Source organism: uncultured Sphaerotilus sp., assembly GCF_963924895.1.
Taxonomy (GTDB): domain Bacteria; phylum Pseudomonadota; class Gammaproteobacteria; order Burkholderiales; family Burkholderiaceae_C; genus Sphaerotilus.
In genome coordinates this window covers 57672-112834 of sequence record NZ_CAWURG010000002.1, presented here as the reverse complement: position 1 = coordinate 112834, position 55163 = coordinate 57672, and the positions used below count along the sequence as shown (strand labels likewise).

Here is a 55163-nt window from a genome sequence, read left to right as displayed (position 1 = left end):
CGCCACGTCGAACTGGCGGACGAGGCCGTGCTGATCGGCCCGGCGCCATCGCGCGAGTCCTACCTCGTCGCCGACAAGATCATCGCCGCGTGCAAGGCCACGGGGGCGCAGGCGGTTCACCCTGGCTACGGCTTCCTGTCCGAGAACGCCGCGTTCGCGCAGCGGCTCGAAGAAGAGGGCATCGCCTTCATCGGCCCGAAGCACTACTCTATCGCGGCCATGGGCGACAAGATCGCCTCGAAGAAGCTGGCGCTGGAAGCCCAGGTCAACACCATCCCCGGCTACAACAACGCCATCGACACGCCCGAGCAGGCGGTCGAGATCGCCAAGGGCATCGGCTACCCGGTGATGATCAAGGCCTCGGCGGGCGGCGGCGGCAAGGGCCTGCGCGTCGCGTTCAACGACAAGGAGGCGTTCGAAGGCTTCTCGTCGTGCCGCAACGAAGCGCGCAACAGCTTCGGCGACGACCGCGTCTTCATCGAGAAGTACGTGCTGGAGCCGCGCCACATCGAGATCCAGGTGCTCGGCGACAGCCACGGCAACGTGCTGTACCTGAACGAGCGCGAGTGCTCGATCCAGCGCCGCCATCAAAAGGTCATCGAGGAAGCGCCGTCGCCCTTCATCAGCGACGCGACCCGCAAGGCCATGGGCGAGCAGGCGGTCGCGCTGGCCAAGGCGGTCAACTACCAGTCGGCGGGCACGGTCGAGTTCGTGGTCGGCAAGGACCAGGACTTCTACTTCCTGGAGATGAACACCCGCCTGCAGGTGGAGCACCCGGTCACCGAGTGCATCACCGGGCTGGACCTGGTCGAGCAGATGATCCGTGTCGCCGCGGGCGAGAAGCTCGCGTTCACGCAGGCCGACATCAAGCGCGAAGGCTGGGCGATCGAGTGCCGCATCAACGCGGAAGACCCGTTCCGCAACTTCCTGCCCTCGACCGGCCGCCTGGTGCGTTACGCGCCGCCGGCCGCCGATCTGGTGCAAGGCACCGAGACGCTGCAAGGCCCCGCCTACGAGAAGGGCCACTTCGGCGGCGTGCGCGTGGACACCGGTGTCTACGAGGGCGGCGAGATCCCGATGTTCTACGACTCGATGATCGCCAAGCTGATCGTCCACGGCCGTGACCGCACGGAGGCGATCGCCAAGATGCGCGAGGCCCTCAACGGCTTCGTGATCCGCGGCATCAGCTCGAACATCCCCTTCCAGGCGGCGCTGCTGGCACACCCGAGGTTCGTCACCGGCGAGTTCAACACCGGCTTCATCGCCGAGCACTACAGCCACGGCTTCAAGGCCGAGGACGTGCCGCACGACGATCCGTTGTTCCTCGTGGCACTCGCCGCCTTCGTGCGCCGCAAGGCCCGCGAGCGTGCGGCCGGCATCAGCGGCCAGTTGCCCGGCCACGGCGTCAACAAGGACGCACCGGACCTGGTCGTCGCGGTGCTCGGTGCCAAGGGCGACCACGTCTACCACCCGGTCAAGGTCAGCGGCTACGACAGCGCGCTCGGCACCGCCAACGTGCTGCTGGGCGACAAGATCTACGCGATCCGCAGCCACACCAAGCTGGGTGACCTGCTGATGACCGGCGTGTGCAACGGCCTGCCGTTCACCGCCCAGGTCGAGCGCAGCGCCAACAAGAACCCGCTCGCCATCCGCGTCGCCCACAACGGCACGCAGATCGACGCGCTGGTGCTCAACCCGCGTGCCGCGCAGCTGATGAAGCTGATGCCCTACAAGGCGCCGCCCGACACCAGCAAGTCGCTGCTGTCGCCGATGCCGGGCCTGCTGGCCGACGTGTCGGTGGCGGTTGGCCAGAAGGTGCAGGCCGGTGAGAAGCTGGCGGTCATCGAGGCGATGAAGATGGAGAACATCCTCGTCGCCGTGCAGGACTGCGTCGTCGCCGAGGTGCTCGCCAAGAAGGGCGAGAGCCTGAGCGTGGACCAGCCGATCCTGCGGTTCGAGTGAGGTTGGCGTAAACGCATTCCGCTCCGTCATGCCCGCGAAGGCGGGCATCCACGCTGGCGAGGTGGACGGGAATTGAAAGGATTTTGCATGGCAAGCGTCACCATCTCCTCCAGGTTCCAGATCGTCATCCCCAAGGACATTCGGCGCGTACTGGGCTTGGTACCCGGTCAGCGCGTAGATGTCCGATTGGTTGGCGATCACATCGAAGTGGTGCCGCTGCCACTTGTGAACGCCTCGCCCAATGATCCGAAAGCGTCTTCGGGTGACCGGCCTGGTTCCGGTACTGCGAAGGCCTGAGATTTTCTGGAAGGTTGGCGCGAACCCAGCCCCCACCCCAACCCTCCCCCGCTGGGGGAGGGAGCAAGACCCGACAGTCGGCTACCAAAGCCCAGCCATCGAGCCTCTGGAAACCTCTGGAAACGCTGCGCCTGAACTCCTCCCCCCAGCGGGGGGAGGTCGGGAGGGGGGCCTCCGGAGTCAGCCAACCTGCCAACCCACGCAAGCAAGCAACGCACTGAACGCCTCCACATGAGCACCCCCAAACCCTTCAAGATCCTCGGCATCCAGCAGATCGCCATCGGTGGCACCGACAAGCAGCGGCTCAAGTCGCTGTGGGTCGACATCTTCGGCCTGCAGGTCAAGAGCACCTTCGTCAGCGAACGCGAGAACGTGGACGAGGACATCTGCGCGCTCGGCAGCGGCCCGACCGCGGTCGAGGTCGACCTGATGCAGCCGCTGGACATCGACAAGAAGCCAGCCGTGCACGCCACGCCGCTGAACCACGTCGGCCTGTGGGTCGACGATCTGGCGAAGGCGGTCGAGTGGATGACGGCCAATGGCGTGCGTTTCGCGCCAGGCGGCATCCGCAAGGGCGCGGCCGGGTTCGACATCTGCTTCATCCACCCGAAGGCGAACGACGAGTTCCCGATCGGGGGTGAGGGCGTGCTGATCGAGCTGGTGCAGGCGCCGGCCGAGGTCGTCGCGGCCCTGTCCTGAGCATCTGCCGCACCCTGCGATGTGCGGCAACACCCGGCTGGCGACTGTCCGAGACAGGACAGCGTCAGCCGCTCCGGGTGAAATGAAAAGCTATACTCGCCGCGCTCGGTCGGCGGGGTCAGAGGAGACTGTTCCATGAGCACCAACTACGCTGAATTCCATCGCCGCTCCATCGAAGACCGCGAGGGCTTCTGGGGTGAACAGGCGCAACTGATCGACTGGCACAAGCCCTTCGACCAGGTCTGCGACTACAGCAACCCCCCGTTCGCCACGTGGTTCGCCGGTGGCGAGACCAACCTCTGCCACAACGCGGTGGACCGCCACCTCGCGACCCGCGCCGACCAGAACGCGCTGATCTTCGTCTCGACCGAGACGGACACCGAGAAGACCTACAGCTTCCGCGAACTGCACGCCGAAGTGCAGCGCATGGCCGCCATCCTGCAGAGCCAGGGCGTGGTCAAGGGCGACCGCGTGCTGATCTACATGCCGATGATCCCGGAGGCGGCGTTTGCGATGCTGGCCTGCGTGCGCATCGGGGCGATCCACTCGGTGGTGTTCGGCGGTTTCGCCAGCCATTCATTGGCCAGCCGCATCGACGACGCCCAGCCGAAGGTCATCGTCAGCGCCGACGCCGGGATGCGCGGTGGCAAGGGCGTGCCGTACAAGCACCTGCTTGACGAGGCGATCACCCTGGCCACCAGCAAGCCGGCCGCCGTCGTGATGGTCGACCGCGGGCTGGCACCGTATGCCAAGGTGGACGGTCGCGATGTCGATTACGCGACGCTGCGCACGCAGTTCATGGACGCCGTCGTGCCCTGCGAGTGGGTCGCCTCCGACCACCCGTCCTACATCCTGTACACGTCGGGCACCACCGGCAAGCCCAAGGGCGTGCAGCGCGACACCGCCGGCTACACGGTCGCGCTGGCCGCGTCGATGAAGCACATCTACATGGGCGAGCCGGGCGAGACCTACTTCTCCACCAGCGACATCGGCTGGGTGGTGGGCCACAGCTACATCATCTACGGCCCGCTGATCGGCGGCATGGCCACGATCATGTACGAAGGTCTGCCGATCCGCCCTGACGCCGGCATCTGGTGGAGCCTGGTCGAGAAGTACAAGGTCACCGTGATGTTCTCGGCACCGACCGCCGTGCGCGTGCTGAAGAAGCAGGATCCCGCGTTCCTGACCAAGTACGACCTGAGCAGCCTCAAGGCGCTGTTCCTGGCCGGCGAGCCACTGGACGAGCCGACCGCCAAGTGGATCGCCGAGTCACTGGGCAAGCCCATCATCGACAACTACTGGCAGACCGAAACCGGCTGGCCGATCATGGCCATCTGCAACGGCGTCGAGCCGGCCCCGACCAAGTTCGGCTCGCCGGGCAAGGCGGTCTACGGCTACGACGTCCAGCTGATCGACGAGACCACCGGCGAGGAGATCACCGAGCCGAACAAGAAGGGCGTGATCGCCGTCAACGGCCCGCTGCCCCCCGGCTGCCTGCAGACCGTCTGGGGTGATGACAAGCGCTACGTCAGCACCTACTGGACCAGCATCCACAACAAGGTGATGTACTCCACCTTCGACTGGGGCGTGAAGGACGCCGACGGCTACTTCTTCATCCTGGGTCGCACCGATGACGTGATCAACGTCGCCGGCCACCGCCTGGGCACCCGCGAGATCGAGGAAAGCATCTCCAGCCACGCCAACGTCGCCGAAGTGGCCGTGGTGGGTGTGGCCGACCAGCTCAAGGGCCAGGTCGCCGTGGCGTTTGCCGTGCTGAAGGATCCGAGCAAGGTCACGAATGCGGCCGATGCCAAGGCGCTGGAAGCCGAGATCATGAAGGTCGTGGACAACCAGCTTGGTGCCGTGGCGCGTCCGGCCTCGGTCCGCTTCGTCACCACGCTGCCCAAGACCCGCTCGGGCAAGGTGCTGCGCCGCGCGATCCAGGCCGTCTGCGAAGGCCGCGATGCGGGCGACCTGACGACCATGGAAGACCCGGCCGCGCTGATGCAGATCAAGGACCTGGTCACGGGCTGACCTGCCGGATCTTCGGCATCTGCCACCTTCGGGTGGCGATTCCGGACACGCGCCCCGCTCATTCGAGCGGGGCTTTTTTTCGTCCTGAATTCAGTTCGTCTTCAGAATAGCAAGAGGTAAAAATCACGCCAAGTTACATAATGAATTGAGATCTTCTTGAATTCACCTCCATCTGGAGCGAACTGGACATGCCCCGCATCCACATCATTGCCGGCCCGCCGGGCGCAGGAAAGACCACGTTTGCCAAGGAATATCTGCCGCAGGAGGCGGCCTGCCGCAATTTCATCGACGCTGATCTGATCGCCCAGGGCCTGTCGCCCTTCGAGCCGGAGCGCATGGCACAGCGCGCCAGCAAGCTGATGCAGATGACCATCCAGGACATGCTGCGCCTGCGCGAAACCTTCGGCTTCGAGACCTCGCTGCGCAGCCGGAACTACGCCAGCCTGATCCCCGACTGGCGCGCCAGGGGCTATGTGGTGCAGATCGTGTTCCTGTCGCTGCCGTCCTGGGAGGTGTCACAGCACCGGGTCAACGAGCGTGCGCGCCAGGGGGGCCTGCGCATGACGGGCGACGTCGTGCGCCGCCGTTACGAAACCGGATTGCACAACTTCCACGCCGTCTACAAGGACCTCGTGGACCTCTGGGTGCATTTCGACAACGCGGGCCCCGTCCCGAAACTGGTGGACTGGAGTGGCGCATGAAGAACGGTTCCGTGACCCAGACGTACATCGCGCCGGAAGTGCTCGCCGCTTACGCGGCGCTCAAGCGCTCCGCGGAGATCTCGCGGCAGATGGCCTTCCTCACCGGCACCGACGTCATCGTCGTCAAGGAGGGCCGCATCCTGCGTGAATCCGGCGCCGAGAGCTACGACCTGCGCACCGAGCGGCCGACGAGCAATGTGCATCCGCTGACCCGGCCCGCGCGCTGACGCGACTGCGGACAGGCGGACAGAGGGTCTGCCGGGCCTGACCCTGCACTGGAACGGACACCGGGGGTATCGCTTGACACTCTGTAGTGCAGAGTAATATGCTCTGCATCACAGAGTTCATGCTTGCACCCCACAGGAAGCCGTTCCACCATGAGTGCCACCCTTGACCAGTTGCAGTCCATCCAGTCCATGCTCGCCGCCGGCCACCGCAGCGTGCGCCTGGAGCGCCACAGCCTGATCCTGATCGGTGCTGTCGGCGGTCTTGTCGCCGGCGGGACCGAGTACCTGATCACCACCGAGCGTTTTCCGGACCTCACGCAGCGTGCGCTGGTGCTGCTGGTCTGGCTGGGCGTCTGGCTCGGTGGCGTGTCTCTGGTGGACCACCACCTGACGCGCCGCGCCCGCGCGCGCCGCGACGAAACCCTGCCGTTCGCGCAGGCGCAGATCACGCGGGCCTGGTGGATGCTGCTGGGCATGGGCACGCTCTGCTCCTGTGCGATGTTCTTCTATGGTGGTGGCCCGATGGTCTACGGGCTGTGGATCGTGCTGCTCGGGCTGGGCGTCTACCTCTTCGGGCTGTTCTCGCGGCCGCTGATCGAGTGGATCGGACTGGCGACGATCCTGCTCGGCGTGGCCGGGCTGGCGGCCGGGCTGCCTTACCAGATGACGCACTGGCTGGCCGCGTCGTGCTTCGCGGTCGGCATGCCGCTGGCGGGCTGGCTCGACCGGGGCCAGCGTGACACGGCGTGGTGGCCGCGGCTGCTGGCGCTGCTGCTGTGGATGGTGGCCGTGGTCGGCGTGGCGCTGCTGCTGGCGCGGCTGACCGCTGGCAGCGAGGAGCCGCCCCAGCTGGCGGCTGGCGAGCGGGTGCTACGGCTCGCGCCGGGCACGCCGGTGGCGCTGACGCTCGACCTGTCCGGGCCGCTGATGAGCGCGTCGCCGCAGGCGGGTCTGGGCATGCACCTGAAGCTGCCGGTCGAGGTGGTGCTGAGCGACGGCGAGCCGGATGGCCGCTACCGCATCAACAACGGACCGTGGCACCGCATCCGGGATGGCGTGCTCGGCCTGAAGATCCACCGCCTGAAGCCGGGGCTGGATGCCGACGGCCAGCCGGTGGTGCGCGCCGAAGCGGTGCTCGATGGCCCGTATCTGCAGGGAGACACCCCGTGAGCCCGACTCCGACCCCACCCTTGCCGCGCCTGGACCCGGTGCTGCACCAGCCGGTGCGCACCCAGATCGTGGCCTTCCTGTCCGGCCGCGGCGAAGCGACCTTCAGTGAACTCAAGCGCGCGCTGGCGATCACCGACGGCAATCTCGGCGCCCATCTGAACAAGCTGGTCGAGGCCGCCTTCATCGAGTCGCGTGACGTCTCGGTCACCGCCCGCTCCCAGACCGTGTTCCTGCTGACCGCCGTGGGCCGGGCGGCGCTGGCCGACTACGTGGCGCAGCTCACCGAGCTGGTCCGCGTCAGCGGCGCGTCGGGCCGGCCTGCCGATGATCCGGATCTTCCCTTCTCTCAGCCTCAGGAGTCTTCATGAAACGCACCGTGATCCGTTCTGTTCTGGCCCTCGGCCTGGTGTCTGCGCTGGCCCTGGGTGGCTGCGCCAGTCCCTTCCCGCCCTCGGCGGATGCGCTGACCAAGCTGCCCGTGGTCACCTATCCGGACAAGCCGGCCGGCAAGAGCGACTACATCTACAAGCTGCCGGCCGGGCAGCGCATCGACGTGCGCCTGCTGGTCGATGGCAGCGCGCTGACGATGGGCGCCGACCAGGCAATCAGCGCCCGGCTGGGCCGCGATCTCTACCTGCACAAGCAGTGGGCCAGCGAGGACGGCCGGCACTGGGTGGACGCCAAGGAGCTGGTCGGCGTGAACCTGTCGCTGCGGCTGCCCGGCTACGAAACGCCCGGCCCGGGCGAGCTGCACCTGAGCGTCAACCGCAAGATGCCGCGCTGAGGCGGCGCACGGCCGCGCACAGGCACTGCACCTGCCGCGCGATCGGCGCCGGCACCGCCACCGCGCCGTCCAGCACGGCGCGGATGTGGGCCGCGGTGGTCTCGGCGTCGATCGCTGCCGGCAGCACGGGCAGCTCCACCAGCACGCCTTCCTGCGGCGCCACCGACAGCGTGGTGTCCAGCACGCCCGTCCGGTAGACATCCAGCCGCGGCTGCCGGCGGGCATCGGCCACCGGCTCGCCTTCGGTGCCGCGCATCAGCACCGCGTCGGCGCCGCTGTCGCGCAGGTACTGCGACAGGCTCACCGCGTACTCCGGGTGCGTGTGGTTGACCACCCGCAGCCCGCCGGGCACGGCCGGCAGCAGCTTGGCGATGGTGTGCCCGCTGTTGCGCAGGCCGAGCACGCGGCGCAGCGCCAGCAACTGCGCGAGCGGCCGGTTCAGCGTTTCGAGCGACATGAACACCGGCTCGCCGCGCGCCCACTGCGCCGCCGCCTGGGCAGCGTCGGCGGCGGGCGGCAAGCCGAGCGCGGTGAAGATCGCCGCGCTGGTGACGCGGCCAGGGTCGTCGATCGGGCCGTGGACCAGCACTGGCACCCCTTCGCGCGCCAGCAGCAGCGCCAGCAGCGGCGTGAAGTTCGGCAGCTTGCGCGCGCCGTTGTAGGACGGCAGCAGCACGGCGGGCGAGGGCGCCACCAGCGGCAGCGTGTGCACCATGGCGGCCTCGACAAACGCCGCGAGTTCGTCCGCCGACTCGCCCTTGATGCGCATCGCCAGCGCAAAGCCGCCGAGTTCGAGGTCGCTGACACGGCCATCGAGGATGCGCGTCATCAGGTCGAGCGCCTGGGCGCGGTCCAGCGCGCGGGCACCGTCCTTGCCGCGGCCGATGGTCTTGAGGTAGGGGGCGATGGTCATGGGGGGATTGTCGTCGGGCGGTGGTTCACCAGAGTGCACGGATCCCGGGATGTGCCCGCAGCTTCTCGTCCGCGCTGATCAATCGGGCGCCCAGTACGTCGGCCGTTGCGGCGATCATGCGGTCGGCTGGATCGCCGTGCAGATCGTCGCCATAGCGGCCGGCGCGTTCTGCGATCTCTGCGCTCACCGGCTCGATGCGCACTTCCGGCAACCGGCGCACCAGCGCCAGCCATTGATCGACCGGAAGACTGAGGTTCAAACGTCCGCGGCGCTCGGCGGTGACGATTTCCAGCACGCTGATGGCGCTGACGCAGGCCGGGGTTTCGGCGCCGGCTGCGGTCAATGCCTGCCGGGCCGCGTGACTCAGACGCTCGGGTTGCCCCAACCACCACAGCAGCACATGGGTGTCGATCACGATCACCGGAGCATGTCCCACTCCTGCGCGTCCAGCACGGGCGCGATCGGGTCGTCAAAGCGCAGCACGCTGCCCCTGAGCAATGCCCTGGTCGCGTCCAGATCATCCTCGGCCGGTGGCGGCGAGAGTTCCGCTACCACCTTGCCATGCGACGTGATGCGCAGGCGCTCTCCACGGGAGACGCGGGCCAGGAATTCTGGCAGGTGCTGACGCAGCGCCGTGACGCTGACATCGGTCATCAGGGGTGTTGCTTGCATGGGCAATCCTCGTCGCCCGGCAGAGGCCGGGGGTCCATTCACCGTATTTAATCCGAAATCGAGATGCGCACGGTGCAATGCCAGGATCAAGCCAATCCGATCTCCGACTGATGCGCCCCCAGTGCTGCCCGCACGGCGTCCATCGCCGGTTGCAGCGCCGCCCAAGCCCCCACGTCGAACCCCGCCGGCCGCCGTGTACTGATTCCCGGCCGCCGCAGTGCCTGCGCGTTGCGGCAGGCCAGCACCACGCTGTTCGTGCCCCGCTCCCCGTCGCCGACCACCAGCACCGCGTCCGCGCCGAAGGTCTGCCGGATGCGGGCCACGTGCACGGCGAACAGCGGCTGGCTGGCGCTGCTGGGCAGGTTGGCCACCAGCCAGCCGGTGTCGGTCAGTGCGCCCGCGCAGTCGTCGTAGAAGGCCTGCGAGCACAGCGCATCGGGCAGGCCCTCCCAGTCGAAGCCGTCCACCAGCAGCACGTCGAAGCGCTGCGGCGGATCGCGCACCAGCACCGCGCCGTCCTGGCAGACCACGCGCAGGCGGGCGCTGTCTGGGGGGATGCCGAAGTCGTCGCGCAGCGCGATCACGTGCGGGTTGATCTCGGCGACCCGCAGCGTGCTGCCCGGCAGGTGCCGGTGGCAGAACTTCACCAGCGAGCCGCCGCCCAGGCCGATCAGCGCGATGCTCGCCGGTCGCGGCTGCCACAGCAGGAAGCCCATCATCCGCTGCGTGTAGGCCAGGTCCAGCCCGTCGGGGTCGTCCATGCGCATGCGGCTCTGGATCTCGCTGAGCGAGAAGTGCAGGGCGCGGACGGTGCGGGCCTGGTCCTGGTAGACATAGGGGCGGACGTGCTCGTCCGCTGGCGGCTCGTTGTGTTCGGCGCGGATTGGGTCGGGCACAATGGACATGGACGCTTCGCTTTAACGGGAATATCTGGCATGAATCATGTGATCATCGGGCTCGGCGGCACCGGCGGGAAAATCATCAGGGCGTTTCGCAAGCTGGTTTTCCAGGAGTTTCGCAAGGAGCAGCCCGAGGGGATGCAGCTCGGTTATCTCTATGTCGATTCCAGCAGCGAGATGATGGCCCCGGACGACGCGACCTGGAAAACATTGGGCGTGTCGGTGCAGTTGCCGGTGGCCAGCCAGTTGCTCATCACCGACGCCAACCTCGGCGCCCGGCTCGACGACCTCGACAGCTATCCCGGCATCCAGCCCTGGATCGGTGCCCGCGAGCAGTGGCGCGACATCCTCAACAGCATCGTCGGCGTGACGCTCGGCGGGCAGAAGCGCCGGCTCGGGCGCTTCCTGTTCGCGTGCAAGGTCGATGTCTACCGCGAGCGGCTGCAGAACCAGGTGCGCCGCGTGCAGGCCGCAGGCGAGACGGACACCACCTTCCACGTCCTGTGCGGGCTGGCGGGTGGCACCGGCAGCGGCAGCGTGATCGACGCAGTGGCGCAGCTGCGGGACCTCTACCCCGACGCCAAGCGTTACCGCATCCTCGTCTACACCCTGCTGCCCGATCCCTACCCGCCGCAGAACTGGGACACCGGCAACTACCACGCCAACGGCTACAGCGCGCTGCTGGAGCTGAACGCGCTGTCGGCCGGCGCCTGGCAGCCGCACGACGTCCAGGGGGTCAAGGGACGGCTGGCGCTGGGAGATCCGTTCAACGGCTGCTACGTCTTCGGCAACGAGAACGACAACGGGCTGACGGTGGATGTGGACAAGGATCTGCCGGGCATCGTGGCCGAGTTCCTGTACCAGAAAGTCGTGCGTGCCCGGCAGGTCGGCTGGCCCACGCTCGGCCGCATGGAAAACGCCGAGAACGGCAACGGCTCGCCCGAAACCGCCCCCGGCAGCAACCGCGGCGAACGCTCGAAACGCTTCCTGTCCTTCGGCATCAAGCGGGTGGCCATTCCCGAGGAAGAGATCAGCGAGTTCCTCGGCTACGGCTTTGCCCAGCAGGCGCTGCTGCAACTGGTGTTCAACAACTGGCAGGACACGCTCGGCTTCGCCACCGAGACGCGCAGCCAGGATTTCAACGCCTTCGTGCGCCAGAAGGACGTGCTGCACCGCTGGGCGCTCGACGACGACCACCTGCTGATGAACGTGCCGATCCTGGCCGGTGACGGGCAGCGGCCGAAATGGCAGTCGATGGTGGCGGAGTGGGAGGCGGTGATCCCCCATTTCAAGACGGTGGTGCGCGGGCTGGAGCGCGCGACCTGGCTGGACGAACTGGCGCGCTTTTGTCGCAAGCGCTGGGACGAGGATTTCCGTGACCTGGGGGTGGTGACGTTCTTTGACACCAAGCTCAAGTCGCGCAAGGAGATCGCCCGGGAGGTGCGCGGGCGCATCGAGCGGGAGCTGTGCAACGAGTGGCGGATCGGCGCGCGCGGGCTGGACGAGTGTGGGCGGCTGCTGGTGGCGACGATGGCCTTGCTGGACGAGCGGCTGAACGGGCTGGGAGACCGGCTGGCCAAGGCCCGCGCCGTCGAGGACGAGGCCGCCGCCCGCTTGCAGCAGAACAGCCAGCGCTGGAGCGAGATGAGCCTGATCGCCAAGATGGCGGGCACGCCGGCCAGCCTGCTCGACAGCCACGCGGTCTACCTGCAGGAGTTGTACGTCAACCGTACCCGCACCGTGGCCCTCAACGGCGCCAAGGTGCTGCTCCAGGAGATCCTGGCCGAGCTGAGCGAGTTGAAGCTCGAAGTCGATCAGGCCGCCAGCACCGTGCAGACCGCGCTGGAACGGTTTGGCAAGAAGCTCGGCCACCACCTGAACGAGGCGGACGCCGATGGCAACGACCTGCGCCGCCACCTGATCCGCTTCTACGACCCGTCCAAGGTGCGCGCCGTCGCCCGGACGATGTCGCTGGACGTCGAGGTGCAGCGCACGCAGGCCACCGGGGCGCGTGCGGTGCTGTTCGAGCGGCTGGGGGAGACGCCGAGCTTTGCCGCCTTCAACCAGCGCGTGCCTCTGTCGACCCTGCTCGACGCATTGGAAAAAACCTCCGAGCAGAACGCCCGCCTTGCCCACACCGCGCTGATCAAGGACGCGCCAGTGCGGGTGCTGGGCGTGTCGATCATCGAGCGGCTGGCCGAGCGTTTCGCCGCCGACCCGCAGGCGCGTCGGACCTGGGTGACCGAGCTGGTGCGGCAGGCGGGGGTCTTCATGCGCTTCGAGCCGCTGGAAATGCAGCGCATGGCCCCCGGCATCCCCCAGGGCGCCCCGACGGCGGTGTCCAAGCTGACCGTCATGGTCCCGAAAACGGCTACGCACCCCGAGTTTGTCGCCGCGCTGAAGAAGGATTTCCTCGAAGCCCATTCCGGCGATGTCGAGGTGATCGAGGCGGATGGGCGCACGAACGAGATCACGCTGGTGGCGATCGTCAATCTGTTCCCGCTGCGCTACCTGAAGCCGCTGGCCCATCTGCGCGAGCGCTACCAGCGGCGGCTGGCCTCGGGCAACCCGCAGCGCATCAACCTGGAACTGCACACCGAGGGCGACGCCTCGACCTTCCCGCCGCTTTACGTGGCGAGCCAGGAGGATTTGCGCCGCGATGGTTTGCCGCAGGTGCTGCTGGCGCACGCGCTGGGTTTCATCCGCGAGACGGTCCATCCGCAGACCGGCCAGCCCGAGGTGCTGCTGCTGTCCAAGGACGAGGACGGCTTCGACAACGCGCCGGTGCTGCTGGGCAAGAACCTGACCACCTCGGCCGAGGCGATGGACGCGCTCAAGCTCAACAGCGTGCGCACCATGGTGACGCAGGCGCTGGCCGGGCCGGAGTGGCGCCACCGTGACCAGCGGGCGGTGCTGCAGAAGGCGGTGCTCGGGGCGGTCGAGAAGGTGCGGGCCGACTGCGGCGACAACCTGCGGGATCCGCTGTATCTGCGGTTTCTGGATGCGGGCAAACAGGCGGTGCGCCTGCTCAAAGGTGAGGAGACTGGATCGTGATGAAAAGTGGCCTGTGCATGAATGTGGGCAACTGCAGCAATGCCAATCAGCAAAAGGTGCTGGAAATCGGTGTCGGCGAGGACTTCGTCTGCCCGGAATGCCACAAATCCCTGCTCGACTACACGCCGCGCAAGGGGCCGCCGGTAGCGGGGCTGGTGGTGGGGGGGCTGCTGCTGGCGGCATTGGCGGGTGCGGGCTGGTGGATGTATTCGACGCGGGAAGCGGCGGTTGAACCGGTGCCAGCCTCGGTGGTGGAGCCCATGCCCACGCCGCAGGTCGCCCCACCGCCACCGCCCCTGGTCAAGCCGGTGGTCCCTGCAGAGCCGTCCGCCCAGCCTGCCGACCGCCTGCCGCCTTGCGGATCGAACGATGACGTGCGTCGGCGCCTCAAGCTCTGCGATTGAATCGAATTCCTTGCGATGGAAGAACTTGTCATGAACTCAATCCGGTCTTCATTCGGATCGCGGAGCCTGCGTGGCCTGGTCGCAGCGGCGCTGGTCGTGATCGGCAGCGCCGTGGAGGCGGCGCCGGCCGTCGAGTACCGCATCGTCACCGGTGGTCCCACCGGCACCTATTTCACGTTCGGCCAGAACCTGGCTTCGATGGTGGCCCCCGGCGCCAACGTGTCGCTGGAAGTGCTCAACTCGGCCGGCTCGGTGCAGAACGTCAGGGACATGCGCTACCGCGAGAAGGTCAAGTTCGCGCTGGTGCAGTCCGACGTGTACCAGGCCTATGTCCGGCTGGCCGAGCAGGGCGACAAGGAAGCGCAGGACCTGATCAGGCCACTGCGGGTGGTGTTGCCGCTGTACCGGGAGGAGATGCACTTCGTCGTGCCAGCCGATTCACCCCTGAAGTACATCGACGAATTGCGCGGCAAGAAGATGTTCATGGGGCCTGATGGCAGCGGCTCGGCACTGTCGCTGACGACGCTGTACGGACTGATGTTCGACGGCGAGCGGCCCAACCGGGTCGAATCGGTGGTGGATTACAAGCAGGCGCTCAACAGCCTGCTCGACCGCGACGGCAAGATCGACGCCGTGGTATTCGTCGCCGGCCAGCCGATTTCACAACTCGCCGTGGAGGCCGAACTCGGCCGCAAGCATTACCGCCTGCTCGCCCTGCGTCCGGACCAGCCAGCGCTGAAAAAAGCCCTGGAGGTGTATTACCCGACCGAGATCAGCCAGCAGAGTTATGGCTGGCTGTCTGCCAATGTGCCGACACTCAGCGTCAAGGCGTATCTGATCACCTACGATTACCCGCAGGAATTCAACCGGCAGGCGATCGGCGGGTTTGCCAGATCCCTGTGCGAAAACTATGGTCGGCTGGTCAGCCAGGGCCACCCCAAATGGAAACAGGTCGGCTGGAGTCCGGAACACCCGGCGCTGGAGCCACTGAAGGCCGGCTGGCAGTACTACAGCGTGACGCAGTCGATCCTGTCGTCCTGCCGAGGGGGCAAGCCGGTCGCCCCGGCCTGCACGCCCGAGCGGGCGCTGCTGAAGCTGTGCTGACCCAGGCTTGACTGGCGAGCCCGCTCACGCGTCGGGCAGGATTCAGCGTGGAGGGCGGGCCTGGGTGATGCGCTGCAGATCCCCGGCCAGCCCCGGCAGGGCCATCACCGCCAGCAGCGCCGCCAGCGGAATCGTGGCCGAGAAGCCCAGCGACCGGAAGGCCAGCGCGCCCACGATGCCGCCGCTGAAGAACAGCCCCAGCACCGTGGCGTGGATCCACAGCTTGTCGCGGTTCGCGCGCACGTACATCGGATCGTCCGCGTCGCGCTGGCCGTTCCAGTAGAGCAGGCGGCCCAGCTCGATGCCCAGGTCGGTGACCACGCCGGTCATGTGCGTGGTGCGGATCTCGGCGTTCGAGATCTTGGTGATGATGGCGTTCTGCAGGCCCATGATGAAACACAGCAGCAGCACCGTGGTCGGCACCAGCAGGGCCTGGAAGTTGTGCAGGTTGGCGCCGAGCAGGCCGAACAGCAGCAGCAGGCCGGCCTCCAGCAGCAGCGCCAGCGCGTACTTGCCCTGGAGCTGGCGGTGGCGGCCCCAGTTGATCAGCAGCGAGGTGCAGGCGGCACCCGAGACGAAGGCGCCCAGGGCCACCAGCCCCGCCAGCGCCAGCCCGATGCTGCCCAGTGCGAGGTCGTCGGCGATGCCGGAGATGATCCCGCTCATGTGCGAGGTGTAGCGGGCCACGGCCAGGAAGCCGCCCGCATTGACCGCCCCGGCAACGAAGGCCAGCACGCCGCCGAGTTGCCGGTTGGCGGTGCGGGTGCGGTCGCGGCCGGTCAGGCGCTGGAGGAACTGGAAGGGCATGGTGGGAGCCGGTCACTGTAACCGACGCCCTCGCCATGCCCCCCGCGTCACAAGGCCGTGGCCGTGCCCACCGACGCCTTGGCCAGGCCCCGCAGCACCGGCAGGCAGGAGCCGCAGTTGGTGCCGCACTTCAGCTCGCCCTGTAGCGTGGCCATGCGCTCTTCGACGCTGCCTTGGCAGCGTGCGAGCACCTGCACGATCTGCGGCTCGGTGACGTTGAAGCAGGTGCAGACCTGCTGGCCCTTGTCCTGCACCGGCACGGGCGCGGTCGGACTGCCGGCGAGCAGGGCGCGGCCATAGGACTGCGCAGGCAACTCGTCCTGCAGCAGTGTCCGGATCCACGATTCGGCCCGCGTGTCGCCAGCCAGCAGCACGCCGCGCAGCAGCCGGTCGGCGCCCACGTTCTGCATCTGCACGGCGCGGTACTGGCCACGCTGGCGGTCGTGGTAGACCAGCGTGTCGCTGCCGGACAGGCCGAGCAGCGCCTCGATCTGCTTGACCAGCTCCTCCGGCATCGGCGCCGCAGCCGCCGCGCGCCAGACCAGCCCGGCCAGCCCGTCGGCGTGCGGCTCGCGGCCGAAGGGCAGCACCATCGCGTAGCCGAACTGCGGCATCAGCGCCTTGAGCGCCTCGCGGGCCTTCAGCGCTTCTTCCTGCGGCAGCCACGCCAGCCCCAGCATCCGCCACGGCAGCTTCACCGCCTCGATGCGCACGGCGGTGTGCTTCAGCTCGGGCTGCTTCGAGGTCGGGCAGTAGGTCGGCAGGGTCACGCCGTTGATGCCCAGGCGTGCCACGCCCTTGTCATCGGTGCCACCGAGCACTTCCTCGCCCCAGTGCATCGGGATCGCGACCTGCGTCGGTGCGACCTTGTCGGTGCTCTGGATCGGCAGCACCAGACTGCCGCGCCGCGAACGGACTTCGACCAGCGCGCCATCCTGCAGGCCGCGCCGCGCCACGTCGGTCGGGTGCATCTCGACCACCGGCTCGGCGATGTGGCCGAACAGGCGGCCGAGCGTGCCGGTGCGGCTCATGCCGTGCCACTGGTCACGCAGGCGGCCGGTGGTCAGCGAGAAGGGGTAGCGGGCGTCGCGCGGCTCGGCCACCGGACGGAACTCGGCGGCGCTGAAGCGGGCGCGGCCGTCGTCGGTCGGGAAGACGCCGTCCTCGTAGAGGCGCGCCTTGCCGGCGGTGGCACCTTCGGGCATCGGCCATTGCTGGGGGCCGAGGCGCTCGATCAGGTCGAAGCTCAGGCCGGTGATGTCGAGATCGCGGCCGCGGGTGCTTTCGCGGTGCTCGTTCCACACCGACTCGGCCGTGTCATAGGGGAAGAGGGTGGTCTGGCCGTTCAGCCGCTCGGGCAGGTGGGCTTCCAGCCGGCGGGCGATGTCGACGGCGATCTGCCAGTCGTGGCGCGTGCTGCCCGGCGCCTTCACCGCGGGGCGCACGAGGCTGATGCGGCGCTCGGAGTTGGTGACCGAGCCGACCTTCTCGCCCCAGGTGGTTGCCGGCAGCAGCAGGTCGGCATAGGCGGCAGTCGCGGTGGTCGAAAACGCCTCCTGGACGATGACGAACTCGGCCCGCTCCAGCGCGCGGCGCACCATCGCCTGGTCGGGAATCGACTGTGCCGGATTGGTGCAGACGATCCACAGCGCCTTGATCTGCCCGTCGGCCGCGGCCTGGAACATCTCGATGGCGCTCTTGCCGGGCGCCGCCGGCACATCGGCCACGCCCCAGAGGCTGGCGACTTCGGCGCGGTGTGTGGCGTTGCCCAGGTCGCGGTGGCCGCTCATCAGGTTGGACAGCCCGCCCACCTCGCGCCCGCCCATCGCGTTGGGCTGGCCGGTGAGCGAGAAGGGGCCGGCGCCGGGCTTGCCGATCTGGCCGGTCGCCAGGTGCAGATTGATCAGCGCAGCGTTCTTGTCGGTGCCGGCGGCGCTCTGGTTGAGGCCCTGGCAGTAGAGCGACAGGGTGGTGCCGCTTCCACGCCGGTCGCTCTGCGCGAACCAGCGGGCCGCCTGCACGAGGTCCTCTTCCCGGATGCCGCAGACGCGGGCCGCTTCCTTCGGCGTCCATGCCCGCACGGTGTCGCGCAGTGCGTCGAAACCGCTCGTGTGCGCGGCGATGTAGGCGGCGTCGGTCAGCCCTTCCCACAGCATGACGTGCAGCATGCCGTGGTAGAGCGCCACGTCGGTGCCGGGCTGGATTTGCAGGAACAGGTCCGCCGTCTCGGCCGTCTCGGTGCGGCGCACGTCGACGACGATCCAGCGCTGGTCCGGCTTGGCCTTGCGGGCGTCCTCCAGCCGGCGGAACAGCACCGGGTGCGCCCAGGCGGTGTTGCTGCCGCTGATGAAGACGGTGTCGGCGTGGGCGAAGTCCTCGTAGCTGCAGGGCGGGGCGTCGGCGCCGAGCGTGCGCTTGTAGCCGGCCACCGCGCTGGACATGCACAGCCGCGAGTTGGTGTCGACGTTGTTGGTGCCGAGCAGGCCCTTGGCGAGCTTGTTGAAGACGTAGTAGTCCTCGGTCAGCAGTTGGCCGGAGAGGTAGAGGCCGAGTGCGTCCGGACCATCCCGGCGCACGATCTCGGCCAGCCGGTCGGCGGCGAGGTCGAGCGCGGATGTCCAGTCGATCACCTCGGTCGGCCCGCCGCGCTGGCTGCGGTCACGGCGCAGGCGCGGTTGCAGCAGCCGGGTCGCCATCGTCACCGGCGCGCTGGCGGTCAGGTGCAGCGTGCTGCCCTTGGTGCAGAGTCGGCCGAAGTTGGCCGGGTGGTCCGGGTCGCCGCGCACGCCCGTGATCTGCGTCCCGTCGGACTCGATGATCACGCCGCAGCCGACGCCGCAGTAGGGGCAGGTGGACCGGGTGTCGGTCGTGGGCAGGGGCATGGTCATCGACGGGCCTTTGTGCGGGTGCGGTGCTGCCGTCTCAGGCGAGTGCGCCGATGGCGATGCTGTTCAGCTCTGCCGCGTCGAGGAAGACCTGCCCGTCGACCACCTGCACCGCGAAGCGCGGCGTGCAGCCCTCGTCCGGCGCCTTGGCGCAGCCGCTGTCCAGCCCGATGGTCCAGTTGTGCAGCGGGCAGGCGACGCTCTCGCCGAAGACGATGCCCTGGCTCAGCGGGCCGCCCTTGTGCGGGCAGCGGTCGAGCAGCGCGAAGACCTTGTCCTCGCTGTTGCGGAAGACGGCGACGTCGCACGAGCCGGGTCGCGCCACGCGGCGGGCGCCCAGCACGGGGATGTCGTCAACGGTGCAGATGGATGTCCAGTCAGTCATGTCAAAAAGCCTCGAATACAGCATTCATTCCGTCATCCCCGCGCAGGCGGGGATCCACACACGCGCAGCTCTCAGGACACCGCCACCGGCGCGAACTGCCGCGTGTCGACATGTGCCTTGGCCGACTCCAGCCACGGATCCGCCGCCCCATCCAGCGCGAACTGCAGCCGCTCCCACAGCTCCCGGCGCAGCTCGGCGTTGTCGATCACCTTGGCCTTGACGTAGTCGAGTCCCACGCGGTCGATGTAGTGCACGGTGCGCTCCAGGTACCAGCCTTCCTCGCGGTAGAGCTGCAGGAAGGCGCCGGCGTGCTCCAGCACCTCGGCGGGTGTCTTCACCTTGACGAAGAACTGCGCCACCTCGGTCTTGATGCCGCCGTTGCCGCCGACGTACAGCTCCCAGCCGGAGTCCACGCCGATGATGCCGACATCCTTGGTGCCGGCTTCCGCGCAGTTGCGCGGGCAGCCCGAGACGGCCAGCTTCACCTTGTGCGGCGAGTACATGGCCCACAGCGCCCGCTCCAGGTCCTTGCCCATCTGGGTGGAGTCCTGCGTGCCGAAGCGGCACCACTCGCTGCCGACGCAGGTCTTCACCGTGCGCAGCGACTTGGCATACGCAAACCCGGACGGCATCCCCAGATCGGCCCACACGCCCTGCAGGTCTTCCTTCTTCACGCCCAGCAGGTCGATGCGCTGGCCGCCGGTGACCTTGACGGTCGGGATGGCGTACTTGTCGGCCACGTCGGCGATGCGGCGCAGGTCGGCCGCCGTCGTCTCGCCGCCCCACATGCGCGGGATGACGGAATAGGTGCCGTTCTTCTGGATGTTGGCGTGGCTGCGCTCGTTGATGAAGCGGCTCTGCGGATCGTCCAGCGCTTCCTTGGGCCAGGTGCTGAGCAGGTAGTAGTTGATCGCGGGGCGGCAGGAGGTGCAGCCGTTCGGCGTCTTCCAGCCGAGGCGCTGGTAGACGCCGTTCGGGCCGGCGTGGCTGACCAGGTGCTCCTTGCGGATCCCGTCGCGCACGTCCTGGTGGCTCAGGTCGGTGCAGCCGCACATCGCCTTCTTCTTCGGCGTGGCGCTGTAGTCGCCGCCGGCCGTGAACATCAGCAGCTGCTCGACCAGCCCGGTGCACGAGCCGCACGAAGCACTCGCCTTGGTGTGCTTGCGCACCTCGTCCAGCGTGAACAGGCCCTTGTCCTTGATCGCCTTGCAGATGGCGCCCTTGTTGACGCCATTGCAGCCGCAGACCTCGTCCGTGTCGGCCATCGCGGCGGCCTTGTTGTGGCCTTCATGGCCCACGTCGCCGATGTTGGATTCGCCGAACATCAGCCGGTCGCGGATGTCGTGGATCTTGCGGCCTTCGCGCAGCAGCTTGAAGTACCAGCTGCCGTCCACCGTGTCGCCGTACAGGCAGGCGCCGATCAGCTTGTCGTCCTGGATCACCAGCTTCTTGTAGACGCCACCGACCGGGTCCGACAGCAGGATTTCCTCGCAGCCCTCGCCGCCGGTGAAGTTGCCGGCCGAGAACAGGTCGATGCCGGTGACCTTGAGCTTGGTGCTGGTCTGGCTGCCGGTGTAGCGGCCGATGCCGAACTCGGCCAGGTGCGTGGCGCAGACCTTGCCCTGCTCGAACAGCGGCGCGACCAGGCCGTAGGCGATGCCGCGGTGGCTGGCGCACTCGCCGATCGAGTAGATGCGCGCGTCGGTGACGGTCTGCAGCGTGTCGGTGACGACGATGCCGCCGCGCCCGCCGTGGTCGCACAGCAGGCCCATCTGCTTGGCCAGATCGGTGTTGGGGCGGATGCCGGCGGCCATCACCACCAGATCGGCCGGGATTTCGCGGCCGTCCTTGAACTTCACGGCCAGCACGCGCCCGCCGGTGCCCTCGTCCTGGTCGCCGATCAGGGCGGCGGTCTGCGCGCCCATCTCGAACTTCAAGCCCCGGTCCTGCAGCGACTTCTGCAGCAGCTTGCCGGCGACGTTGTCCAGCTGGCGCTCCATCAGCCAGTCGGAGATGTGCACCACCGTGACCTGCATCCCGCGCAGCATCAGCCCGTTGGCCGCTTCCAGCCCGAGCAGGCCGCCGCCGATGACGACGGCGTGCTGGTGCGTCTTCGCCGTCTCGATCATGGTGTTCGTGTCGGCGATGTCGCGGTAGGCGATCACGCCCTCCAGGTCCTTGCCGGGCACGGGCAGGATGAAGGGGTTCGAGCCGGTGGCGATCAGCAGGCGGTCGTAGTCGGCCGTGACCGTCTCGCCCTGGGCGTTGACGCCGGTGACGGTGCGGCGGGCGCGGTGCACGTCGGTGACCTTGGTCCCGAGGTGCAGCGTGATGCCGTTGTCCGCGTACCAGCTCAGCGGGTTGAGGATGATCTCGTCGATCGTCTGCTCGCCGGCCAGCACGGGGCTGAGCAGGATGCGGTTGTAGTTGGGGTGCGGCTCGGCGCCGAACACGGTGATGTCGTAGAGATCGGGGGCGATCTTCAGCAGCTCTTCCAGCGTGCGCACGCCGGCCATGCCGTTGCCGACCATCACGAGTTTCATCTTCTGCATCGCGGGCTCCTCAGGAATCAGTCAAACCAGTTAAACCGGGTATTCAAATTGAATGGCGTAGAGCGTTGTTTGGTCCACAATGCCGAGCGATGAGCTTCGATGTCGACATTGGCCACACCAGCGCCTGCGGATTGCGGGAACACAACGAGGATTTCGCGGCAGTCATGCGCGCCGATGCGCACGAGCCGGGCCGGGGTCTGATCGCCGCCGTCGCCGACGGTGTGTCGACGGGCGGCCTGGGACGCGAAGCCGCGCAGACCACGGTGATGAGCCTGGTGCAGGATTTCCATGCCGCACCGGCCACCTGGGAAACGACGGTCGTCCTTGACCGTCTCATCGGCGCCCAGAACGCCTGGCTCGCCGACCACAACCAACGTCGCCGCGGTGCGGGCAACGAACGCCGCGCGGCGCTCACCACCCTCACGGCGCTGGCGCTGCAGGGTCAGACCTGGACACTCGCCCACGTTGGCGATACCCGGGCCTGGCTGCTGCGCCGCGGTGAGCTGCAACAGCTCACCCAGGACCATGCACTCGATCATCCCGACTTCCGCAGCCAGCTCACACGGGCGATCGGCCTCGATCACACCGTGCGCGTGGACTACCTGCAAGGCGAACTGCACCTCGGCGACACCTTTGTGCTCACCTCCGATGGTGTGCATGGTGTGCTCCAGGCCGATCGCCTGCGGATCCTGCTGGCCGCCGCACCCGCCCAGATCGCCAGTGAGGCGCTGGTGGAGGCGGCACTGGCTGCAGGCAGTCAGGACAACGTCACAGCATTGGTCATGCAAGTTACGGGCCTGGCCGCGATGCGGCTGGAAGACAGCCAGGTCCGCGCCCGCCAGCTGCCCGTGCCGCCGCGCATGAAGGTGGGCGATGTGCTGGACGGCTACACCATCACCGCCCTGGTCGCCGACACCGGCGTGCACCGCCTCTACCAGGCCCGCGACACCGCCAGCCGCGCGCTGGTGGCCCTGAAGACGCTGCACGAGTCCCGGGCGAGCGACCGCGAGGAGCGCGCCATGCTGGCCCACGAGGCGTGGCTCGGCCTGCGTGTCACCGAGCGCGAAGGGCAGGGCTTCGTCCGCGTGCGCGAAGTGCCGGACCCGAGTGCCTTCTACATGGTGTTCGACTGGCACAGCGGCCACACCCTGGAGCAGCAGCTGGCGGGCGAGCACCCCCTGAACATCACCGAAGTGGTGCATGGCGGCCTGTCCGTGGCGCGTGCGCTGGGGCGAATGCACCGACTTGGTGTGATTCACCGCGACATCAAGCCCGGCAACCTCCACCTGGGCGACGATGGCCAGTGGCGCGTCCTCGACCTCGGTGTGGCGGTGTCCGGGCGCGAGCCGGCGTCCACCCGCAGCCTGCACGCCGGCACCCCGAGCTACATGAACCCCGAGCAGTGGGACGGCGACCACGGCCACCCCGCCGATGCCGGCAGCGACCTCTTCGCGCTGGGCGTGACGCTCTACCAGTGGCTTACCGGCAAGCTGCCCTACGGCGAGGTCGAGCCCTGGCAGACCGGGCGCTTCCGGCGCGATCCGGTGCCGCCGTCGCGGATGCACCCGGAGGTGCCGATCTGGCTGGACCATGTCGTGCTCAAGGCGGTGGCACGCGATCCGCGGCAGCGTTTCGAGACGGCCGAGGAATTCGCGCTGGCGCTGGAGCGGGGGGCATCCCGGCCATTGCATGCGCCGGGCGGCACACCGCTGGCGGTGCGCGACCCGGCGCTGCTGTGGAAGGTGGCCTGCCTGATCTCGCTGGGCTTCAATGTCCTGCTGGTGGTCTGGCTGCTGTTCCTGCCGAAGGGGTGAACCGTTCAGCGGCTGAAGGCGCGGGAGCCTGTGCCTGACGAGCCGACGCTGGTCGGCGTGCTGCGGGCGCGGCCACCCTTTTCGGCCCAGGTGCGGGTCCAGCGGATCTGCACGATGCGCAACATCGCGAGCATGACCAGCGCCAGCGCCGTGAAGGCCACGAAGCCCCACAGGTAGGAGTTGGTGTACTGCTTGGACAGGCCCATCGCGTTCGGCAGGAAGCCGCCACCGAGCGCGCCGACCTCACCGATCATCGAGCCGGCCACGGCGGTGGCCAGCGGCCAGCGCAGCGGCACGAGCTGGAACAGCGCGCCATTGCCGGCACCCAGCGCCGCGAAGCACAGCATGAACAGCAGCGTCGTCACCACCAGCGACGAGCCGGCAAATCCGCACATCAGCAGCGTGATCGCCACCAGCACCAGCACGCCGGACAGGGTGTTGATGCCGCCGATGCGGTCGGAGATGTAGCCGCCGAGCACGCGCACGCCCGAGCCCATCAGCGTGGCCAGCATGGTGAGCTGGCCGGCTTCGACCTTGGTGACCTTGAACTGGTCGTGGAAGTAGGTCGGCAGGAAGCTGGCGAGGCCGATGAAGCCGCCGAAGGTGACAATGTAGATCAGGCTGAAGGACCAGCCGTCTTTCTCGAACAGGCAGGAGATGTGCTCGCGGAAGGTCTGGTGCTCGCGGTCCGGCGGCTCCTTGGCGGCGAACCACATCACCAGCATGGGCAGCAGCATCGTGCAGGCGGCCAGGCCGTAGACGGTCTGCCAGCCGTACTTCATGGCCAGCGGCGGCGCGAACAGCACGGCCAGCACGGTGCCCGAGTTGCCGGCACCGGCAATGCCCATCGCCAGACCCTTGTACTTCGGCGGGAACCAGCCCGAGCCCAGCGACAGCGCGACACCGAAGCTCGCGCCAGCGATGCCCAGCAGCACCCCCATGGTCAGCACCTCGTCGTAGGTGTCGACCATGGTGTAGCCGAACACCAGCGCGCAGATGATCAGGCCCATCTCGACCATCGCCGCGTTCTTGCGGCCGATGTATTGCGACAGCACGCCCAGCGGGAAGCGCATCAGCGCGCCGGCCAGGATGGGCACCGAGATCATGAAGCCCTTCTGCGCCGCATTCAGTCCGAAGGACTCGCTGATGAACGGACCCATCGCGCCGTTGAGCACCCAGATCGCGAAGCAGAAATCGAAGTAGAGGAAAGACGCGGCCAGCGTGGGCCAGTGTCCTGATTGCAGGAAGGTCTTGAAGTTGGACATGGGGCGTCAGCCTGTGCAGAGGTGGCGCGCGCGCCGGGAGTTGGCGCGGACCGGACGCGGCGGTGCGTCCGGAGCCGATGGTGCGGTGGATCGGCGTGGTCGCTGCTGCGCGACCGCCGTTGTATAAGCACGATATGTGCCACAAGAAGCTGATGCCGGTCCATCCCGGATGCCATGCCCATGGGTGGATGCCCCTGGCTGGCCTGAGGTGTGCTTCAGTAGATGCAATGACAAGAAACAAGGCCTCCACCTGGCCCGCCCCGACGTGATCAACATCCTCGCCATCGCTCCCGCGCCACCCGACGCCCCCACGCTGGTCGCCGACCTCGAATCGAACGGACTCTTCGTCTGCGCCCGCGCCCAATGCGCCAATCTGGTGCGCGAGGCCGTGCGCCATGCACCGGATCTGGTCATCGTCTGGGAGCCCCATCCCGGCGAGGATCTGTTCGAGGCGGTCCGTCTGCTGGAAGCCTCCCTGCCGGTGCCCGTGCTGGTGTTCACCAGCGACGTGCGCGCCGAGACGATGGAGGCGGCGCTGGCCGCGGGCATCGACGGCTGGGTCGTCAATGGCTATGCGGCCGGCCGGCTGCGCCCGCTGATCCAGTTCACGGTCGCGCGCCACCGCCAGATGCGCCAGATGCGCGAGGAACTGGGCGACCTGAAGCGCCGTTTCGAGGAACGCAAGCTGGTCGACCGCGCCAAGGGCATCCTGATGACCGCCCGCCAGGTCAGCGAGGACGAGGCCTTCCGGTTGCTGCGCTCGGCCTCGATGCACGCCAAGCAGCGCATCGGCCAGGTCTCGCAGCAGGTGATCGACGCCGCGCACTACGCCGACGCCATCAACCGCGCCGGCCGGCTGCGCATGTTGTCGCAGCGCATCGTCAAGCTCTATGCACTGGCGGCGATGGGGGTGGAGACGGCCGGCTCGCGCGCGCTGCTGGCCGACTCGGGCGCGCAGATCGACCAGAGCCTGCAGTTGCTGGACCGCACGCTGTCACGCCCGACCTTCGGCGACCTGATCGACGCGGTGCAGGCCACCTGGACGCAACTGCAGGCGAGTCTGGGCAGTACGCCGTCCGCGACCCGCCTCGCGGTGATCGACCAGGACGCCGAGCGCCTGCTGGAGCTGTCCGACCGCCTGACGCAGGCGCTCGAAAACGCCGGGCTGGCGCCAACGCTGCACGTCATCAACGTCTCCGGCCGCCAGCGCATGCTCGCGCAGCGAATGGCCAAGCTCGCGCTGCTGCGCCAGGGTGCGGCGCTGTCGGCGACGGAGCCGCTGCCGGTGGAACTGGCGCCGACGGCCGATGCGTTCGAGCGCGGGCTGGTGTATCTGAAGGACATTCCGCTGTCGACGCCGGGCATCCGCGAGGCCACCGCCGCCGCCGATCTGCGCTGGCAGGAGTTGTTGTCCGCCGTGCGCGGTGGGGCGACGCCGGCCGCGCGGGTCACGCTGGCGGCGGCCAGCGAGGCGCTGCTCGAACTCTTCGACCGCCTGACGCGCGAGTACGAACAGAGCATGCAGCTGCTCATGGGTTGATCCGGTGTGGCCGAACCGCCCGGTCCACGGGCACCGGGCGGTGACAGAGTTCACGCCCGGTGAACGCCCGGTTACCCGGTGTGAGTTTGGTCGCAGGCGGTGAACAGGCGCACTGCCTATCATGGCCGGATGAACCACCTCGAACTGCCTGTCCCCGTGGCGCCGCCTGCTCTGCTGGCCGGCGGTCTGCTCGATCTGCTGCAGGTCGAGGGCGCGCTGCTGGCGCTCAAGGACGCCGACAGCGGGCGCTACCGGTGGGCCAACGCGCCGTGCCTGGCCTGGCTGGGCGCCGATGCGCAGCGTGTGGCCGGCGCGACCGACCTGGAGCTGCTGCCGCAGGCCGAAGCCAATGCGCTGCAGGCGGCGGACGCCCGTGCGCTGGCTGCCGGGCAGGCGGTGGTCGCCGAGGACCACCGGTTCGAGCGCGCCGGGGTGCGCACCGAATTCCACGTGGTGCGCCATGTCATGGCGGCGGCGGACGGCGCGCGCCAGATCCTGAGCCTCTGGCGCGACGTGACGCAGAGCCGGCGCGAGGCGGGCCGGCTGCAGTCGGCGCTGGACCAGATCGAGCGCCAGCAACAGGCGGTCGAGGTGCTGCGCCGCCAGCATGCGCAGGGGCTGGACCGGCCGAGCGAGCTGTTCCGCCGCGAGCATTTCGAGGAGCACCTGCGCCGCGAGGCCGCGCTGTCGCAGCGCGAGCACCGCGAGTTCGCGCTGGTGCTGCTGGCGCTGGACCGGGTCGAGTCGATGCGCCACACACTGGGCGATCCGGCGGTGCAGGCGGTCACGCAGTCGATGGGCCTGCTGATGCGCACCAACACCCGCGCGATGGACGTGCTGTCCCAGCTCGGCGACGGGCGCTTCGCGATCCTGCTGTCCGGTGTCGGGCTGGCGACGGCCCATTCGCGCATGGAGCACCTGCGCCGGGCCTGTGCCACGGAAGTGGTGGTGGTGAACGGGCAGGGCTTCAACTTCGAGGTCTCGATCGGCGTGGCGAGTTTTCCGCACACGGCGGCAACGCTGGCGGACCTCAGCCAGGCCGCCGTGCGCGCGCTGGCCGATGCACGCCAGCGGGGTGGCAACCGGGTCGCGCTGGCCTCGATCCGGCTGGGCGAGATGCTGCCGGTGCACTGAGTGGCGATAGATTTTTGCCTGCTGCAGGATAGCCAAACTCTTCTCGACGTCGGCTTCCGGTCGTCCTATTGTCTGCGTCACACGGTCGCGCCGTTCCGGCTTGCGGCCCGTGCTGTCGTTGCGTGCCGCCCCGGCCGCCTCTCGGAATGACGTTCACCGGAGACTGACATGACGCTCAAGGGTTCCAAGACCGAACAGAACCTGAAGGATGCCTTCGCAGGCGAATCCCAGGCCAACCGCCGCTACCTCTACTTCGCGAACAAGGCCGACATCGAAGGCCAGAACGACGTCGCGGCGCTGTTCCGCTCGACCGCCGAAGGCGAGACCGGCCACGCGCACGGCCACCTCGAATTCCTCGAGGCGGTGGGTGACCCGGCGACCGGCCTGCCCATCGGTCCCTCTCGCCTGAATCTGGCGGCGGCCGTGGCCGGCGAAACCCACGAGTACACCGACATGTACCCCGGCATGGCCCGCACCGCCCGCGACGAGGGCTTCGACGAGATCGCCGACTGGTTCGAGACGCTGGCCAAGGCCGAGCGCTCCCACGCCAACCGCTACCAGCGCGCACTCGACGCCCTGGTGGACTGACGCCCCCGCCCCGACCGCCCGGGGTTGCGGCCCCGGGTGGCCCGGGCCGATGGAGCCGCACCCAATCCTGAACCAGGAGGTCCCCGTGAGCCAGCGTGAAGGCAATCTGGAGGCGCCCACCCGCCATCCGATCGACTGGAAGAACCCGGATTTCCATGACCAGGCGCAGTGCGAGGCCGAGATGGAGCGGGTGTTCGATGTCTGCCATGGCTGCCGCCGCTGCGTGAGCCTGTGCCAGTCCTTCCCGACGCTGTTCGACCTCGTGGACGCGACCGCCGATGGCGAGGTCCACGGCGTCGCCAAGGCCGACTACGGCAAGGTCGTCGAGCAGTGTTACCTCTGCGACCTCTGCTACATGACCAAGTGCCCCTACGTGCCGCCGCACCCGTGGGGACTCGATTTCCCGCACCTGATGCTGCGGGCGAAGGCGATCCGCTTCCAGCAAGGCGAGGTGACGCGGGCCGAGCGGTTCCTGGCGTCGACCGACGTGCACGGGCAGTTCGCCGGCATCCCGGTGGTGGTGCAGATTGCCAACGCGGTCAACCACACCAGCGTCGCACGCGGGGTGATGGAGCAGGTGCTCGGCGTGCACCGCGACGCGTGGATGCCGGAGCTGGCCACGCACCGTTTCCGCAGCAGCGCCGCCGCCAGCCCCTCCACGGTCAGCACCAACGGTGAGCGCACGCCGGGCAAGGTCGCAGTCTTCGCGACCTGCTTCGTCAACTACAACGACCCCGGCATCGGGCACGACCTGCTGAAGGTGCTGGCGCACAACGACATCCCCTACGAACTGGTCGAGAAGGAGCGCTGCTGTGGCATGCCCAAGCTCGAACTGGGGGATCTGGCCTCGGTCGAGGCGAGCAAGGACGCCAACATCCCCGTGCTCGCGCGCTATGCCCGCGAGGGCTACGCGATCCTGGCCGCGGTGCCGTCCTGCACGCTGATGTTCAAGCAGGAACTGCCGCTGCTGTTTCCCGATGATGCCGACGTGGCGCTGGTGCGCGACGCGGTGTGGGACCCGTTCGAGTACCTCGTCGCGCGCCACAAGGACGGCCTGCTGCGCACCGATTTCACGCAGGCGCTGGGGCGGATCAGCTACCAGATCCCGTGCCACGGCCGCGTGCAGAAGATCGGCCGCAAGACGGAGGAGATGTTCCGGCTGATCGGCAAGACCGTGGCGGTCGAGCTGAACACGGTCGAACGCTGCTCGGGCCACGCTGGCACCTACGGCATCAAGAAACCCTTCCACGAGACCGCGATGAAGATCGGCAAGCCGGTCTTCAAGGCGATGGGCAAGCTGGGGGCGGACGGCAAAGGCCCGGACTGGATCAGCTCCGACTGCCCGCTGGGCGGCCATCACATCGCGCAGGGCATGGCCAACAACGGCCTGCCCACGGCGCCACTGGCCCACCCGCTCTCGCTGGTCGCCCGCGCCTACGGCCTGCACCCCTGAACCGCGCCCGCTCCATCCGACAGGAGAACCACCCCATGGCCATCACCCGCGACAGCCTGATGACGCTCGAAGCCTATGCGCGCGCGCGGCCCGCGCTGCGCGCCGAGGTGATCGCCCACCGGCGCCTGCGCAGCGTCCACCTCGGCGAGCACATGCTGCTGCAGTTCGAGGACGAGACGACCCTGCGCTACCAGGTGCAGGAGATGCTGCGGGTCGAGAAGATCTTCGAGGAGGAGGGCATCCGCGCCGAGCTGGACACCTACCTGCCCCTGCTGCCGGACGGCAGCAACTGGAAGGCGACGCTGATGCTCGAATACCCGGACGTGCACGAGCGGCGACGCGCCCTGGCGCGCCTGATCGGCGTGGAGGACCGGGTCTTCGTCGAGGTGGACGGCTATCCCCGCGTCCACGCGATCGCCGACGAGGACCTGGACCGGGAGACCGCGGAGAAGACCTCGGCGGTGCACTTCGTGCGCTTCGAGTTCGATGCACGCACCCGGTCGGCGATTCTGGCGGGCGCCGAGGTGACGATCGGCTGCGACCACTCGGCGTATCCCGTGCACCAGCGGGTGGGGGCGGAGACGCTGGCCAGTCTGGCGGGGGACCTGCGCTGAGCCGGGCCTGCGCGGCCGTGGCCCGGCGCTTCAGGCCATCGACTTGTAGAGCATGTAGGCCGCCAGCCCGTACAGGGTGCAGGCGAAGACCTTCTTCAGCTGCTTGATGTTCATCGCGTGCGCGGTGCGTGCGCCGAGCGGGGCGGTGGTGACGCTGGCCGTGGCGATGATGGCGAGTCCCGGCAGCCACAGGTAGCCGAGCGCGCCGGGCAGCGGGCTGGGCATCGACCACCCACCCACCACATAGCCGATCGTGTTTGCCAGCGCGATCGGGAAGCCGAGGGCCGCCGAGGTCGCCACCGCGTTGTGCATGGCGACATTGCACCAGTTCATGAAGGGCACGGAGATGAAGCCGCCGCCGGCGCCGACCAGCCCGGAAACGAAACCGATCAGCCCCCCCGCGCCGAGGCTGCCGGCCTTGCCCGGCATCTGGCGCGTCGGGGCAGGTTTGCGGTCCAGCAGCATCTGGGTGGCGGAAAAGGCGACGAAGACCGCAAACACCAGCGCGAGCGTCGTGCCCTTGAGCAGCGAGAACACCCCGGCGCCCGCCACCAGCCCGCCCAGCACGATGCCGGGCGCGAGCGTGCGCACGATGTCCCAGCGGACGGCGCCGCGCTTGTGGTGCGCCCGCACGCTGGAAACCGAGGTGAAGAGGATGGTGGCCATGGAGGTGGCGATGGCCATCTTGACCGCCAGCGATGCGTCCACGCCGCGCGCCGAGAGGATCAGCGTCATGAACGGCACCATCAGCATGCCGCCGCCAATGCCGAGCAGGCCGGCGAGGAAACCGGTGCAGGTGCCGAGCGCGAGAAGCTGGGCAACCAGGGTGAGATCGAGGTGCATGTAGGGGGTGTCCGCTGCGAACCGAAGGCCGCATTCCTGAACCCAGGGGATTCAGGTGGGCGAGGTCAGACCGGCTTCGGGTTCATCTGACGCGAGACGATCACACCAGCTGGTCAATGTTCCAAGCCCAGGCTCGCGAGAGCATCGGTTCAAGGAAATAAAACCCCCGCGAACGCAGCGGACGGGTCAATTCTATGACGATCCCGGCCCTGCGGCTCAGGTCGAAACGTGATCCTGGTCACCGAGTGCAGCATCGATCCTGCGTACCAGGCTGTCGACGTCGATGGTGATCAGGGGTGTGCTGGGGGCCAGTACCGGTGTGGATTCGGTGATCTGCACCGGCGTGACGTGGCCGTCCATCGTGCGGTGCTCGATGAGCGAATACGCCAGATTCAGCGCCGCCAGCACGGCGATGCGCTCGCGTGCCTTGACCCGGCCCGCGTCGCGGATGGTGCACATCTCGCGGTCGACCTGGCGCACGGCGGCGGTCAGGACGGCTTCGCCGCCGTCCGGGCAGGCCAGGATGTAGCTCTGGCCCATGATGCTGACTTCGAGCTGTTTCATACGCCGCCTCCCGATGCGCCGCGGTCGTGGGTATCGACATCCCCCGCCGGCAGACGCTCGATCAGGGCGTCGATGCGGGCCCGCGCTGCGGCCAGCCGGGAGCGCAGGTTGTCGCGTTCGGCCGCGGTGGCGGTGAGTTGCTGTTCGAGCTGGGCATTCACGTGCTGTAGCTCTTCGTGGCGCAGAAGCAGCCGTTCTACCCGTTCGGCGAGGTCTTCGAGTGTGGACATTGCGCGGTGGCGGTTGCGTAGTGCGTAGTGGTGGGCGCGACAGTCCGCGCGCCCTGTTCGCGATGATTGTAGTGGTCCGGGCGGGCACCGTTTACAATTCACGCTGTTGGTGCTCGTGCCGGCCTTCACGCCGCCACGGTTAAACGGGAAGCAGGAAAGTTCACGCCCTTTCGGGCCACGCTCCACCTGCGCTGCCCCCGCAACGGTAAGCGGACGGGAGCCTCGCGCTCTCTGCCTCGGCGCACATGCCACTGGTGTCATTGGGATACCGGGAAGGTCGCTCGGGGTTCGTCCGTCAGCCCGGATACCGGCCAACGGGGGGCGGACGACAGTCGTCGTTCGCCATTGAGGTGTGCGCCTGCGGGGAAGCTGGCGCCACGATCTTTCTGCGCTGTGTTCTCCTATGACCTCCGAATTCCGGGCCGCCTCGCTGCCCCGCCTGTCCGTGCGCCCCGTCGCACTGGCCGCCGCGCTGTGCGCGTTCTCCCTCCTCCCGACCGCCGCTTCCGCGCAGTCCAGCGCGGCCAACACCACGGCGGCCGCGGCGTCTCTGCCCTCCGTGGTCATCACGGCCACCCGCACGCCGGTGCGCGCCGACCAGACCGTGGCCGACGTCACCGTGCTGACCCGCGACGACCTGGAGCGCGCCAGCGGCCGCACGCTGAGCGAAGTGCTGAGCCAGCAAGGCGGCATCCAGCTCTCGTCCAACGGCGGCCTGGGCAAGACCAGCTCCGTCTTCATCCGCGGCCTGGAAGGGCGCCACGTGCTGCTGCTGGTCGATGGCGTGCGCTACGGCTCGGCCACCACCGGCATGCCCGAACTCGACAACCTGCCGCTCGGCGACATCGATCGCATCGAGATCGTGCGCGGTCCGCTGTCCAGCCTCTACGGCAGTGATGCGGTCGGCGGCGTGGTGCAGGTCTTCACCCGCCGCGCCAGCGCCAGCGAAGGCACGCGCTACAACGGCTCCGTCACCGCGGGCGCCCGCCGCTACGGCCAGGCCAGTGCCGGCACGAGCTTCAACGACGGCCAGTGGAGCGGCGCCCTGCAGCTTCTGCACACCGAAAACGGCGGCTTCTCGGCCACCAACCCGCGCGCCGAGTTCGGCAACTACAACGCCGATCCCGACGGCTTCCGCCAGAACGCCGCCAGCGCCCACGTCGGCCTGAAGCTCTCGCAAGGCTGGCAGGTCGGCGCCCACCTGCTGAGCGCCGATGCCCTGTCCGCCTACGACGACGGCCCGGGCGTCGACGCCAAGTCCGGCCTGCGCACCCGCGTGCTGTCGGTCGATACCTCGGGCGAGGTGACGTCCGGCTGGCGCACGCAGCTGCGTCTGGCCCGCAGCGCCAACGACTACGAGACGATCGCCTCCGCGTCGCCGTATGCCGACCTCGGCACCATCGCCACCGTGCAGCAGCAGCTGAGCTGGGACAACACCGTCAGCCTGCCCGTCGGCACGCTGCTGGTCGTCGCGGAACACCTCAAGCAGAAGGTGAGCAAGCCCGCCGGCAACTACGACACCACGGACCGCACGATCAACAGCCTCGCCCTGGGTTACAACGCCACGGTCGGCATCCACACCGTGCAGGCCAGCGTGCGCCACGACCGCAACTCGCAGTACGGCAACCCGACCACCGGCACCGTCGGCTACGGCATCGCGCTGATGGAAGGCCTGCGCGCCACGGCACAGATCGGCACCAGCTTCGTGGCCCCCAGCTTCAACCAGCTCTACTGGCCGTCCTACGGCAACCCGAAGCTGGAGCCGGAGAAGGGCAAGCACGCCGAGGTCGGTCTGCGCTACACGACTGGCGAGCAGCAGTTCAGCGCCACCGTGTTCGGCAACCGCATCCGCGGCTACATCACGCAGGGCGCCAACCCGGTGAACCTGCCGTACGCGCAGAGCAACGGCGTGAGCCTGGGCTACGACGGCCAGCTCGGCCCGCTCAAGCTCGGGGCGGCGGTGGACCACCTGACGCCCAAGAACGACACCGACGGCAGTGCCAACCAGGGCAAGCTGCTGCAGCGCCGTGCGCGCAATGCCGCCAAGCTGAGCGCCGACGTCGACCTGGGCGCCTGGACGGTCGGCACCGGCCTGCAGGCCTACAGCCACCGCTTCAACGACACCGCCAACAAGCAGCGCCTGGCCGGTTACGCCACGGTCGACCTGCACGCGCAGTGGCAGTACGCGCCCGACTGGGCGCTGGGCGCACGGCTGAACAACGTCACCAACCGCCCGTACGAGACCGCGCTGGGCTACAACCAGCCGGGGCGCGAGCTGTACGTGACGCTGCGCTACACGCCGCGCTGAGCTGAGGCGAGCGTCTTTCGCCATGCACCCGCAGAGCGAGTTCATCCTCGGCGGCCAGCGCAGTGGCAAGTCGCGCTGCGGCGAGCGGCGCGCGGCCGACTGGCTGGTGCAGCCCGGCCACCGCGCCGTGCTGCTGGCCACCGCGCTCGGCGGTGACGAGGAGATGCGCGCCCGCATCCAGCGGCACCAGGCGGATCGGGCCGTGCGTGTGCCGGCGATGGCGCTCGACGAGGTGCGGCGCGACCTCGCCGACGCCGTCCGCCGCCACAGCGCGCCGGACTGCCTCGTGCTGGTGGACTGCCTGACGCTGTGGCTGACGCAGTGGCTGATGCCACTGGAGCCGCTGGAGGGCGGGCCGGTCGACGACACGCGCTGGCTCGCTGTGCTGGCTGATCTGGACGCGGCCTTGCTGGCGGCGCCCGGCCCGGTCGTGCTCGTCTCGAACGAGATCGGGCTGGGTTTGTCGCCGATGTCGCGCGAGGCGCGGCGCTACGTCGATGAACTTGGCCGCTTGCACCAGCAGATCGCTGCGCGCTGTCCGCGGGTAACGCTGCTGGTGGCGGGGATCGAGATGGCGGTGAAGCGATGAGCCGCGGGCGCTGGCTGCTGGCGCTGTGGCTGGCGGTGGCGGCCTGCTCCGCCCGCGCCGAGGTGGTCGTGCGGGACGACCGCGGCGCGACGGTCAAGCTCGCCGCGCCGCCGCAGCGCATCGTCACGCTGCTGCCCTCGCTGACCGAAACCGTCTGCGCGCTCGGCTACTGCGAGCGGCTGGTCGGCACCGACCGCTATTCCAACTGGCCCGCCAGCGTGCCCGCGCTGCCCAAGCTCGGCGGCATGGACGACACGCAGGTCGAGCGCGTCGTCGCGCTGCGGCCGGATGTCGTGCTGGCGGCGCGCTCGACGCGGGCGGTCGAGCGGCTGGAGTCGCTGGGGCTGCACGTCGTCGTGCTGGAGCCGCGCAGCCAGGCCGAAGCGAAACGCACGGTCGCCACCATCGCCACGCTGATGGGCCGGCCGGAGCAGGGCGCCGTGCTGTGGGCGCGCATCGACCAGCAGGTGCAGCGCGCCGCGGCCCGCGTGCCAGCGGCGCTGCGGGGCCAGAAGGTGTACTTCGAGGTGGACTCGGCCCCCTACGCGGCCGGCAGCACGTCCTTCCTCGGCGAATTGCTGACCCAGCTCGGCCTGGGCAACATCGTCCCGCCCGCGCTCGGCCCGTTCCCGAAACTCAACCCTGAATTCATCGTCAAGGCGCAGCCGGATCTGGTCATGGCGGTCGAGCGCAACCTGCGCGACATGCCACGTCGCCCCGGCTGGTCCACGCTGAAGGCATTGCAGACCGGCCGCACCTGCGCCTTCGAGGCCACGCGCTACGAGATGCTCGTGCGTCCCGGCCCGCGGCTGGGCGAAGCGGCCGAACTGGTCGCCGACTGCTTGCAGGCGCTGCCCCCATGAGCGAACACGAGCAGCGCCGCCGCACCCGCCTGGCCTGGGCGCTGGCGCTGGTCGCGCTGCTGGGTGGCACGGCCGGGTTGGTCGCGGGCAGCGAGGGTTGGAGCCTCGCCGCATTCCGCACCATGCTGGCCGATGGCTCGGCCGACCTGATCCTGTGGCAGATCCGCGCCCCGCGCACGCTGGGCGCGTGGCTGACCGGCGCGCTGTTCGGCCTCGCCGGGGCAATCGCGCAAGGCCTGTTCCGCAACCCGCTGGCCGATCCTTATCTGCTCGGCTCGGCGGCGGGTGCCTCGCTGGGCGTGGTGCTGGTGCTCGCGGCCAGCTCGCTCGCCGGCGTGGGGCTGAGTCTGGCGACCGCGGAGCTGCTGTCGCGCTTCGGGCTGGTCGCGGCGGCGTTCGTGGGCGCGCTGGTCGGGGTCGGCCTGACCTTGTCGCTGGCCCGCGGCGCGCAGCACACGACGCGGCTGCTGCTGGCCGGCGTCGTGGTCGGCGTGGTGCTGGGCGCGCTCAACGACCTGCTGACCACCCTCGCGCCCGACGCGCTGCGCGGCAAACAGGCCTTCCTGCTCGGCACGACGGGCTTTCTCGGCTGGTCGAGCTGCGCGGTGCTGGGCGCCGTGCTGCTGCTGGTGCTGCCGCCGGGCTGGCGGCTGTCGCGGGTGCTGGATGCGCTGACGCTCGGTGAGGACAGCGCCGTCAGCCTCGGCCTGCCATTGCCGATGCTGCGGCTGGTGCTGGTCGTGCTGATGGCGCTGGCCACCGGCACGGCGGTGTCGCAGGCCGGCATGGTCGCCTTCGTCGGCCTGGTCGCGCCGCACCTGGTCCGGCGCTTTGTCCACGCGACGCACGGCTACCGGCTCGTCGCCAGCGCGGCGATGGGCGGCGCGCTGCTGCTGCTGGCCGACGTGCTGGCGCGCACGCTGATCGCGCCGCAGGAGCTGCCGGTCGGCGTGCTGACCGCCGTGCTTGGCGGCTTCTACCTGCTGTGGCTGCTGCGCCGCCGGGAGATCGCAGGATGAGCACGCCCACCCCCTTCCGTCATGCCCGCGAAGGCGGGCACCCACCCCCGCCAGCCTCCCTGTCCACCACGGCGCTGGAAGTCCACCTCGGTGGCCGCCCCATCCTCCACGGCATCACCCTCGCGTTCGACCGCGGCTGGACCGCCATCGTCGGCCCGAACGGCGCCGGCAAGTCCACGCTGCTGCGCGCACTCGCCGGCCTGCAGCCGCTCCACGCAGGCGAGGTCTCGCTGGCCGGCCGCCCGCTGGGCCACTGGTCCGCCCGCGACCGCGCCCGCCAGCTCGCCTGGCTCGCGCAGCAGGCCGAATCCAGCGGCGAACTCACCGTGCGCGACATCGTCCACCTCGGCCGCCTGCCGCAGCTCGGCCTGTTCGCCACGCCCGGCCCGCAGGACGAGGCCATCGTCCAGCAGGCCATGCGCGACACCGAATGCCAGGCCTGGCAGCACCGCCGCCTGTCCGAACTTTCGGGCGGCGAGCGCCAGCGGGTGTTCCTCGCCCGGGCGCTGGCCGTGCAGGCGCCGGTGCTGCTGCTCGACGAGCCGACCACCCACCTCGACCCGCCGCACCAGGTGGCGCTGGTCCGCCAGATGGCGCGGCTTGGCCGCACGCAGGTGGTCATCAGCGTGCTGCACGACCTGAGCCTCGCGCTGGCTGCGGACCGGCTGGTCGTACTGGCGGCGGGTGCTGTGCGTGCGGTCGGCTGCTGCGACGATCCGGCCGTGCACGCCGCGCTGGTCGAGGTGTTTGGCGGCGCGATCCGCATCGAGCGCGTCGGTGCGCAGTGGGTCGCGCTGCCCCAGCTCTTTCAAGGTTTCCAAGGAACCCCACCATGAACATCGAACAACCGCCCGTCGACCGCGAACGCATCGTCCCCGACGGCGAGCGCCGGGGCCTCGTCCTGGTCCACACCGGCGACGGCAAGGGCAAGAGCACAGCGGCCTTCGGGCTGGCGATCCGCGCCCACGGCCGCGGCAAGGCGGTCAAGGTCTACCAGTTCATGAAGGTGCCCAGCGCGCGCTTCGGCGAACACCGGCTGTTCGAGCAGATCGGTATTCCCATCGAAGGGCTGGGCGACGGTTTCTCGTGGAAGAGCAAGGACCTCGACCACTCCGCCCAGCTCGCCCGCGACGGCTGGGCCAAGGCCGAGGCGACGATCCGCGCGGGTGAACACTTCCTCGTCGTCCTCGACGAGATCATGTACCCGCTGCGCTACGGCTGGGTGCCGCTGGAGCCGGTGCTGCAGGCGCTGCGCGAGCGGCCGGCGCATGTCCACGTCGTGCTCACCGGCCGCAACGCGCCGGAGGAACTCGTCGAACTCGCCGACACCGTGACCGAGATGGCGCTGGTGAAGCACCACTTCAAGGCGGGTGTGCCGGCGCAGCGCGGCATCGAGGACTGACGCGATGACCGCCCCGATGACTGCGACGATGAAATCCGCCATCAGCTGGAGCGCCGGCAAGGACTCCTGCCTGGCGCTGCTGCATGCCCGCGAAGCGGGCCACGACGTGCAGACCTTCCTGACGATGTGCGAGGCCGATGGCTTCAGCAAGTCGCACGCGCTCGCGCCCGAGGTGATTGCCGCGCAGGTCACTGCCTTCGGCGGCGTGTGGCGGGCGGTGGCCGTACCGGACGGGCTGCCGGGGGCGTACGCGATGTGCTTCGACGCCGCGCTGCAGTCCCTGCACGACAGCGGCTACACCCACGTCGTCTTCGGTGACATCGACCTGCAGGCGCACCGCGACTGGCTGGAGCCGGCCTGCGAGCGGGCCGGTCTGCAGGCGGTCTTTCCGCTGTGGGGCCTGTCGCGTGCGGCGCTGGCCCGCGAGATCCTCGACCGGGGCATCCGGGCGCGGCTGGTCTGCGTGGACAGCAGCCGGCTGGACGCCCGTTTCTGCGGCCGCGACTACGACGCCGCGCTGCTGGCCGAGCTGCCAGCGGGCGTGTGTGTCTGTGGCGAGGACGGCGAGTTCCACACCGTCGTCGTCGACGCGCCGGGCATGGCCGCGCCGCTGGCGCTGGTCAGTGGCGGCACGCGCACCGTCTTCGCCCGCCCGCCGATGCGCCCGACCACGCTGGTGTTCGACGAACTGCGGCTGGCCAACGCACCGTGACGCTGACCGCGCTCGCCACCGACCCGGCGCCGTGGCCCGTGCTGCAGGCCGGGGCGCTGCTGCTCGCCTGGGCGCTGGACCGCCGATTCGGCGAGCCGCCGAACGCCTGGCATCCGGTGGCGTGGCTGGGGTCGGTGCTGGGGCCGGTCGGACGGCGGGTGCGCGCCTGGCCGCCGCGGGCGGCGTTCGTGGGCGGGGCGCTGGTCTGGTGTGGGCTGGCCGCCGGACTGGTGGCGGGCGCCTGGGGGTTGCAGAGCTGGCTGCGGACGTTGCCGGCCTGGTTGGCCGTGCCGCTGCTGGCGCTGCTGCTCAAACCGCTGTTCGCGGCGCGGATGCTCTGCGACGAGGTGCGGGCGGTCGAAGCGGCCTTGCAGCAGGGGCTGGAGGCGGGACGCGCGCGCCTGGCCTGGCTGGTCAGCCGCGACGTGCGCCAGCTCACTGCCGCGCAGGTGCGCGAGTCGGCGATCGAGACGCTGGCCGAGAACCTCAACGACTCGGTGATCGCGCCGCTGGCGTGGTTCGCCGTGGCGGGCCTGCCGGGCGCCGTGCTGTACCGGTTTGCCAACACGGCGGACGCGATGTGGGGCTACCGCGGCGCCTGGGAATGGGCCGGCAAGTGGGCGGCGCGGGCGGACGATGGGCTGTCGTGGCCGACCGCGCGCGTGACGGCGCTGCTGCTGCGTCCGGCGTGGCGCGTGGCGGACTGGGTGCAGCTGCGCGGCGAGGCGGCGCGCACGCCGTCGCCCAATGGCGGCTGGTCGATGGGGGCGATGGCGTTACGTCTGGACATCTGTCTGGGCAAGCCGGGGGTCTATGCTCTGCACCCCCGAGGCCGAGCACCCGAGGCTGCAGACGTGGAGACCGCCCTGCGGCACACCCAGTCGGCCGTCCGGTGGTGGATGACCATGCTCGCGGGTGGCTGGCTGGGGTGGGCGTTGATGGGGGCGGCCGGGGGGCCAGCCTGAATGAGCAGAACATGACGTCGATCCACGACCGCCTGGACCACCACGACCTTGTCCGCACGCACGGAGGGCCCGACGCCCTGGGCGTGCCGCGCTGGGACTTTTCCACCAATGCCAATGCCTGCGGGCCGGCGCCGATGGCGCTGGAGCAGGTCCGGCAGGTCGATGTGCGGCGCTACCCGGACCCGAGTTACGCGGCCCTGCGGCAGCAGCTCGCGCGGCTGCACGGGGTCGATCCGGCGCGCATCGTCGTGGCGGGCAGCGCCAGCGAGTTCATCCGGCGCATGACGCTGGCGATCGCGCTGCTGCATCCGGGCGCGCGGGTGCGGGTGCCGGACTACGCCTACGGGGAATACGCCGCTGCGGCGGAATCGCTCGGCCTGCGCGTGGTGCGCGAGATCGACGACGTGGACACGAAGGACCCGGCGTGGCTGATCTGGCACACCGAGCCGGGCAGCCCGATCGGCGATGCCCGCGCCGCGCCGCCGTTCAACCCGGGCGAGTCGGTGCTGGTGATTGACCGCGCCTACTCGCCGCTGCGGCTGGATGGCGAGGCGCCGCCGGTGCCCGACGATGCTTGGCAGCTCTGGTCGCCGAACAAGGCGCTGGGGCTGACCGGCGTGCGCGGCGCCTACGCGATCGCGCCGGCCCGCACGCCCGAATCCGCTGCGCTGACCGACTGGCTGACCGGCCGGCTCTCGGCGCTCGCGCCCTCGTGGCCGCTGGGTGCCCATGCGGTGGCGATGCTGCAGTGCTGGACCACGGAAGAGGCGCAGAGCTGGCTGCGCTCCAGCCTGCACATCTTGCGCAGCTGGCGGCGGCAGCAGATCGAGCTGTGCCAGAAGCGCCTGGGCTGGACCTGCCTGACCAGCGTCACGCCGTACTACATCGCCCGCTGGGGCCAGTGGACGGCGGGCGAGGACGCCGAGTCCGATCCGCTGCACCCGGCGCAGGTGCTGCCGGAGTTGCGCGCCCTGGGCATCAAGCTGCGCGACTGCACGTCGATGGGCCTGCCGGGCTGGGTGCGCGTGAGCGTGCAGCCGCCGCCCTCGCAGCAGGCGCTGTCGCTGCTGTGGCGCCAGACGGTGGGCGACGGCGGCTTCGTGCCGACGGTGCGGCAGTCGGGCTTCCAGAGCCTGTCGACTTACTGAATGAAAACCTACTGAACTCAAGGAACTCCATGGCACGCGCAGTGATGGTCCTGGGCACCACGAGTGGCGCCGGCAAGAGCTGGCTGGCCACGGCGCTGTGCCGCTGGTATGCACGCCGCGGCTTCAAGGTCGCGCCCTTCAAGGCGCAGAACATGAGCAACAACGCCCGCGTCGTGCCCGGCCCGGACGGGCGCATGGGCGAGATCGGCAGCGCGCAGTACTTCCAGGCGCTCGCCGCCCGCGCCACGCCCGAGGTGCGCCAGAACCCGGTGCTGCTCAAGCCCGAGGCGGACACGCGCAGCCAGGTCGTCGTGCTGGGTGCCGTGCGGCGCGATCTGGGCGCCGTGCCGTGGCGCGAACGCAGCGAGGCGCTGTGGCCGTTCGCCCGCGACGCGCTGCACGAGTTGATGGCCGAGAACGACGTGGTCGTCATCGAGGGCGCCGGCTCGCCCGCCGAGATCAACCTGCACAGCAGCGACTACGTCAACATGCGCACCGCGCTGGCCGTGGACGCCGCCTGCCTGCTGGTGACCGACATCGACCGCGGCGGCGCCTTCGCCCACCTCTACGGCACGCACCAGCTGCTGCCGGCCGAGGAACGCGCGCTGATCCGCGGCTTCGTGCTCAACCGCTTCCGCGGCGACGCGGCGCTGCTCGCCCCCGGCCCGGAACAGCTCGAAGCGCTCACCGGCGTGCCCACGGTCGCCGTGCTGCCGATGTGGCGCGAGCACGGCTTGCCGGAAGAGGACGGCGTGTTCGACGACCGCTCCAGCGGGGGCGCCTCGTCGGTGCGGCCGCTGCGCGTGGCGGTGATCGCCTACCCGCGCATCAGTAACCTCGACGAATTCCAGCCGCTGCGCAACCTGCCCGGCGTGCGGCTGGTCTGGGCGCGGGGTCCGGCCGATCTGGACGGGGCCGACTGGGTCATCCTGCCCGGCTCGAAGCACACCACCGCCGACCTGGCCTGGCTGCGCGCGCAGGGGCTGGACCAGGCGGTCGCGCGCCACGCGGGGCAGGGTGGGGCGGTGCTGGGCATCTGCGGCGGCCTGCAGATGCTGGGCGAGGCGCTGATCGACCTGCACGCGGTCGACGACCCGCTCGGCGGCAACGCACCCGGCCTGGGCCTGCTGCCGCTGGTGACCGCCTTCGACCCGGACAAGCTGCTGCAGCCGACGCAGGCCCGCTTTGCCACGCTGGACGGGCCGTGGTCGGCGCTGTCCGGCGTCGCCTTCGACGGCTACGAGATCCACCACGGCCGCACCGCGCAGCACCCGGACCTGCCCGCCGCCACCGTGGCGGTGCACAACGCCGCGGGCGAGGTGCTGGGCTGGCAGCAGGGCGCCGCGCTCGGGCTGTATGCACACGGCCTGTTCGAATCGCCCGCCGTGCTGCGCGCGCTGTTCGGCGCCGAGGTGCGCACGCTCGACGCCGTGTTCGACGGCCTCGCCGATTTTCTGGACCAGCACGTGCCTGAAGGCGTGCTGCTGTCCCTGCTCCACAACGACAAGGACTCCCGATGACTGCACCCACCTTCACCGTTCCCCTGATCGACGATCTGCAGGACGAGGCGCTGACCGCGCGCGTCCAGACCGCGCTCGACCAGAAGACCAAGCCGCAGGGCTCGCTCGGCCGCCTCGAAGCGCTGGCGCTGAAGCTGGCCCAGATCCAGGGCCGCGAGCTGCCGGCGCTGGAGCATCCGCAGATGGTCGTGTTCGCCGGCGACCACGGGCTGGCGGCACGCGGTGTCTCGGCCTTCCCGAGCGACGTGACCTGGCAGATGGTCGAGAACTTCCTGGCCGGTGGTGCGGCGGTCAGCGTGCTGGCGCGTCAGCACGGGCTGGCGCTGACGGTGGTGGATGCCGGCGTGAAGCACGAGTTCGCGCCGCGTCCGGGCCTGCTGCAGCGCAAGATCGGCTGGGGCACGGCGGACGCGCTGGAAGGCCCGGCGATGAGCGCCGCCGAGTGCGCCGCGGCGATCGAGACCGGCGCGGGGGTCGTGCGCAGCCTGCCGGGCAACGTACTGCTGTTCGGCGAGATGGGCATCGGCAACACCTCGTCGGCCTCGCTGCTGATGGCGCGGCTGACCGGCGAGGCCATTGACCGCTGCACCGGCCGCGGCACCGGCGTGGACGGCCCGGCGCTGGTGCGCAAGACCGAGATCCTGCGCAAGGTGCTGGACCGCCACGAAGCGGCGACGGCGCCGCTCGACGCGCTGGCGGCCTTCGGCGGTTTCGAGATCGCGATGCTGGTCGGCGCGGTGCTGGAAGCGGCGGCCCAGCGGCGGGTCATCGTCGTCGATGGCTTCATCGTGAGCAGCGCCGTGCTGGTGGCGTCGCGCCTCGCGCCGCACGTGCTGCAGCGCTGCGTGTTCGCGCACCAGTCGGACGAATCCGGCCACCGCCTGATGCTGGCGCGCCTGGAAGCCGAGCCGCTGCTGAGCCTCGGCCTGCGGCTGGGTGAAGGCTCGGGCGCGGCGCTGGCCTGGCCGCTGCTGGACTCGGCCTGCCGCATCCTGGCGGAGATGGCGAGCTTCGCCTCGGCCGGCGTGAGCGACCGCGCGGGCTGATCTGGTGATGCGCGCGCTGGTCCACGAACTCCGCCTGTTCTGCATCGCGCTCCAGTTCTTCACCCGCGTCCCCGTGCCGGCCTGGGTCGGCTGGACACCCGAGTGGATGCATTCCAGCGCCCGCCACTACCCGGCGGTCGGGCTGTGCATCGGCGCGGTTGGCGCGGCGGTGCTGGCGCTGGCGGCGCAGGGCTGGCCGCTGCCGGTGGCGGTCGGGTTGTCGATGGCGGCGACCGTCTGGATGACCGGCGGTTTCCACGAGGACGGCCTGGCCGACACCTGCGACGGCCTCGGCGGCACGGTCAGCCGGGAGCGGGCGCTGACGATCATGAAGGACTCGCGCCTGGGCAGCTACGGTGCGCTCGGGCTGGTCGGCGTGCTCGGGCTGAAGGCGGTGACGTTGCACGGCCTCGTCACCGTGGACCTGCTGCCCGCCGCTGTCGCCACCGTCTGGGCGCACGCGCTGTCGCGGGTCGCGCCGGTCGTGCTGCTGTGGGTGCTGCCCTATGCGGGTGATCTGGAGCACGCCAAGGCCAAGCCGATGGCGCAGCAGATTTCCGGCCGCGGGCTGCTCGTCGTGCTGGGCTGGGCGGCTGTGGTGAGCGTCGCCGCGGTGGCCGTGCTGGGTGATCTGCGGCCGGTGCTGGCGGGGCTGCTCGGGCTGGCGGGCATGGTGCTGTGGTGCGGGCGCTGGTTCCATGGCCGGCTGGGCGGCTACACGGGGGACACGCTGGGCGCCTCGCAGCAGTTGAGCGAACTGGCGGCGCTGCTGGGCTGGCTGGCGGTGCTGCATGGCTGACGGGCGGCTGGAACTCGCCGTCTGGCGCCACCCGAAACCGATCGGCGCAGCCGGGCGCTGCATCGGCCAGACCGATCTGCCGGTCGACCCGCGCCGCGCCAAGCGCCTGGCGCACCGCATCCGCCAGACCGCGCGCCGCGAGGGTCTGCCGCACGTGGTCGCCACGTCACCGCTGCGCCGTGGGGCCGACGTCGGCCGCTGGCTGCGGCGCTGGGGCTGGCGACACCAGATCGACGCACGCCTGATCGAACTGGATTTCGGCGCCTGGGACGGCCAGCGCTGGTCCGCCATCGCCTACGCCGAGGTGCTGGCCTGGGAGGCCGCGTTCCTGCACCACGCGCCCGGCAGCGGCGAATCGTTGCTGCAACTCCACGCACGGCTGGTGGACGCGCTGGCCGCCGTCCGGGCCGGGCAGTTGCCGCGGCTGGTCGTCGGACATGCCGGCTGGATCACGCTGCTCGGTTGTCTGGACGGCGTGGCACAGGGCACACTGACAGCGGCCACCTGGCCTGCACCACCGCGCTACGGGCAGGGGATTCGCCACCCGGTCCAACACCCGGTACCATCCGCTGCTTTTTGAATTTTGAATTACGACGTCCAAGGACCACCGACGCCATGTTCCGCACCCTGCTCAAGTCCAAGATCCACCGCGCCGCCGTGACCCACTGCGAGCTGCACTACGAAGGTTCCTGCGGCATCGACGAGGACCTGCTCGACGCCGCCAACCTCTGCGAGAACGAGCAGATCCACGTCTGGAACATCAACAACGGCGAGCGCTTCGTCACCTACGTGATCAAGGCGCCGCGGGGCAGCGGCATCATCTCGCTCAACGGCTCGGCCGCGCGCCGCGCCAGCACGGGCGATCTGGTGATCCTGGCCGCCTTCGCCCAGGTCCACGAAGACCAGGTGCCGACGCACGCGCCGAAGCTGGTGTTCATGGACGCGCAGAACCGCATCAAGGAACTGCGCGCCCACCCCGAGAACCCGCCGCAGACCTCGCCGCTGCGCTGAGCGCCTCACCACGCCCGTGAGCCTGAACGACGACTGGCGCGCACGCAGCCTGCGCGCGGTGTGGCATCCCTGCACCCAGATGAAGCTGCACGACGGCACGCCCGGCCATCCGGGCCTGCCGCTGATCCCCGTCGCCCGCGCCGAGGGGGTGTGGCTGCACGACCATGAGGGCCACCGCTACCTCGACGGCATCAGCTCGTGGTGGGTCAACCTCTTCGGCCACAACCACCCGGCGCTGGTGGCGGCGCTGGTCGACCAGCTCGGCCGGCTCGACCACGTCATGCTGGCGGGCTTCACCCACGCGCCGGTGGTCGAACTCTCCGAGCGGCTGGCGGCGCTGACCGGGCTGGGCCACGCCTTCTACGGCAGCGACGGCGCCTCGGCGACCGAGATCGCGCTGAAGATGAGCGCCCACTACTGGCGCAACCACGGCGCGCCGGAGAAATCGCGCTTCGTCGGGCTGGCCGGTGGTTACCACGGCGAGACGGTCGGCGCGCTGGCGGTCACCGACATCGCCATCTTCCGCGAGGCGTATGCGCCGCTGGTGCGGCTGGCGGCGACGGTGGACAGCCCGGATGCCCGCGGCGCCCATGACGGCGAATCGGCCGTGGACGTGGCCGAGCGCGCCGCGCAGTCTCTGGAGCGCTGGCTGGTGCAGCACCACGCCGAGACCGCGGCCGTGATCGTCGAGCCGCTGATCCAGTGCGCCGCCGGCATGGCGATGCACGACGCGCACTACCTGCGGCGCGTGCGGCAGCTGTGCGACCAGTACCGGGTCCACCTCGTCGTGGACGAGATCGCGGTCGGTTTCGGCCGCACCGGGACGCTGTTCGCGCACACCCAGGCCGGCATCCGCCCGGACTTCCTCTGCCTGTCCAAGGGCCTGACGGGCGGGATGCTGCCGCTGTCGGCGGTGCTGACGACGGACACGGTCTACGACGCCTTCTACGACGACACGGTGGCGCGCGGCTTCCTGCACTCGCACTCGTACACCGGCAATCCGCTGGCCTGCCGCGCGGCGCTGGCCACGCTCGACCTGTTCGCGCAGGACGACATCCTGGCGCGCAACCGGGTGACCGCGGCGCAACTGAGTGAGCGCCTCGCGCCACTGACCGCGCATCCGCGTGTGCGCCACGCGCGCCAGCTCGGCATGGTCTGGGCCTGGGACATCGAGACGACGCTGCCCGACTTCGCCCGCCGCTACAGCCGCCACGCGCTGGCCCACGGGCTGCTGCTGCGCCCGATCGGCCACACGCTGTACGCGATGCCGCCCTATGCGATCGACGCCGCGAGCGACGATGGCTCGGGCGCCTGGCTCGCCCAGGGCGCGCTGGCGGCGCTGAACGACACGCTGGCCGAGGAGGACGCGGCGGGTGTGCGGAACCCTGCTGCGGGGGTGATCGATGCGGTCTGAACTGGGTTCGGTGTTCGTCATCGGCACCGACACCGGCGTCGGCAAGACCCACGCGGCGGCCCATCTGCTGCGCGGCTGGGTTGCGGCCGGTCATCGTGCGGTCGGCATGAAGCCCGTCGCGGCCGGCACGGCGCCGGACGACGACGATGCACTGCGGCTGCGGGCGGCGTCGAACGTCGCGGTGCCAGCCGCACTCGACAACCCCGTGCGCCTGCCCGAGCCGCTGTCGCCGCACCTCTCTGCGCAGCGGGCGGGCGTGTCCATCACGCTCGCGCCGATCGTCGCGGCGTTTCGTGCCCTGCAGCAGCGGGCCGACGTGGTCGTGGTGGAGGGCGCGGGCGGTTTTCTCGTGCCGCTGGACGAACTGGCGGACGGCGGGCTGCTGACCGGCGCCGATCTGGCCGAGGCACTGGGCCTGCCGGTGGTGCTGGTGGTCGGCATCCGGCTCGGCTGCCTGAACCACGCGCTGCTGACGGCCGAGGCCGTGCGCGCCCGCGGCCTGACGCTGGCCGGCTGGATCGCCAACCGCGTCGATCCGCACATGGCCTGCGCCGACGACAGCGTCGCCTTCCTGCGCCGACACCTGCCGGCCCCGCTGTGGGCGGACCTGCCGTACACCCCGCATGACTGAACCCGCTGCCTCCTGGCTCGACGAGCTGCCCGCCCGCCTGCAGGCGCTGGACACGGCCCACCTGCTGCGCCGCCGCCGCGTCGTGCGCCCGCTCGGCGACGGCTACCTGAGCGTCGACGGCGAGCGGCTGCTGGCCTTCTGCAGCAACGACTACCTCGGCCTCGCGGGCGATCCGGCGCTGGTCACTGCCGCGTGCGAAGGCGCCCGCCACTACGGCGTCGGCTCCGGCGCGTCGCCGATGGTCAGCGGCCACAGCGTGGCGAACGCGGCGCTCGAAGAAGAGCTGGCCCGCTTCGTCGGCCTGCCGCGGGCGCTGTACTTCTACGCCGGCTTCGCCACCAACGCCTCGGTCATCCCGGCGCTGGTCGGCGAGGGCGACGCGCTGTTCTCGGACGCGCTGAACCACGCTTGCCTGATTGACGGCGCCCGGCTCTCGAAGGCGACGATCCACCGCTACGCCCACGCCGACCTGGACCAGCTCGGCCAGCAGCTCGCCGCCTGCACTGCCCGGCGCAAGCTGGTGCTGAGCGACGCCGTCTTCAGCATGGACGGCGATGTGGCCGACGTGCCGCGCCTGCTCCAGCTGTGCGAGCAGCACGACGCGCTGCTGCTGATCGACGACGCCCACGGCTTCGGCGTGCTCGGTCCGCAGGGGCGGGGCACGCTGGCGCAGTGCGGGCTGGTCGGGCCGAAGGCGTCGCGGCGCGTGCTCTACATGGCCACGCTCGGCAAGGCGCTCGGCGTGGCCGGCGCCTTCGTGGCGGGTGACGCGACGCTGGTCGAGTGGCTGCTGCAGAAGACCCGCAGCTACACCTTCGCCACCGCCGCGCCCGCGCTGTTGGCCGAGGCGCTGCGGGCCAGCCTGCGCTGCGTCGAGCGCGACGACTGGCGCCGCGCCCGGCTGGCCGAGCTGGTCAGCGTGCTGCGCCAGCGTCTGCACGCCGGGCTGGCCGGCACCGGCTGGCGCCTGCTCGATTCGCCCACACCGATCCAGCCGCTGATCGTCGGCGACAACGCCACGGCGCTGGCGCTGATGGACGGCCTGCGCCAGCACGGCCTGTGGGTGCCCGCCATCCGCCCGCCCACCGTGCCAGCCGGCACCGCGCGGCTGCGCATCGCGCTGTCCGCCGCGCACAGCGTGGCCGACGTCGAACGCCTCGCCGACACGATCCTCGCACTGTCCCCCCGAATGTCCCGAATTCCCCAGAATTTCCAGATTCCCCAGGTTTCCCAGGAGCCCACCGCATGAGCCTCGCCACTGCCCAGCCGATCACCCTGATCCGCCCCGCCAAGCCCGCCACCCCGGCCGCCGATGCCCGCTGGAGCGTCGCGCAGATCGAGGCGCTGTTCGACCTGCCCTTCAACGACCTGCTCTGGCAGGCGCAGCAGGTCCAGCGCCAGCACTTCGATGCCAACGAGGTGCAGCTCTCCACGCTGCTGTCGATCAAGACCGGCGGCTGCCCGGAAGACTGCGGCTACTGCCCGCAATCGGTGCACTACGACACCGGCGTCGAGGCCAGCAAGATGCTCGACATCGACGCCGTGCTGGCCGCCGCCCGCGACGCCAAGGGGCAGGGCGCGACCCGCTTCTGCATGGGCGCGGCCTGGCGCGCGCCGAAGGACCGCGACATCGAGAAGGTGGCCGAGCTGGTCGCCGGCGTGAAGGACCTCGGCATGGAAACCTGCTGCACGCTCGGGATGCTGTCCGAGACGCAGGCGCAGTCGCTGAAAGAAGCCGGCCTCGACTACTACAACCACAACCTCGACACCGCCCCGGAAGCCTACGGCCGCATCATCACGACCCGCGACTACCAGGACCGCCTCGACACGCTGGAGCATGTCCGCAAGGCCGGCATGTCGGTCTGCTGCGGCGGCATCGTCGGCATGGGCGAGAGCCGCACCGAGCGCGCCGGGCTGGTCGCGCAGCTCGCCAACCTGACGCCGTACCCGGAGTCGGTGCCGATCAACGAGCTGGTCCAGGTCGAAGGCACGCCGCTGGCGGACACCGAGAAGCTCGATCCCTTCGAGTTCGTGCGCACCATCGCGGTGGCGCGCATCACGATGCCGACGGCGCGTGTGCGCCTGTCCGCCGGCCGCGAGCAGATGAGCGAGGCCATCCAGGCGCTGTGTTTCCTGGCCGGCGCCAACTCGATCTTCTACGGCGACAAGCTGCTGACCACCGGCAACCCGCAGTCCGAGCGCGACCGCGCGCTGCTGGGCAAGCTCGGCATGCGCACGACGGCCTGATCCGGCGACACCCGCCCATGACCGCCGACCTGTTTCCGAAACGCATCGTCTGCCTCACCGAGGAGACGACCGAGACGCTCTACCTCCTGGGCGAGGAGCACCGCATCGTCGGCATTTCCGGCTACACGGTGCGCCCGCCGCGCGCCCGGCAGGAGAAGCCGCGTGTGTCGGCCTACCTGACCGCGAAGATCGACAAGATCCTCGATCTGCAGCCGGACCTCGTGCTCGGCTTCTCGGACCTGCAGGCCGACATCGCCAGCCAGCTCATCCGCGCTGGCGTGTCGGTGCATGTGTTCAACCAGCGCAGCATCGCCGAGATCCTGCAGATGATCGCGATGGTCGGGGCCCTGGTCGGCGCGCAGGACAAGACGGCGGCGCTGCTGGCCGAACTGCAGGTGGGTCTGGACGAGGTGGCCGCCATCGGCCGGACGCTGCCGCGGCGCCCGCGGGTCTACTTCGAGGAGTGGATGGACCCGATCATCACCGGCATCGGCTGGGTCAGCGAACTGAGCGTGCTGGCCGGTGGCGAAGAGTGTTTCCCCGAGTTGGCGGGCCAGTCGCTCGGCAAGAACCGCATCGTCGCCGACCCGCTGGAGGTGGTGCGGCGCGCGCCGGACGTGATCCTCGGCTCGTGGTGCGGGCGCAAGTTCCGGCCGGAGCAGGTCATGGCGCGCCCCGGCTGGGAGGCGGTGCCGGCGGTGGTGCACGGGCAGGTGTTCGAGATCAAGTCGAGCGAGATCCTGCAGCCCGGCCCGGCCTGCCTGACCGATGGCGTGCGGCAGATCCAGAAGCGCCTGCTCGGCTGGGCCGCGTTGCACGCCTGACCCACCCCCTCGTCATCCTCGCGAACGCGAGGACCCACGCACCGAGCTGCCTCTCCCGTCGTGGGTCCCCGCTTGCGCGGGGATGACGGATGTGGGGGCGCCCGTGGGGCAGGACGTCACGGCGCCGGCGTCTTCGGCTGAAAGTCGCAGCAATCCGCCACTGCGCATTCCCAGCAACGCGGCTTGCGCGCCTGGCAGATGTAGCGCCCGTGCAGGATCAGCCAGTGGTGCGCATCGACCCGGAATTCGGGCGGGATGCGCTTGAGGAGTTGCATCTCGACCGCATACGGCGTCTTGCCCGGCGCCAGCCCCGTGCGGTTGCCGACGCGGAACAGGTGCGTGTCCACCGCGCAGGTCGGCTCGCCCCAGGCCACGTTCAGCACCACATTGGCCGTCTTGCGCCCGACGCCCGGCAAGGCCTCCAGCGCCTCGCGGCTGCGCGGCACCTGACCGCCGTGCTGCGCCAGCAGGATCTGGCTCGTGGCGTACAAATGTTTCGCCTTGTTGCGATACAGGCCGATGGTGCGGATGTGCGATTCCAGCCCCTCGATGCCCAGCGCCACGATCTGGCGCGGCGTGTTGGCCACCGGGAACAGCCGCCGCGTGGCCTTGTTGACGCCGACATCGGTCGCCTGCGCCGACAGCAGCACGGCGGCCAGCAGCTCGAACACCGAGCTGTATTCCAGCTCGGACGCCGGGTGCGGGTTGGCGTCACGAAGTGTGACAAAAAATCGTTTGATGGATGCGGGTGTCATTGGACTCAGATCAGGCATCCCGGGACCAGGGGATCTGGCCAAGAACGCACTCGGAAACCCTGTCCTGACTGCGCAAAATCCGCAGCATGGACGAAAAATTGCAAAATTGGCGGGCCGAACCACCTCTCAGCGCATTGCTGTTCCTGGGCCTGTCGATGGCGTCGTTCCACGGGAGCGACGGCATCCTGTGGCAACAGGCGCTGCCCTGGCTGCTGCTGGGCACCGCGGCCGGACTCTGGCGGGGACAGAACTGGGCGCGCACGCTGGCCATGGTGGTGCTGGCGGGCCTGCTGGTGGTCATGGCCTTGCCTGGCGGGGTCGAATCACAGCCGGTGCGCGCACTGCTGCTCGATCCTTGGACCGCCGCCGGTCTGGAGCACCACACGGGCCTGCAACCCACGGTCGGCGGTGCGCTGCTGGCCTCGGGGCTGCTGCTGTGGCTGATGTCGCCGCCGGTCCGGCGCGCCTTTGCGCTGTCCGATCTGGATGCGGTCCGCGCCAGCGTGCCGCCCCTGCCGGACGAGCAGGTCAAGGACGACCACTGACGCTCCCGCCGATGGGCGCGCCGATGTCGCCATCCACGTAGAACCAGCGCCCGTCCTCGCGCACGAAGCGGCTGACCTCTTCCAGCCGGTGCGCCCGCCCACCCAGCTTGCTGCGGGCCACGAAGGACACCTCGGCATGGTCCGCATCCAGCACCTTGTGGTGACGCACGGTCAGACCCAGCCAGCGCAGGCCGGGCTCGTTCGGCTCCAGCACCGCCGGGCGGGTACCCGGGTGCCAGGTGGCGCGCAGATAGTCGAGCCGGTCGAGCACGTAGGCGCTGTAACGCGAGCGCATCAGCGCCTCGGCTGTGGGGGCGGGTTCGGCGTCCTGGCCGGCGTGGAAGGGGCCGCAGCAGGCCGACAGCAGGTGGCCGCTGCCACACGGGCAGGCGAAGTCGGGGGGCGTCGTCATCCCCCCATTTTCAGGCACGGCGCGGCGCTGGTACGCTTGCAGGATTGCTGCCCCTGCTTTTTCGCTGCCCGACATGCTCCTGCTGCTATCGCCTGCCAAGTCCCTGGATTTCGAGACACCGACCGTGGTCGAGCCGACCCGCCCGGTGTTCATGGCCGAAGCCGCCGCGTTGATCGAGCAGTTGTGCACCCAGTCGCCGGCGCAGATCGCGTCCCTGATGACGCTGTCGGACAAGCTCGCCACCCTGAACGCCGCCCGCTTCGGCGCCTGGCGCCCGCGCAACACGCCGGCCAACAGCAAGCCGGCCGTGCTGGCATTCAACGGCGATGTCTACGACGGACTCTCCGCCACGACGCTGAGCGCCGACGACCTGGCCTGGGCGCAGGGCCATGTCGCCATCCTGTCCGGGCTGTACGGCGTGCTGAGGCCGCTCGATGCACTCCAGCCCTACCGCCTCGAAATGGGCACCCGCTGGGCCAACCCGCGCGGCAAGGACCTCTACGCCTGGTGGGGCGACCGCATCGCCGAGGAACTGCTGCACCGCCTGGCGGCGCGCAAGGCGGCGTCCACCCCGACCGGCGCGCCGGTGGTCGTCAACCTCGCCTCGCAGGAATACGCGAAGGCCGCGCTGCGCCCGGTGCTCGTCCAGCGGACCCGGGTGATCGAGTGCGTGTTCGAGGACTGGAAGGACGCGGGCTACAAGATCATCAGCTTCTACGCCAAGCAGGCGCGCGGACTGATGGCCCGCTACGCCATCACCCACCGCGTCGACCAGCCCGAAGCGCTGCAAGGCTTCGACCTGGGCGGCTACGGCTTCGATGCGACGGCCTCGTCGCGCGACCGCTGGGTCTTCCGGCGCCGCGCGGGCTGAGTCCCGAGACCATCTTCCACGCATCCCCCTTCACGGCAACACTGCATGAGCACGACCATGAGCACCCAGACAGCCACCCCGGAACTGCGGCTTTGGATCCTGGAGCAGGCCCAGGCGGGCCACGCGCCCGATGCCGTCCTGCAGGCGATGAAGCAGTCCGGCTGGGACGAAGATGTCGCGCTGGCGGCGCTGGAGCAGACGCTGGAGGGCTTTCTCGCCGAGCACGCCCGGCTGCAGGAGCTTCCGCCCGCCGTGCCGGTGCCGGAGCCGGATCTGGCGCAGTCGCCGTCCGAGTTGCACCTGCCGGACGGGCAGGTGGCCCGGGTCGTGGTGTCGATGCGCGAGCCGCGCGTCGTGGTGCTGGCCGACTTTCTGTCGGACGAGGAATGTGATGCGCTGCGCCAGCTTGCCGCGCCGCGGCTGGCCCGCTCCGAGACGGTCGACAACTCCACCGGTGGCAGCGAGGTCAACGAGGCCCGCACCAGCGCCGGCATGTTCTTCGGCCGCGGCGAGACGGCGCTGATCGAGCGCATCGAGCAGCGCATCGCCGCGCTGCTGCGCTGGCCGGTCGAGAACGGCGAGGGCCTGCAGGTGCTGCACTACCGGCCCGGCGCCGAGTACAAGCCGCACTACGACTACTTCGACCCCGCGCAGCCCGGCTCGGCCACCATCCTCAAGCGCGGTGGCCAGCGGGTTGGCACGGTGGTGATGTACCTGAACACGCCCGAGGCGGGCGGCGGAACAACCTTCCCCGATGTGCGCCTCGAAGTCGCCCCGGTCAAGGGCCACGCGGTGTTCTTCAGCTACGACCGGGCCCATCCGGACACCCGTTCGCTGCACGGCGGCGCCCCGGTGATCGCCGGCGAAAAGTGGGTCGCCACCAAATGGCTGCGCGAGCGGCGCTTCGATTGAGTGCGCCCCAAGGCTGAAAAAATCGACGAGCCGGGTCCCTGCAGCTACATTCCTCCCATCCAACCTGGAGACACCTTTCCATGCAACCGCTGATTGCCGCTCTCGCGGCCGTGATGCTCACCGCCGGCGCCGCTGCGCAGGCCCAGACCAGCACCGGCCAGACTCCCAAGCCCATCACGATGCCGTCGGCACCGACTGCCATGCCGGCCGTGCCGGATCCGGCCACCCTGCGCGATCCGGCCGCGGCCGCCGCTGAACGCAAGGTCGAACAGCTCGACAAGGCGCTGGAGGCCCGCCGTGCCCGCCAGGCCGAATCTCTCAAGCAGGCGGAAGCCGCGAAAGCCGCCAAGGCCGACAAGGCCACCGCGAAGGCTGCGGATGCAGCGACCAGCACAGCCGCCGAACGGCGCGCGGCACGCCGGGCCGAGCGCCTGGCGGCCCGGAAAGCCGCCCGCGAGGACGCTGCGGACGCCCAAAAGGCCAAGTCCGCGAAATCGGCCAAGGCGGGCATGTCCGCCGCGGAGGAGCGTGCGGCCCGGCGCGCCGAGCGCCGCGAGGCACGTCTGGCGGCGCGGAAGGCGGACAAGGCCGACCAACTGGCCGCCAAGAAGGCCGGCGCCAAGGCTGGTACCAAAGCGGATGCCAAGGCCGAGACCAAGGCAGAACAGCGCGCAGCCGCCCGGGCCGAAAAGGCCGCCGCCATGAAAGAACAGATGGCCGCCGCGAAGGCTGATCGTCTCGCTGCGCGCAAGGCCCGCAAGGAAGCCGCTGCCGCCAATGCGGTGACCACGGCCGTGACCAAGGGCGTCAACGACGGTTCGCGGCCCTGACCGTCCCCAGGTCCTGCAGCCTCAGGCGCTCACCCGCCTGAGGCACGCGGGCCGGCCAGCCCAGTTGCTCCTCGATGCGGATGCGCAGAGCGTCCGAGGCTTCCGGCTCGCCGTGCACCACCATCACCTGTTTCGGCGCAATCGGCATCTGGCGCATCCACGCGATCAGGCCGTCCGCATCGGCGTGGCCCGAGAGGCCTTCGAGGTGGTGCACCTGCGCCTTCACGGCCACGTACTGCCCCATCACCTTGATCTCGGTTGCGCCGCTGACCAGCTTGCCGCCCCGGCTGCCCGGCACCTGGAAGCCGGGGAACACGACCGCATTGCGCGGATCTGGCGCCAGCGCCGCGAGGTGGCCCAGCACCCGCCCGCCCGTGGCCATGCCACTCGATGACAGGATGACGGCCGGTCCGCGCAGGCGCGACAGCCGCGCCGAGTCCTGCGGCTTGCGCACCGGCTTGACCCCCTCGCTGAAACCACGGGCCTCGGCCTTCGACAGGCGCAGCAGGTCGCGGTGGGCGGTGTAGATGGCGGTGGCTTCCTGTGCCATCGGGCTGTCGAGGAAGACCGGCAGATCGTCCGGAATCGCCCCCTCGTCGCGCAGCCGGTGCAGCAACAGCATCAGCGCCTGCGCCCGCCCGACGGCAAACGTCGGGATCAGCACCTTGCCGCCGCGCCGTGCGGTCTGCCGAATGATCTCGCCGAGGCGCGCGGCGGTGTTGTCTGCCGGGTGCAGGCGGTTGCCG

General features: G+C 69.7%; 55 protein-coding genes, 1 other RNA gene, 1 pseudogene and 1 riboswitch (2 of these 58 cut by a window edge). Of the genes and pseudogenes, 41 read left to right on the top strand and 16 right to left on the bottom strand.

Annotated features, from left to right (window positions below):
* The 9 genes from AABN02_RS00740 to AABN02_RS00700 form a co-directional block, all read left to right on the top strand.
* A protein-coding gene (locus AABN02_RS00740; protein ID WP_338413007.1) for an acetyl/propionyl/methylcrotonyl-CoA carboxylase subunit alpha crosses the window boundary here: on the top strand, positions 1-1962 show its 3' portion. The gene continues 117 nt to the left of window position 1, outside the view; 1962 of the gene's 2079 nt are visible here — the last part of the coding sequence; the start codon falls outside the window, past its left edge; the stop codon is at positions 1960-1962.
* 87 nt (positions 1963-2049) lie between these two features.
* Positions 2050-2259 carry an AbrB/MazE/SpoVT family DNA-binding domain-containing protein gene (locus AABN02_RS00735; protein WP_338413006.1) on the top strand — a complete coding sequence of 70 codons (210 nt, stop codon included), beginning with the start codon at positions 2050-2052 and terminating at the stop codon, positions 2257-2259.
* Positions 2260-2490: 231 nt separating this feature from the next.
* Complete coding sequence (locus AABN02_RS00730; protein WP_179634582.1) at positions 2491-2958, top strand: VOC family protein; 468 nt, start codon at positions 2491-2493, stop codon at positions 2956-2958.
* 135 nt (positions 2959-3093) lie between these two features.
* Positions 3094-4992, top strand: coding sequence for a propionate--CoA ligase (locus AABN02_RS00725; protein ID WP_338413005.1), 1899 nt, complete (start codon positions 3094-3096; stop codon positions 4990-4992).
* A 188-nt stretch (positions 4993-5180) separates the two neighbouring features.
* Positions 5181-5693, top strand: coding sequence for an AAA family ATPase (locus AABN02_RS00720; protein WP_338413004.1), 513 nt, complete (start codon positions 5181-5183; stop codon positions 5691-5693).
* A complete protein-coding gene (locus AABN02_RS00715) occupies positions 5690-5920 on the top strand; it encodes a hypothetical protein (RefSeq protein ID WP_338413003.1) in 231 nt (76 codons plus the stop codon). Before AABN02_RS00720 ends, AABN02_RS00715 begins: the two co-directional genes overlap by 4 nt.
* A gap of 150 nt (positions 5921-6070) precedes the next feature.
* A complete protein-coding gene (locus tag AABN02_RS00710) occupies positions 6071-7090 on the top strand; it encodes an MFS transporter permease (protein WP_338413002.1) in 1020 nt (339 codons plus the stop codon).
* Positions 7087-7458 carry a transcriptional regulator gene (locus tag AABN02_RS00705; protein WP_338413001.1) on the top strand — a complete coding sequence of 124 codons (372 nt, stop codon included), beginning with the start codon at positions 7087-7089 and terminating at the stop codon, positions 7456-7458. The genes AABN02_RS00710 and AABN02_RS00705 overlap by 4 nt, the downstream gene beginning before the upstream one ends.
* Positions 7455-7874, top strand: a complete 420-nt coding sequence (locus AABN02_RS00700; protein WP_338413000.1) for a hypothetical protein — start codon at positions 7455-7457, stop codon at positions 7872-7874. The genes AABN02_RS00705 and AABN02_RS00700 overlap by 4 nt, the downstream gene beginning before the upstream one ends.
* Here the strand turns inward: AABN02_RS00700 and ybiB are convergent.
* The 4 genes from ybiB to AABN02_RS00680 form a co-directional block, all read right to left on the bottom strand.
* A complete protein-coding gene (gene ybiB, locus AABN02_RS00695) occupies positions 7852-8787 on the bottom strand; it encodes a DNA-binding protein YbiB (protein WP_338412999.1) in 936 nt (311 codons plus the stop codon). The two genes, AABN02_RS00700 and ybiB, sit on opposite strands and share 23 nt — an antisense overlap.
* A gap of 25 nt (positions 8788-8812) precedes the next feature.
* On the bottom strand, positions 8813-9208 hold the full coding sequence (locus AABN02_RS00690) for a type II toxin-antitoxin system VapC family toxin (protein WP_338412998.1): 396 nt from the start codon (positions 9206-9208) through the stop codon (positions 8813-8815).
* A complete protein-coding gene (locus AABN02_RS00685) occupies positions 9205-9459 on the bottom strand; it encodes a type II toxin-antitoxin system prevent-host-death family antitoxin (protein ID WP_338412997.1) in 255 nt (84 codons plus the stop codon). The genes AABN02_RS00690 and AABN02_RS00685 overlap by 4 nt, the downstream gene beginning before the upstream one ends.
* Before the next feature lie 86 nt (positions 9460-9545).
* Entirely contained in the window at positions 9546-10364 is an 819-nt protein-coding gene (locus tag AABN02_RS00680; RefSeq protein ID WP_338412996.1) for a transferase, read from the bottom strand.
* Between the two features lie 30 nt (positions 10365-10394).
* Between AABN02_RS00680 and AABN02_RS00675 the strand changes: the two genes are divergently transcribed.
* From AABN02_RS00675 to AABN02_RS00665, 3 genes are read left to right on the top strand one after another with little or no spacing between them, the layout of a single operon-like run.
* On the top strand, positions 10395-13412 hold the full coding sequence (locus tag AABN02_RS00675; protein WP_338412995.1) for a tubulin-like doman-containing protein: 3018 nt from the start codon (positions 10395-10397) through the stop codon (positions 13410-13412).
* 17 nt (positions 13413-13429) lie between these two features.
* The gene (locus AABN02_RS00670; RefSeq protein ID WP_338412994.1) at positions 13430-13816 is read left to right on the top strand and encodes a hypothetical protein; all 387 of its coding nucleotides are present in this window, start codon (positions 13430-13432) and stop codon (positions 13814-13816) included.
* Positions 13817-13846: 30 nt separating this feature from the next.
* A complete protein-coding gene (locus AABN02_RS00665) occupies positions 13847-14920 on the top strand; it encodes a TAXI family TRAP transporter solute-binding subunit (protein WP_338412993.1) in 1074 nt (357 codons plus the stop codon).
* A 99-nt stretch (positions 14921-15019) separates the two neighbouring features.
* Here AABN02_RS00665 and AABN02_RS00660 read toward each other — a convergent pair.
* The 4 genes and pseudogenes from AABN02_RS00660 to nirB form a co-directional block, all read right to left on the bottom strand.
* A pseudogene (locus AABN02_RS00660) lies at positions 15020-15727 on the bottom strand (YoaK family protein); the annotation flags it as partial.
* Between the two features lie 47 nt (positions 15728-15774).
* Positions 15775-18615 carry a molybdopterin-dependent oxidoreductase gene (locus tag AABN02_RS00655; RefSeq protein ID WP_338412992.1) on the bottom strand — a complete coding sequence of 947 codons (2841 nt, stop codon included), beginning with the start codon at positions 18613-18615 and terminating at the stop codon, positions 15775-15777.
* Between the two features lie 34 nt (positions 18616-18649).
* Complete coding sequence (gene nirD / locus AABN02_RS00650) at positions 18650-18997, bottom strand: nitrite reductase small subunit NirD (RefSeq protein WP_338412991.1); 348 nt, start codon at positions 18995-18997, stop codon at positions 18650-18652.
* A gap of 71 nt (positions 18998-19068) precedes the next feature.
* Complete coding sequence (nirB, locus tag AABN02_RS00645; protein ID WP_338412990.1) at positions 19069-21549, bottom strand: nitrite reductase large subunit NirB; 2481 nt, start codon at positions 21547-21549, stop codon at positions 19069-19071.
* A gap of 89 nt (positions 21550-21638) precedes the next feature.
* Between nirB and AABN02_RS00640 the strand changes: the two genes are divergently transcribed.
* The gene (locus tag AABN02_RS00640) at positions 21639-23363 is read left to right on the top strand and encodes a bifunctional protein-serine/threonine kinase/phosphatase (RefSeq protein WP_338412989.1); all 1725 of its coding nucleotides are present in this window, start codon (positions 21639-21641) and stop codon (positions 23361-23363) included.
* 5 nt (positions 23364-23368) lie between these two features.
* Here AABN02_RS00640 and AABN02_RS00635 read toward each other — a convergent pair whose 3' ends face one another.
* The gene (locus tag AABN02_RS00635; RefSeq protein ID WP_338412988.1) at positions 23369-24628 is read right to left on the bottom strand and encodes an MFS transporter; all 1260 of its coding nucleotides are present in this window, start codon (positions 24626-24628) and stop codon (positions 23369-23371) included.
* A 265-nt stretch (positions 24629-24893) separates the two neighbouring features.
* On the opposite strand from AABN02_RS00635, the gene AABN02_RS00630 reads away from it, so the two are divergent.
* The 5 genes from AABN02_RS00630 (at position 24894) to AABN02_RS00610 (ending at position 29957) form a co-directional block, all read left to right on the top strand.
* A complete protein-coding gene (locus tag AABN02_RS00630) occupies positions 24894-26168 on the top strand; it encodes a type IV pili methyl-accepting chemotaxis transducer N-terminal domain-containing protein (protein WP_338412987.1) in 1275 nt (424 codons plus the stop codon).
* A 129-nt stretch (positions 26169-26297) separates the two neighbouring features.
* Positions 26298-27302, top strand: a complete 1005-nt coding sequence (locus AABN02_RS00625) for a GGDEF domain-containing protein (RefSeq protein ID WP_338412986.1) — start codon at positions 26298-26300, stop codon at positions 27300-27302.
* A gap of 168 nt (positions 27303-27470) precedes the next feature.
* Complete coding sequence (locus AABN02_RS00620; RefSeq protein ID WP_338412985.1) at positions 27471-27890, top strand: rubrerythrin family protein; 420 nt, start codon at positions 27471-27473, stop codon at positions 27888-27890.
* Between the two features lie 85 nt (positions 27891-27975).
* The gene (locus tag AABN02_RS00615; RefSeq protein WP_338412984.1) at positions 27976-29343 is read left to right on the top strand and encodes a heterodisulfide reductase-related iron-sulfur binding cluster; all 1368 of its coding nucleotides are present in this window, start codon (positions 27976-27978) and stop codon (positions 29341-29343) included.
* A gap of 35 nt (positions 29344-29378) precedes the next feature.
* A complete protein-coding gene (locus AABN02_RS00610) occupies positions 29379-29957 on the top strand; it encodes a DUF3501 family protein (RefSeq protein WP_338412983.1) in 579 nt (192 codons plus the stop codon).
* A gap of 30 nt (positions 29958-29987) precedes the next feature.
* Here the strand turns inward: AABN02_RS00610 and AABN02_RS00605 are convergent, their stop codons facing one another.
* The 4 genes from AABN02_RS00605 to AABN02_RS00590 form a co-directional block, all read right to left on the bottom strand.
* On the bottom strand, positions 29988-30800 hold the full coding sequence (locus tag AABN02_RS00605; protein WP_338412982.1) for a sulfite exporter TauE/SafE family protein: 813 nt from the start codon (positions 30798-30800) through the stop codon (positions 29988-29990).
* 7 nt (positions 30801-30807) lie between these two features.
* A non-coding RNA gene (ssrS, locus tag AABN02_RS00600) (6S RNA) lies at positions 30808-30984 on the bottom strand.
* Positions 30985-31016: 32 nt separating this feature from the next.
* Positions 31017-31364 carry a cell division protein ZapA gene (locus AABN02_RS00595; protein WP_338412981.1) on the bottom strand — a complete coding sequence of 116 codons (348 nt, stop codon included), beginning with the start codon at positions 31362-31364 and terminating at the stop codon, positions 31017-31019.
* Positions 31361-31594 (bottom strand): DUF904 domain-containing protein, encoded by a 234-nt coding sequence (locus tag AABN02_RS00590; RefSeq protein ID WP_179634597.1) that lies wholly within the window; start codon positions 31592-31594, stop codon positions 31361-31363. The genes AABN02_RS00595 and AABN02_RS00590 overlap by 4 nt, the downstream gene beginning before the upstream one ends.
* A gap of 90 nt (positions 31595-31684) precedes the next feature.
* Positions 31685-31925: riboswitch (cobalamin riboswitch) on the top strand.
* 72 nt (positions 31926-31997) lie between these two features.
* On the opposite strand from AABN02_RS00590, the gene AABN02_RS00585 reads away from it, so the two are divergent.
* Genes AABN02_RS00585 through AABN02_RS00495 form a run of 19 tightly spaced genes read left to right on the top strand, consistent with a single transcriptional unit; the run spans position 31998 to position 50092 of the window.
* Positions 31998-33902, top strand: a complete 1905-nt coding sequence (locus tag AABN02_RS00585; RefSeq protein WP_338412980.1) for a TonB-dependent receptor — start codon at positions 31998-32000, stop codon at positions 33900-33902.
* Between the two features lie 22 nt (positions 33903-33924).
* Positions 33925-34491, top strand: a complete 567-nt coding sequence (locus tag AABN02_RS00580) for a bifunctional adenosylcobinamide kinase/adenosylcobinamide-phosphate guanylyltransferase (RefSeq protein WP_338412979.1) — start codon at positions 33925-33927, stop codon at positions 34489-34491.
* Positions 34488-35354 (top strand): ABC transporter substrate-binding protein, encoded by an 867-nt coding sequence (locus AABN02_RS00575; RefSeq protein WP_338412978.1) that lies wholly within the window; start codon positions 34488-34490, stop codon positions 35352-35354. Before AABN02_RS00580 ends, AABN02_RS00575 begins: the two co-directional genes overlap by 4 nt.
* Positions 35351-36373, top strand: a complete 1023-nt coding sequence (locus AABN02_RS00570; protein ID WP_338412977.1) for an iron ABC transporter permease — start codon at positions 35351-35353, stop codon at positions 36371-36373. Before AABN02_RS00575 ends, AABN02_RS00570 begins: the two co-directional genes overlap by 4 nt.
* Positions 36370-37209, top strand: a complete 840-nt coding sequence (locus AABN02_RS00565) for an ABC transporter ATP-binding protein (RefSeq protein ID WP_338412976.1) — start codon at positions 36370-36372, stop codon at positions 37207-37209. The genes AABN02_RS00570 and AABN02_RS00565 overlap by 4 nt, the downstream gene beginning before the upstream one ends.
* Positions 37206-37775: a cob(I)yrinic acid a,c-diamide adenosyltransferase gene (gene cobO / locus AABN02_RS00560; RefSeq protein WP_338412975.1), complete on the top strand. Its 570-nt coding sequence runs from the start codon at positions 37206-37208 to the stop codon at positions 37773-37775. Before AABN02_RS00565 ends, cobO begins: the two co-directional genes overlap by 4 nt.
* A gap of 4 nt (positions 37776-37779) precedes the next feature.
* Positions 37780-38487, top strand: a complete 708-nt coding sequence (locus AABN02_RS00555; RefSeq protein ID WP_338412974.1) for an adenosine nucleotide hydrolase — start codon at positions 37780-37782, stop codon at positions 38485-38487.
* Positions 38484-39452 (top strand): adenosylcobinamide-phosphate synthase CbiB, encoded by a 969-nt coding sequence (gene cbiB, locus AABN02_RS00550; protein ID WP_338412973.1) that lies wholly within the window; start codon positions 38484-38486, stop codon positions 39450-39452. Before AABN02_RS00555 ends, cbiB begins: the two co-directional genes overlap by 4 nt.
* Before the next feature lie 11 nt (positions 39453-39463).
* The gene (locus tag AABN02_RS00545; protein WP_338412972.1) at positions 39464-40600 is read left to right on the top strand and encodes an aminotransferase class I/II-fold pyridoxal phosphate-dependent enzyme; all 1137 of its coding nucleotides are present in this window, start codon (positions 39464-39466) and stop codon (positions 40598-40600) included.
* Between the two features lie 29 nt (positions 40601-40629).
* Complete coding sequence (locus AABN02_RS00540) at positions 40630-42120, top strand: cobyric acid synthase (RefSeq protein WP_338412971.1); 1491 nt, start codon at positions 40630-40632, stop codon at positions 42118-42120.
* Positions 42117-43166 carry a nicotinate-nucleotide--dimethylbenzimidazole phosphoribosyltransferase gene (cobT, locus tag AABN02_RS00535; protein ID WP_338412970.1) on the top strand — a complete coding sequence of 350 codons (1050 nt, stop codon included), beginning with the start codon at positions 42117-42119 and terminating at the stop codon, positions 43164-43166. The genes AABN02_RS00540 and cobT overlap by 4 nt, the downstream gene beginning before the upstream one ends.
* A gap of 7 nt (positions 43167-43173) precedes the next feature.
* A complete protein-coding gene (gene cobS / locus AABN02_RS00530; protein WP_338412969.1) occupies positions 43174-43965 on the top strand; it encodes an adenosylcobinamide-GDP ribazoletransferase in 792 nt (263 codons plus the stop codon).
* Complete coding sequence (locus tag AABN02_RS00525; RefSeq protein WP_338412968.1) at positions 43958-44545, top strand: histidine phosphatase family protein; 588 nt, start codon at positions 43958-43960, stop codon at positions 44543-44545. Before cobS ends, AABN02_RS00525 begins: the two co-directional genes overlap by 8 nt.
* Before the next feature lie 35 nt (positions 44546-44580).
* Entirely contained in the window at positions 44581-44976 is a 396-nt protein-coding gene (gene panD, locus AABN02_RS00520) for an aspartate 1-decarboxylase (protein ID WP_338412967.1), read from the top strand.
* Between the two features lie 16 nt (positions 44977-44992).
* Entirely contained in the window at positions 44993-46390 is a 1398-nt protein-coding gene (gene bioA / locus AABN02_RS00515; RefSeq protein ID WP_338412966.1) for an adenosylmethionine--8-amino-7-oxononanoate transaminase, read from the top strand.
* Positions 46380-47021, top strand: a complete 642-nt coding sequence (gene bioD, locus AABN02_RS00510; RefSeq protein WP_338412965.1) for a dethiobiotin synthase — start codon at positions 46380-46382, stop codon at positions 47019-47021. Before bioA ends, bioD begins: the two co-directional genes overlap by 11 nt.
* Complete coding sequence (gene bioF / locus AABN02_RS00505) at positions 47014-48270, top strand: 8-amino-7-oxononanoate synthase (protein WP_338412964.1); 1257 nt, start codon at positions 47014-47016, stop codon at positions 48268-48270. The genes bioD and bioF overlap by 8 nt, the downstream gene beginning before the upstream one ends.
* The gene (gene bioB / locus AABN02_RS00500; RefSeq protein WP_338412963.1) at positions 48267-49268 is read left to right on the top strand and encodes a biotin synthase BioB; all 1002 of its coding nucleotides are present in this window, start codon (positions 48267-48269) and stop codon (positions 49266-49268) included. Before bioF ends, bioB begins: the two co-directional genes overlap by 4 nt.
* A gap of 17 nt (positions 49269-49285) precedes the next feature.
* Entirely contained in the window at positions 49286-50092 is an 807-nt protein-coding gene (locus AABN02_RS00495; protein WP_338412962.1) for a cobalamin-binding protein, read from the top strand.
* 116 nt (positions 50093-50208) lie between these two features.
* On the opposite strand, the gene nth is transcribed toward AABN02_RS00495, so the two are convergent.
* Positions 50209-50847 carry an endonuclease III gene (gene nth / locus AABN02_RS00490; protein WP_338412961.1) on the bottom strand — a complete coding sequence of 213 codons (639 nt, stop codon included), beginning with the start codon at positions 50845-50847 and terminating at the stop codon, positions 50209-50211.
* 86 nt (positions 50848-50933) lie between these two features.
* Between nth and AABN02_RS00485 the strand changes: the two genes are divergently transcribed.
* Positions 50934-51392: a hypothetical protein gene (locus AABN02_RS00485; RefSeq protein WP_338412960.1), complete on the top strand. Its 459-nt coding sequence runs from the start codon at positions 50934-50936 to the stop codon at positions 51390-51392.
* Here the strand turns inward: AABN02_RS00485 and AABN02_RS00480 are convergent.
* Positions 51376-51804, bottom strand: a complete 429-nt coding sequence (locus AABN02_RS00480; RefSeq protein WP_338412959.1) for a YchJ family metal-binding protein — start codon at positions 51802-51804, stop codon at positions 51376-51378. The two genes, AABN02_RS00485 and AABN02_RS00480, sit on opposite strands and share 17 nt — an antisense overlap.
* Positions 51805-51877: 73 nt before the next feature.
* Here AABN02_RS00480 and yaaA point away from each other — a divergent pair, with 73 nt between their 5' ends.
* The 3 genes from yaaA to AABN02_RS00465 all read left to right on the top strand — a co-directional run bounded on the left by yaaA (position 51878) and on the right by AABN02_RS00465 (position 54417).
* Positions 51878-52675, top strand: a complete 798-nt coding sequence (gene yaaA, locus AABN02_RS00475) for a peroxide stress protein YaaA (protein WP_338412958.1) — start codon at positions 51878-51880, stop codon at positions 52673-52675.
* 57 nt (positions 52676-52732) lie between these two features.
* Positions 52733-53587 (top strand): 2OG-Fe(II) oxygenase, encoded by an 855-nt coding sequence (locus tag AABN02_RS00470; RefSeq protein ID WP_338412957.1) that lies wholly within the window; start codon positions 52733-52735, stop codon positions 53585-53587.
* Positions 53588-53667: 80 nt separating this feature from the next.
* Positions 53668-54417, top strand: coding sequence for a hypothetical protein (locus AABN02_RS00465; protein WP_338412956.1), 750 nt, complete (start codon positions 53668-53670; stop codon positions 54415-54417).
* Here AABN02_RS00465 and AABN02_RS00460 read toward each other — a convergent pair.
* Positions 54395-55163, bottom strand: partial view of an MBL fold metallo-hydrolase gene (locus AABN02_RS00460; protein WP_338412955.1) — the 3' portion only. The gene runs 641 nt beyond the window's last position; only the last 769 of its 1410 coding nucleotides appear in the window; the start codon falls outside the window, past its right edge; its stop codon occupies positions 54395-54397. The two genes, AABN02_RS00465 and AABN02_RS00460, sit on opposite strands and share 23 nt — an antisense overlap.

Excerpts from the sequence above, each read along its gene's own strand:
- AABN02_RS00735 (WP_338413006.1), top strand. The coding sequence starts at position 2,050 with ATGGCAAGCGTCACCATCTCCTCCAGGTTCCAGATCGTCATCCCCAAG.
- AABN02_RS00730 (WP_179634582.1), top strand. The coding sequence starts at position 2,491 with ATGAGCACCCCCAAACCCTTCAAGATCCTCGGCATCCAGCAGATCGCC.
- AABN02_RS00725 (WP_338413005.1), top strand. The coding sequence starts at position 3,094 with ATGAGCACCAACTACGCTGAATTCCATCGCCGCTCCATCGAAGACCGC.
- AABN02_RS00720 (WP_338413004.1), top strand. The coding sequence starts at position 5,181 with ATGCCCCGCATCCACATCATTGCCGGCCCGCCGGGCGCAGGAAAGACC.
- AABN02_RS00715 (WP_338413003.1), top strand. The coding sequence starts at position 5,690 with ATGAAGAACGGTTCCGTGACCCAGACGTACATCGCGCCGGAAGTGCTC.
- AABN02_RS00710 (WP_338413002.1), top strand. The coding sequence starts at position 6,071 with ATGAGTGCCACCCTTGACCAGTTGCAGTCCATCCAGTCCATGCTCGCC.
- AABN02_RS00700 (WP_338413000.1), top strand. The coding sequence starts at position 7,455 with ATGAAACGCACCGTGATCCGTTCTGTTCTGGCCCTCGGCCTGGTGTCT.
- ybiB (WP_338412999.1), bottom strand. The coding sequence starts at position 8,787 with ATGACCATCGCCCCCTACCTCAAGACCATCGGCCGCGGCAAGGACGGT.
- AABN02_RS00685 (WP_338412997.1), bottom strand. The coding sequence starts at position 9,459 with ATGCAAGCAACACCCCTGATGACCGATGTCAGCGTCACGGCGCTGCGT.
- AABN02_RS00680 (WP_338412996.1), bottom strand. The coding sequence starts at position 10,364 with ATGTCCATTGTGCCCGACCCAATCCGCGCCGAACACAACGAGCCGCCA.
- AABN02_RS00675 (WP_338412995.1), top strand. The coding sequence starts at position 10,395 with ATGAATCATGTGATCATCGGGCTCGGCGGCACCGGCGGGAAAATCATC.
- AABN02_RS00670 (WP_338412994.1), top strand. The coding sequence starts at position 13,430 with ATGAATGTGGGCAACTGCAGCAATGCCAATCAGCAAAAGGTGCTGGAA.
- AABN02_RS00665 (WP_338412993.1), top strand. The coding sequence starts at position 13,847 with ATGAACTCAATCCGGTCTTCATTCGGATCGCGGAGCCTGCGTGGCCTG.
- AABN02_RS00655 (WP_338412992.1), bottom strand. The coding sequence starts at position 18,615 with ATGACCATGCCCCTGCCCACGACCGACACCCGGTCCACCTGCCCCTAC.
- nirD (WP_338412991.1), bottom strand. The coding sequence starts at position 18,997 with ATGACTGACTGGACATCCATCTGCACCGTTGACGACATCCCCGTGCTG.
- nirB (WP_338412990.1), bottom strand. The coding sequence starts at position 21,549 with ATGCAGAAGATGAAACTCGTGATGGTCGGCAACGGCATGGCCGGCGTG.
- AABN02_RS00640 (WP_338412989.1), top strand. The coding sequence starts at position 21,639 with ATGAGCTTCGATGTCGACATTGGCCACACCAGCGCCTGCGGATTGCGG.
- AABN02_RS00635 (WP_338412988.1), bottom strand. The coding sequence starts at position 24,628 with ATGTCCAACTTCAAGACCTTCCTGCAATCAGGACACTGGCCCACGCTG.
- AABN02_RS00625 (WP_338412986.1), top strand. The coding sequence starts at position 26,298 with ATGAACCACCTCGAACTGCCTGTCCCCGTGGCGCCGCCTGCTCTGCTG.
- AABN02_RS00620 (WP_338412985.1), top strand. The coding sequence starts at position 27,471 with ATGACGCTCAAGGGTTCCAAGACCGAACAGAACCTGAAGGATGCCTTC.
- AABN02_RS00610 (WP_338412983.1), top strand. The coding sequence starts at position 29,379 with ATGGCCATCACCCGCGACAGCCTGATGACGCTCGAAGCCTATGCGCGC.
- AABN02_RS00605 (WP_338412982.1), bottom strand. The coding sequence starts at position 30,800 with ATGCACCTCGATCTCACCCTGGTTGCCCAGCTTCTCGCGCTCGGCACC.
- AABN02_RS00595 (WP_338412981.1), bottom strand. The coding sequence starts at position 31,364 with ATGAAACAGCTCGAAGTCAGCATCATGGGCCAGAGCTACATCCTGGCC.
- AABN02_RS00590 (WP_179634597.1), bottom strand. The coding sequence starts at position 31,594 with ATGTCCACACTCGAAGACCTCGCCGAACGGGTAGAACGGCTGCTTCTG.
- AABN02_RS00585 (WP_338412980.1), top strand. The coding sequence starts at position 31,998 with ATGACCTCCGAATTCCGGGCCGCCTCGCTGCCCCGCCTGTCCGTGCGC.
- AABN02_RS00580 (WP_338412979.1), top strand. The coding sequence starts at position 33,925 with ATGCACCCGCAGAGCGAGTTCATCCTCGGCGGCCAGCGCAGTGGCAAG.
- AABN02_RS00575 (WP_338412978.1), top strand. The coding sequence starts at position 34,488 with ATGAGCCGCGGGCGCTGGCTGCTGGCGCTGTGGCTGGCGGTGGCGGCC.
- AABN02_RS00570 (WP_338412977.1), top strand. The coding sequence starts at position 35,351 with ATGAGCGAACACGAGCAGCGCCGCCGCACCCGCCTGGCCTGGGCGCTG.
- AABN02_RS00565 (WP_338412976.1), top strand. The coding sequence starts at position 36,370 with ATGAGCACGCCCACCCCCTTCCGTCATGCCCGCGAAGGCGGGCACCCA.
- cobO (WP_338412975.1), top strand. The coding sequence starts at position 37,206 with ATGAACATCGAACAACCGCCCGTCGACCGCGAACGCATCGTCCCCGAC.
- AABN02_RS00555 (WP_338412974.1), top strand. The coding sequence starts at position 37,780 with ATGACCGCCCCGATGACTGCGACGATGAAATCCGCCATCAGCTGGAGC.
- AABN02_RS00545 (WP_338412972.1), top strand. The coding sequence starts at position 39,464 with ATGACGTCGATCCACGACCGCCTGGACCACCACGACCTTGTCCGCACG.
- AABN02_RS00540 (WP_338412971.1), top strand. The coding sequence starts at position 40,630 with ATGGCACGCGCAGTGATGGTCCTGGGCACCACGAGTGGCGCCGGCAAG.
- cobT (WP_338412970.1), top strand. The coding sequence starts at position 42,117 with ATGACTGCACCCACCTTCACCGTTCCCCTGATCGACGATCTGCAGGAC.
- cobS (WP_338412969.1), top strand. The coding sequence starts at position 43,174 with ATGCGCGCGCTGGTCCACGAACTCCGCCTGTTCTGCATCGCGCTCCAG.
- AABN02_RS00525 (WP_338412968.1), top strand. The coding sequence starts at position 43,958 with ATGGCTGACGGGCGGCTGGAACTCGCCGTCTGGCGCCACCCGAAACCG.
- panD (WP_338412967.1), top strand. The coding sequence starts at position 44,581 with ATGTTCCGCACCCTGCTCAAGTCCAAGATCCACCGCGCCGCCGTGACC.
- bioD (WP_338412965.1), top strand. The coding sequence starts at position 46,380 with ATGCGGTCTGAACTGGGTTCGGTGTTCGTCATCGGCACCGACACCGGC.
- bioF (WP_338412964.1), top strand. The coding sequence starts at position 47,014 with ATGACTGAACCCGCTGCCTCCTGGCTCGACGAGCTGCCCGCCCGCCTG.
- bioB (WP_338412963.1), top strand. The coding sequence starts at position 48,267 with ATGAGCCTCGCCACTGCCCAGCCGATCACCCTGATCCGCCCCGCCAAG.
- AABN02_RS00495 (WP_338412962.1), top strand. The coding sequence starts at position 49,286 with ATGACCGCCGACCTGTTTCCGAAACGCATCGTCTGCCTCACCGAGGAG.
- nth (WP_338412961.1), bottom strand. The coding sequence starts at position 50,847 with ATGACACCCGCATCCATCAAACGATTTTTTGTCACACTTCGTGACGCC.
- AABN02_RS00485 (WP_338412960.1), top strand. The coding sequence starts at position 50,934 with ATGGACGAAAAATTGCAAAATTGGCGGGCCGAACCACCTCTCAGCGCA.
- AABN02_RS00480 (WP_338412959.1), bottom strand. The coding sequence starts at position 51,804 with ATGACGACGCCCCCCGACTTCGCCTGCCCGTGTGGCAGCGGCCACCTG.
- yaaA (WP_338412958.1), top strand. The coding sequence starts at position 51,878 with ATGCTCCTGCTGCTATCGCCTGCCAAGTCCCTGGATTTCGAGACACCG.
- AABN02_RS00470 (WP_338412957.1), top strand. The coding sequence starts at position 52,733 with ATGAGCACCCAGACAGCCACCCCGGAACTGCGGCTTTGGATCCTGGAG.
- AABN02_RS00465 (WP_338412956.1), top strand. The coding sequence starts at position 53,668 with ATGCAACCGCTGATTGCCGCTCTCGCGGCCGTGATGCTCACCGCCGGC.